Below are 55,897 nucleotides of genomic sequence, written 5' to 3'. Positions count from 1 at the left end.
GCTCGCGCGTTGTCGAGGGCTTCGAGACGTACCACGTGATGAACCCGTACGACGACGGCATCGGCATGGACGAATTCGTGGACTGGCTGGCCGAGGCCGGCTACCCGATCCGGCGCGTCGAGGGCTACGGCGACTGGTTGCAGCGCTTCGAGACGACGCTGCGGGCGCTCCCCGAGAAGCAACGCGCCGCGTAGCTGCTGCCGCTGCTGCACAACTACCAGTCACCGGAGCATCCGATCAACGGGTCGATCGCCCCGACGGACCGGTTCCGCGCGGCCGTGCAGGACGCAAAGATAGGGCCCGGCAGGGACATTCCGCACATCCCGGCGCCGGTGATCGTCAAGTACGTCACCGACCTGGAGCTGCTCGTCCTGCTCTAACCGCTCACCGAAACTGCATTCCCTGCGGCCAAGTCAACCGCTTGCCGACAGGGAATGCAGTTTCGGCGTGGGGGTGCGCTAGGCGTTGCCGAAGCCAATGAGGCTGCGCACCTGAGGAAGTGTCGCCGTCGTCGCGAAACCCGGTGCGGCCGAACACACCGCGGGCACTGCGTTCAGCACCTGCATGCCCGTCGCGACGTTCGCGGAGTTGACGTGCTCCAGCATCGACGCGTCCCGTTCGAAGCTCGCAAGCGACAGGAAGTGCGCTCGCATCGACGGATCGCCTTCGATGGTCAGCGTCCACCCGTGCTGAGGCTTGGGCCAGTGCGAGGGGTACTCGTTGCCGACCGTCCACAACGTCTCGATCTCGACGAGCGGCCGACCCTGCCGCCGCCCGACCCAGTTCCACCGCTGACCCGACGTGGTCCCGGCGCGCAGCACGTGATCGAAGATCTCGTGGTCGTGTTCGGCGGCCACGGCCTCGACGCTCGCCGTCACCTCGTCGATGCCCGCGTGCAGCGCATCGGCCAGCAGCCACACCTGCTCGGTGAAGATCGAGCTGTTGAAGGCCAGGAAGTCGTTTGCGGTGACGCTGATCTCGTCGACCGGCTGGCCGAAGCGCATGTTGTCGAACGTGATGGCGGTGCTGTCATAGACCGACCAGTCGGCACGCTCCTGGAGCTTGAGCGTGTCGATGGTGCGGCTCATTCCCGACAACGCCAGCGGCAGTGCGCCCGACAGGTTGCCGGGGTTGAGGCCACAGCCATGCACGCTGGTGCCACCCTTGAGGCAGGCGGCCAGTATCCGGTCGCGATCCCTGAGGCGAATACGGTTGGGGTGGAACAGAAAAGCGGTCGTGACGACGTTCTTGCCGCTGGCGAGAATGGCGCACACCTCGCTGATGGACGTGAGGCGCGGCGTGTACACCACGCAATCCGCGTCGAGGTCGAGCACACGCTCGACGTCGGTCGTGGCGAGCACGCCGACGGGCTCGCGGCCGATCAGCGCGCCCGCGTCGACGCCGTCCTTGTCGTCGGAGTACACCTTGACGCCCACCAGTTCGAGCCCCGATCGGGGATCAAGGATGGTCGCCAGCACTTCCTTGCCGACCGCGCCGGTGCCCCACTGGATGATGCGATGTGCCATGCCATCACCGTCGCACGTCGACCGTCGGCGCGTCCGCGGATCGGGACCCTTACGCGTGCCAGGACGACCAGCGGCTCACGGCCACGGTCACGACCGGCCCGTCGAGCGCGACCCGTTCGTACTGGGGATACACGTGCCGCAGCGCCGCATAGCCGATCGCCATCTGCTCGCCGCTCTCGTGGACGGTGGCGACCCCGTCCGCGCGGACCCACCACAACTGCGTCCAGTCGGCGTCGTAGTGGTCGGCCAACAGGCTCACCCTGGGATTGGCGGCGATGTTCGCCAACCGCCGCAGGCGATGGGTGGACTTCCGCTTCGCGTCGACCGCGGTGTACACGGTGGCCTCGTCGCCGACGGTATTGACCGCGAACACCACGGGTACCACGTGCGGTGCGCCGTCGGCACCAACCGTCGCGAGCGCCGCGACGGGTGACTTCGCGAACAGGTCGGCCGCGTCGAACGCGATCAACGCGACGGCTTCTGCGGGCTCACGCTCAGGGGCGAGCGGGTGACGTTGATCTCGGGCTTCTTGGTCGGCCTGGGCTGCTGGCGCACGATGACCGGCGCCCGCTCGATCTGCGAGGCCGAGGGCGGCGGTGGCGGTGGCGGTGGCGGTGGCGGCGGTGGTGGTGGTGGCGGTGGCAACGGCACGTCGCCCGTGGTCGAGGGGGCCGTCGAGAGGGTCGGTGCCGTCGAGGTCCCGCTGCTGGGCACGGTCTCGTCGCTCGGCGATCCGCGGAACGCGAGCAGGACCACCGAGACGACGAGCGCGATCGCGGCCACCGACACCGACACCAGTACCGCGAGGGACTTTCCCGTCCGGTACCACGGCGTGGGCATGGGCTTGAAGTTCCAGGTGCTCGCGTTGAACGCGTCGAACGCCCGCTCCTCCGACTCGGTGGGGGGCGCGGGCTCGATCCACTCGGGGTCGACGGGCGCGTCGGCGGACTCCACGTCGGCATCCTGATCGGCGTAATCGGGCTCGTCGAACAGGTACCCGAAGTCGCCGTCTGCGGCGCGTGCATCGACGTCGTCGGGTGGGTCAACGGCCAACTGATCCGTGTCGACGGTGTCGACAGGATCGTGCAACCTGGCATCCCCTGAGGCCTCGCTGTCAGCCACCCTCTGATGCTAGGTGTTCACCTGCGCAAATGCGCGACCGATGCCGAATTCGCCCTGCGCGTCGAAGAATCTGGGACGTCGCCCTCGAACACCTGCCGCGCTGCGGGCCCACCGGTAAGGTCCCAGGCGAGGTTGGTTAGTTCACCGTCGCGACCATGCGCCGTCACCTCAGCGCCACCGTCTCGCATCCCGCCCATAAGAAGGTTCGCCCATGAAGAAAACTCGGCTCGCCAGCGCTCTGGTCCTCCTGGTTGCGAGCGGCCTCGTCGCCTGCGCACCGCCCCAGTCGAAGGACCAGGGCGAGAAGACCTCCTCCGGCGTGAACGCGAGCGAGGCCACGTCGGCCGCCGACTTCGGCGGGGAGAACCTGTCGGGACTGATCGACGCCGCGAAGAAGGAAGGCGAACTCAACGTCATCGCGTTGCCGCCGGACTGGGCCAACTACGGCGCCATCATCAAGGCGTTCGGTGACAAGTACGGCATCAAGGTCAACTCGGCCCAGCCCGACGCCGCCAGCCAGGACGAGATCAATGCCGCCACCCAGCAGAAGGGCAAGTCCACGGCGCCCGACGTCTTCGATCTCGGACAGGCCGTCGCACTGGCCAATACGGCGATGTTCGCGCCCTACAAGGTCGAGAAGTTCGACGAGATCTCCGAGGCGATGAAGGCGCCCGACGGCGCCTGGGTCAACGACTACGGCGGCTACATGTCGATCGGCTACGACTCGGCCAAGGTGCCCGAGATAAAGGGTGTCGACGACCTCCTGGGGCCCGACTTCAAGGGCAAGGTCGCGCTCAACGGCGACCCGACCCAGGCCGGTGCGGCGTTCTCCGGCGTCATGATGGTGGCCCTGAGCCAAGGTGGCTCGCCCGACGACATCGCGCCCGGGGTGACGTTCTTCGGCAAGCTCAAGGAAGCCGGCAACTTCCTGCCCGTCGACCCGACGCCGGCCACCATCGAGTCGGGCCAGACGCCCGTCGTCGTCGACTGGGACTACCTCAACGTCGCGGAGACGAAGAAGCTGCCGTCCTGGAAAGTGGTGATCCCGCCGAATGCCGCGCTGGCGGGCTACTACTACCAGGCCATCAACAAGGACGCCCCGCATCCCGCGGCCGCCCGGCTTTGGCAGGAGTTCCTCTACAGCGACGAGGGCCAGAACCTGTTCCTGCAGGGCAGCGCGCGCCCGGTGCGGGCCGACAGCATGGTCACCGCAGGCACCATCGACATGACCGCCTACCGGCAGCTGCCACCCGTCGACGGCGCGGCGACCCACGTCTCGGAGCAGCAGAGCGACGCGGCGAAGAAGTACCTCGAAGCCAACTGGGCGAAGGCGATCGGCTGACCGTCCTGAAACGAATGCGGGGCCGACTTGCGGCCGCCCTACCGCTGCTGCCGTTCTTCGCGGTGGTCGGGATCTTCCTGATCGTGCCGACGGTCACCGTCGTCGCGAGCGCCGTGATCGAGGACGGCCGGTTCTCGCTCGACCGTCTCGCCGCGTTGTTCTCCGAAACGGCGCTCACCGCGCTCGGTAGGAGCGTGTTCCTCTCGGGGAGCACCGCGCTGCTCGGTGCCGTGTTCGGTGCACTGCTGGCCTGGTTGATCGTGACGCGGCCTGCGACGTCGATCATCCGACGCGGCGTCATCTCCCTATGCAGCGTGCTGGCCCAGTTCGGCGGCGTGGCACTGGCTTTCGCGTTCCTGGCTACGATCGGCCTGAACGGCGTGCTCACGCTGTGGGTGCAGGAGCACTTCGGCTGGAACCTTGCGGGTTCGGGTTGGCTGTACGGGTTGCCGGGGTTGGTGCTGGTGTACACCTACTTTCAGATCCCGTTGATGGTCATCGTCTTCCTGCCCGCGTTGGAGGGCTTGCGGGAGCAGTGGCGCGAAGCGGCCGTCAGCCTCGGCGCGTCGACGTGGCAGTACTGGCGGCAGGTCGCCGTCCCGCTGCTGACGCCGGCCTTCCTCGGCGCGGTACTCCTGTTGTTCGCCAACGCCTTTGCGGCCTATGCGACGGCCGCGGCACTGGTCAGCCAGGGCAGTCCGATCGTGCCACTGCTGATCCGCTCGGCACTCACCAGCGAGGTGGTCCTGGGCCAGTCCGGCTTCGCGTACGCCCTGGCACTCGAGATGATCGTCGTCGTCGCGCTGGTGATGGGCGCCTACAGCCTGCTGATCCGTCGCACGTCGCGGTGGCTGCGATGATCACGCGCTTGTTCCGGCGTGCGCTCTGGGTGGCGTTCGGGTTGTTCTTCCTCTTCCCGCTGTATGCGATGGCGGACTTCTCCACCCGCAACCTGCTCAAGGGCGGCCGCACGATGCAGGCCTGGGCGAACCTGGTGACCGACGAAGCGCTGTATCAGTCGATCATCACGTCACTTCTCCTTGCGGTGCTGACCGTGGTGGCGATGCTGGTCCTGTTGGTGCCGACGATGATCTGGGTGCGGCTGCGGACCCCGTGGGCCAAGGGCGCCGTCGAGTTCCTGTGCCTGCTGCCGCTGACGATTCCCGCGCTGGTGGTCGTCGTCGGACTCAAGAACGTCTACCTGTGGGTGACGTACTTCTTCGGTGAGTCCGCGCTGACGCTGACCTTCGTCTACGTGGTGGTGGTGTTGCCGTTCGCGTACCGGTCGATCGATGCGGCGTTGGCCGCAATCGATCTCGAGACGCTGTCGGAGGCGGCGCGTTCGCTCGGCGCCGGGTGGACGACGACCATCGCGCGCGTCGTCGTCCCCAACATCTGGTCGGGTGTCCTGTCGGCGGCGTTCATCTCGGTGGCGGTCGTCCTCGGCGAGTACACCATCGCCTCGCTGTCCGGCTATCAGACGTTGCCCATTCAGATCGTCGCGCTCGGCAAGACCGACGGGCCCACGTCGGTAGCCGCGTCCTTGGCGACGCTACTGTTCGGTTTCTTTCTGCTGCTTGCGCTTTCACTGGTTACCCGACGGAGGCATCAAGCATGAGTAAATCTGGCGTCACGTCGACGTCGGGGGTCAGCGTCGAGTTGACCGACCTCACCCGGACTTACGGCACGGTCAAGGCGCTCGACGGCCTGAACCTGCGGATCGAGCCCGGAGAGTTCGTGGCGCTGCTCGGCCCGTCGGGATGCGGGAAGACCACCGCGCTGCGCATCCTCGCCGGCCTCGACCAGGCGACCTCGGGCACGGTGACCGTCGACGGGCGCGACCTCACCAACGTGCCCGCCAACAAGCGCGACATGGGCATGGTGTTCCAGGCCTACAGCTTGTTTCCCCATTTGACCGCCTCGGAGAACGTCGAGTTCGGGTTGAAGATGCGCGGCAGCGCGAAGGGCGAACGAGGGACTCGGGCGGCCGAGATGCTCGACCTCGTCGGGCTGTCGGAGCACGCGCACAAGTACGCCTCGGAGATGTCGGGCGGTCAGCAGCAGCGGGTCGCGTTGGCGCGGGCGTTGGCCATTCGTCCGCGGGTCCTGCTGCTCGACGAACCGCTCTCCGCGCTCGACGCGAAGGTGCGCGCCCAACTCCGTGACGAGATCCGCCGGGTGCAACTCGAGGTCGGGACGACGACGCTGTTCGTCACCCACGACCAGGAGGAGGCCTTGGTGCTCGCCGACCGAGTCGGTGTGATGAGCAAGGGCCGCCTCGAGCAACTCGCCCCGCCCGCGGACGTGTACGCCAACCCGGCCACGCCCTTCGTCGCGGAGTTCGTCGGACTGAACAATCAAGTGCCAGCTCTGGTTTCATCCGGGCGAGCCGGCGTCTTCGGCGCGGAACTCCCGACGTTGGCGGGGTCGATCACCTCGGGTGCCGGGACGGCGATGGTGCGTCCGGAGTCCGTGACCGTGGCCGCCGACGCGGCAGGCGCCGCGACGGTCAGGTCGGTGGCCTTCCTCGGGTCGATCTCGCGGGTGTACGTCGAACTGCTGGACGGCGCCGTGGTCCACGCTCAGCTGAGCAGCTCGCAGGCCAGGGAGTTCACTCCCGGGCAACGGGTGACCGTGGGGGTCCTGCCCACCGACGTACTCGTGGTGCCCGCGACCTAGACGTCCTTGACCGGTTCGATGCCCAGATCCTCGTAGGTGACGAGCGCGGCGAACGGAACGTTGCGACGGGCGAACCGTCCGGCGGCCACGTTGCCGCGGTCGACCATCGGGATGACACCGCTCACGACGGCACCCGCCGCGACGGCGCGTTCGAAGGCGATCTCGGTGGAGCCACCGGTGCTGATGACGTCGTCGACCAGCAGGACGCGGGTGCCCTGCTTTAGGCGCGTGCCCTCGATCCACTGCTCGCGGCCGCGCTGCTTCTGCTCCTTGCGGACGGAGAACCAGGCCTTCCCGGTCACCATGGCGATGCCGTGGGCGAGCGGATCGGCGCCCATGGTCAGGCCGCCGACGGCGTCGAACTCGATGCCGGTCGACGCGGCGAGGTCGGCGACGGCCCTGCTGACGATGGTGAGTCGCTCACCGGTGTCGATCGCGTACTTGCCGTCGATGTAGTCGTGGCTCAGCTGGCCGCTGGCCAGCTTGAACGGCTCCTCGCGGCGTTCGTACCCGCGGGTGCGAATGAGGTCGAAGGCGGCTTGCCAGGTCTCGGGACGGTCGGGCACGCGTTGATAGTATGGCAGGTCAGCCCTGCCGTGCCCGCCTGGTCAGTTCGGCGGTGGCCGACCGCAATTGGTCGGGGGAGTCGATCCGCTCGGCGTACCCGACGCGGGTGTAGGCCACGCCGCGCCCCGTGGTCACCTTCAGATCGAGGCCGTTGCGGTCGGCACCCGTGCAGATGGCCGCCGTGGTGTCCGGGTAGCCGCCGAGCGTCTTGGCCATCGCGGTCAGCGCTTCGGCATGGTCGGCGTTGAGGTGCTCGATGGCGCCGGCGGCGACGGCCTGGACCGGATCCGCTTCGGCGGCGGCGTAGTCGGTGCCGCTGGCCGAGTCCATCCGTCCGTAGCCACCGACCCAGCGGACCCGGTCGACGCGCAGTACCCACAGGGTGAAGTCGCTGTAGTCGACGTAGTACTTCGCGGCGGGTACGGCGTCGAGGTGGGCCTGACGGGCGGCCGCGAGCTCGTCGCCGGTTGGCTTCTCGGCAACCCCGGCCAGGGTGATCCGCGAGTTGGCGAGCGGATCGCTGTCGGTCGCGGTGGCGACGATCGCGATACTGGCTCTCGGGTCGCCGGCCAGGTTGCGGCCGTGCTCGGCCAGATTGGACACGCAGAGCACGGGCGCGCCGCCGAGCAGACCGTAGGTGACGAACGATGCCCACGGGTCGCCGGACGTCGTCAACGTCGCGAGCGTGCCGGTGTTGGTGGACGCCGCGATCGTGCGCGCCTCCTCGGCGGCCGAGGGCCTGGTCGCATTCACGGGTGGCGTCAAGGGGGGAGGAATCGACGGGGCGTCGCCAGGATCGCCGTGGTCGCGCAACGAGTCACCGGATGCCACGTGCGAACCTTACCGCCGCAACCGCCACGACTTCACGGAGCCGCCGCACGGCCGGGTTCCGAGCCGACCGCTGGCAACCAAGATCCTGACGGTGCAGGAGTTTCGTGTGGGACAATCAGCTAAACGCATTTCCCCAGTTCACGCTTCAAATTTGTCTGAAACGAGAGGATTGTGCCAAACCCTGTGGTCCGCGTATTGCTCGCTCAGCGCGCTGATTGCAACGCTGCTCATGGCGGGCGCGGGAGCGGATGTCGCGGCCGCTGATCCAGACGATTCCGGCAACCCGGTGAGACGCCGCCCTACAGCGAACCCGAGCCGACGACGGGCATCCCCCCGATGACGGCGCCGAGCATCTTCGACATCTCGCAGACGATCGCCACCCAACTGCGCGACATGTTCGGCAGGCCCCGCAGTGTCTTCGGCAACGGCAGGGTTCCCGGTACGCTCACCGTCCCGAACGGAAGTCCTTCGGCCACGGGCAATCCCGCGCTGCGGGAGGGATGCCCGCGGTATCCGCGCTCGGCGCGCGTCAACCAGGTGGCGACGGTCGCGCTGCCGGGGGCTCGCGGGTCTGATCGCCATCACCGTCAGCGGCAGCGTGACCGGTTGCCGATAGGCCAACTCCGGCCGATGCCTTCGGTCCGAAGCCTCCCGATTCCTACATTGATCACCCACCGGCGAACGGCGAATTCATAATGGGCTCATCAACTGTCGACCCGACGGACTTCAGTGGACCGTCCGACGACGGTGGTACCCGTGGCGCCGGGCGTTGTCGCTGCGCGACCTGTGGTCCGCCACCCCGGGTGGAAAGAAGGCGGACACGTCCGGGTCCCCCGAAGCCGCCGAGCCCTCGGATGCCGAGGAGTCCTCGCTTCCGAAGAACTTCCTACTCAAGGCCTTCTTCATCGTCGCCGCCGCGATCGTGTGGGTCGTCTACAGCGTGGGCAAGTTGCTCTTCTACACCGTCGTGGTTCTGCTGTTCCTGGCCGGTTCCGTCATCGAACTGCTCCTCGCGCTCGCTGTCATGCCAATCACGTTGCTGCTCAGGCTGATTGGCCAAGGCCTCTGGCCCGTGGAGATCGGGCGTCAGGGCGAACACTTCGGGACGCGACACGCCGAGGACTTCGCCGCCGCGGGTGAACTGCGCGATGCCATGATCGCCGAGATCGAGCGCGGTGTGCTGCCCGTCGAACACAAGGTCTCGTCCGACTGATTCAAACTCGCGGACCGTGGGTAGCTTTTAAGACTGATGACACAGGCGATGGAACTTCCGTTCGACCAGTGGCTGCCAACGCAACGGTGGTACGCCGGGCGCGGCCGCATACTCACCGACGTGCGGATCGGTGAGGTGGTCACGCTGCGCGACGGCCTCGACCTGGTGCTGCTCGACGCCGACTACACCGACGGGACGTCCGCCCGGTATCAACTGCTGGTGCGCTGGGAAGACGACGATGGCGCCCCCGGCGGAGTCGCGAGGATCGGCTCTTCGGGCACCCGCACCGCCCACGACGCGCTGCACGACCCGTCGGCCGCCCACTACCTGCTGTCGCTCGTCGACGAGTCGGCGTCGGTGGGGCCGCTGCGCTTCAGCAGGGAACCGGCGGCCCAACTGCCCATGCAGGCCGCTGGGCGCGTGATCGGCGCCGAGCAGAGCAACACCAACGTGGTGTTCGGCGACGCCGCGATGCTCAAGGTCTTCCGCCGCGTCACCCCTGGGATCAACCCCGACATCGAACTCAACCGCGAGCTGGCCCGTGCAGGCAATCCGCACGTCGCACGGCTGCTCGGGTCGTACGAGATGATCCTCGACGGTCAGTCGTACTCGCTCGGCATGGTCACCGAGTTCGCCGCAGAATCTGCCGAGGGCTGGGACATGGCCACCGCCAGCACGCGCGATCTGACCGCCGCCGAGGCGGGGGTCGACTTCGCGGAGGAGTCCCGACTGCTGGGCGAGGCCGTCGCGTCGGTGCACCGGACGCTGGCCGACACGCTTGGCACCACGCGCGAGCCGTTTCCGGTGGACACCCTGATGCGGCGCCTGCACGACGTGGCCGCCATGGTGCCCGCCGTCGACCAGTACCGGGAGTCGATCGAGGAGCGCTATCGCACGCTGTCGGACGGCCGTGAGGGCGGCGAGGTCACCGTGCAACGCGTGCATGGCGACCTCCACCTCGGGCAGGTTCTCCGCACACCCGAACGGTGGCTGGTGATCGACTTCGAGGGCGAGCCGGGGCAACCGCTCGACGAGCGGCGTCGGCCGGACTCTGCGCTGCGGGACGTGGCGGGCGTGCTGCGGTCCTACGAGTACGCGGCCTACCAGCGTCTCGTCGGGGGTGGCACGCCCCAGGACGATCGGCTGGCCGCGCGCGCCCGCGAGTGGGTCGACCGCAACTGCGCGGCCTTCTGCGACGGCTACGCGACCGAGGCGGGCGCCGATCCGCGGGACTCGGCAGGGCTGCTCGCCGCGTATGAGCTGGACAAGGCGGTGTATGAGGCCGGTTACGAGGCCAGGTACCGCCCCGACTGGCTGCCGATCCCGATGGCGTCGATAGCCCGCCTCGTCGGTTAGCCTCCGAGCAAGACCCGCAGCAGTCCCACCGCCTGCTCACAGGTTGCCAGAACGTGGCAGTGCGTCACTGTTCGATGTGACGCAAACCCTGGGGACGTTGGCCCGGCCCGCCGACCTCCCCACCGAGGAGCCGGAGAGGCATCGAGCCCCCGCCGTCACCGGCGACCGGGTTCGCCTGGGCATTCTGCTCGGCGGCACCGCCGTCCTCTACCTCTGGAACCTCACGATCAACGGCATGGGCAACCAGTTCTACGCCGCCTCCGCCCAGGCGGGCTCGAGGAACTGGGAGGCATTGCTGTTCGGCTCGCTGGACGCCGGCAACTTCATCACCGTCGACAAGCCGCCGCTGTCGCAGTGGGTGATGGGTCTCTCAGGCCAGCTCTTCGGGTTCAGCAGCGCCAGCATGCTCATCCCCCAGGCGCTGATGGCCGTCGCCGCCGTCGCACTGCTGTACGGCGCGGTGCGCCGCATCAGCGGACCCGGTGCGGGCCTGCTCGCCGGCGCGACGCTGGCGCTGACCCCGGTGGCGGTGCTCATGTTCCGCTTCAACGACCCCGACGCGGCAATGGTGCTCCTGATGACGGCTGCGGCCTACGGCACCGTGCGAGCGCTCGAGTGGGGCTCGGCGAAGTGCCTGGCGGTGGCAGGGGTGGCGCTCGGGTTCGCGTTCCTGGCCAAGATGCTCGAGGGCGCAATGGTCATACCCGCTCTCGTGGCGGCCTACCTCCTCGCCGCGCCGGTTCGGCCGCGCGTTCGCGTCCTGCACCTGGCGGGGGCCGCGGCGGCGTTCACGCTCTCGGCCGGTTGGTTCGTGCTGCTCACCATGGTGTGGCCTGCGACGTCGCGGCCGTACATCGCGGGGTCGACGGACAACACCTTCATGAATCTGGTGCTCGGCTACAACGGTCTTGCGCGGGTGCTGGGCCGTCACTCCGCGATCAGCGTCAGCGTCCCGGCCGGCACGCCCGTCAGGATGGCCAACCTCGGCGGCTTCGGAGGCCGGTCGCAGGGTTGGGCCCGGTTGCTGTCGGGGGAGTTCGGCTTCGAGATCGGCTGGCTGGTGCCCGCGGCGCTGCTGGCGACGGTGCTCGCGGTCGTGGCACGCGGCAGGGCGCCGCGCACCGACCTGGTACGCGCCGGCGCCGTGCTGTTCGGCGGTTGGTTCCTGATCGACGGACTGGTCCTGAGCTACATGCACGGCACGATTCACCCGTACTACAGCCTGTCCATCGCACCGCCCGTCGCGGCGGTCTTCGCGATCGGCGTGCAACAGACGTGGTCCCGCCGCGCCACTCTCTGGTGGCGCCTCGCCCTCGCGGGCACTCTGCTGGCGGCGGGGGTGTGGGGGTGGTGGCTGCTCGGCGGCAGCGCGATGGCGGCACCCGCGCTGCGGTGGACCGTCCTGTTCGCGACGACCCTGGCGTCTGCGGCACTGCTCTGGTCGTGGGCGCCGCGGCGTCGTCATGTCGCTCCGGTCCTGCTGGCCGTGGCGTTGGTGGGGGCGCTGGGTGGACAGGCGGCGTACACCGTGGCGACCGTCGGTGCGCGGCATCAGGGCATCGGTCCATCCGTCGGGCATGCCGGAAGGGGACACGCGGGCGGCAGAACCTTGGGCAACCCACGACTCGATGCCCTACTCGAGGCGACGGACACCCCGTGGTCCGCGGCCATCGACCGGTCGACGTTGGCGGCTGGACTCGAATTATCCACGGGCACAGCGTTGATGGCGATAGGTGGCTTCTCCGGCACCGACCCGACGCCGACCCTGCAGCAGTTCCAGGACGACGTCGCCAGGCATCGGGTCTCCTACTACCTCGCCCCTCGGGGTTCGTCGCGCGGCGCCGTCGCGGAGGACGAGAACGGCGTGGACGTCAGTGCGCGTCCACACTCCGACATCCTGCGGTGGGTCCGCGGCCACTTCCACTCGACGACGGTCGGCGGCGTCACGGCGTACGAACTCTTCGAGCCCAGGTCCGCGGGAGCTACCTCACGAGACGTCGCAACAGCGTCGAGGCGGTGAAGACGCCGAGCGCCGCGGCGAGCAGCAGGACGGTGACGTCTAGCCAGGTGTTGCCGGGCGTTCCCAGCAGTAATGCCCGAAGCGCGTTGACCTCGTAGCTGAGCGGGTTGACCGCCGACAGCCAGCGCAGCCATTGCGGCATGACCTCGACGGGGTACAGGGCGTTGGACGCGAAGAACAGCGGCATGGTGATGGCCTGCCCGATGCCCATCAGCTGGTCGCGGTTGCGCACCAGACCCGCCAGCGTCATCGACGGGCACGCGAAGAACGCCGAGCCGAGCAGGACGACGACCATCGCCGCGAGGATCCTCAGCGGGTTGGCGGTGAGGTGGATGCCCATCAGGTAGGCGATCACCATGACGCCGACGACCTGTGCGACCGACCGCACGCCCGCCGCGAATGCCTTGCCGGTGATGAGAGCCGGCGCGGGCGCCGGGGTGACCATCAGCTTGGCGAGGATGCCGGCGTCGCGATCCCACACGATCTGGATGCCGTAGAAGATGGAGATGAACAGCGCGGATTGGGCGATGATGCCGGGGGCCAGGAACGCGAGGTAGGGCACGTCACCGGTGTCGATGACGTGCAACCGCGAAAACGTCTGCCCGAAGATCAGCAGCCACAGGGCGGGCTGCACCATGCGGGTCACCAGTTCACTGCGGTCGTGGGAGAGCTTCCGCAACTCGACGAGCGCGAATGCGTTCATTCGGCGCAGCAGTCCGCCGACGCGCCTGATGCCGCGTGGTGCGCGGATCAGTTCGACGGTCACGGCACCGGAGCGGGGGGCGGTTGGCCCACGATCAATTGACACGACGAGCCGCCATTCTGCTGGAACGGATCTCGTTGAGCCCGCGCCGGGCGGCGTCCTCCGTCAGGTCGGATCCGGCGTAGTGGCGGAAGACGTCCTCCAGCGTCGCCGTCGGGGTGGCGTCCGAGCTGAGGCCCGCCTTCAGGTCGCTCGGCGACCCGACGGCCTGCAGCACGCCGTGGTGCTTGAGGACGACGCGATCGCACAGCGCGTCGGCTCCTCCATGTAGTGGGTGGTCAGCAGGACCGTCATGCCGTACTCCTCCTGCATGTCGGCCACTTGCGACCAAACCCCATCGCGCGCAATGGGATCCAACTCGACCGTCGGCTCGTCGAGGATCAGCAGCGAGGGCCGGTTCACCAGTGCCCGTGCGAGTTCCAGTCGTCGCACCATGCCGCCGGAGTACGTGCCCGCGAGATTGTCGGCGACGTCGAGCAGCTGCATCGCGGACAGTGCCTCGTCGACGCGGTCGCGGCGTTGTCGGCGCGGGACGTCGTACAACCGGGCGAACAGGTCGACGTTCTGCCGCCCAGTCAGGGCCGACTCGATTGAAAGTTGTTGGGGCACATAGCCTAGGTTGTGGCGGATGTCCATGGTGTCGCGCCGGGCGTCGAGCCCGAAGACGCGCACGTCGCCGTGCTGGACGGGGGTGAGCGTGGTGAGCACTCGTACCACCGTGGTCTTGCCGGCGCCGTTGGGGCCGAGGAGGCCCACGGTCTCGCCGGCGGGGACTTCGAGGTTCAGGTCGTCGACGGCGGTGAAGTCGCCGTAGCGGTGGGTCAGGTTCCGGCAGTCGATCGCCGGCGCCGTCGCGGGAAGTGGCGTCACGCGTGCTCCTCGCGTAGTAGTCCCGTCACTTCGTCGAGCACGGCCAGGCCGTCACTGAGGCGATCGCGCTGATCTGGATCCAGCCGGGCGAGCACGGTGCCAAGGGTGGCCCGGCGGACGGCGCTGGATTGGTCGGTGATGCGTTGCGCCGTTTCGGTGAGCCGAAGTCTGCCGACACGCCTGTCGTCCGGATCGACCGTGCGTATTAGTAGGCCGTCGCCGGACAGTCGCGGCACCAGGGTGGATGCGGTGTTGGGCGCGAGTCCGAGTTCGGCAGCGGCGTGCCGCACGGAGATGCCGGGCTGACGGCCGACCAGTCGCAGCAACTCGGCCTGCGACTCGGGCAGTCCGGTGCCCGTCCTCGGCCCGCCACCCGACCGGCGCACTTGCGGCGGAAGCGGCCGGCGGTCGCCAGCAGTTCGGCGGCGAGATCGGTCTGGGTGTCCACCTGACCACAGTGCCTCTGTTGCAGAGGTAACTACCACCCGCGGCTCCCGACCCCACGCGATTTGGGCGCGCCAACGTTCGCTGAGCAACGTTCGCTGAGCGACTTGTTAGCGCGCCGAAATCGCGAGGGGAGAGGTGCGTCGGGCAACATGGGCGGCATGTCCACTTCTGATTTCGACGACTTCCCGCTGTCACAGTCCGAGGAGCTCGACTCCGACGAGATCCGCAACGACGACGGCGACGAGGTGACCGATCCGCCCGAACGATGGATCGAGGCGAAGGACGACGAGACCCTCGACGAGAGGCTGTCCGAAGAAGTCCCCGACGTCTCACCCGAGGACCGGGTCTCGAGCGAGGCCCATGACTCCGACGAGGGGGGTGGCCTCGAGGTGGTCGGCGACGACGAACTGGACCGGCTCGACACCCAGCGACACGGCACCGAGCACGTTCAGATCGACGGTGCCCCGGAAGACGGCGACTCGTTCTTCGACGTCGTGAAGTAGCTGGGCGTCACGCTCAGCTCTGAGCGTCGGCCGCCTGCAACACCATGACGGCTCGCGCCTCGACCGTGACTCCCGCACCTGCGGCCACGGGCCTGGAACCCTCCATCACCGCACCCTCGACGGTGTAGATCACCGGCTGCCACGCCGCGCCGAAGTCCTTTGGCGGAAGGGTGAAGTCGATCGGCTCGTGGTGGGCGTTGAAGCACAGCACGAACGAGTCATCGGTGATGCGCTGACCACGTGGATCGAGATGGGGGATGCCCTGTCCGTTGAGGTAGACGGTGATCGACTTGCCGAAGCCCGAGCCCCAGTCCTCGTCGCTCATCTCCGAGCCGTCGGGCGCGAACCACGAGATGTCCGGTAGCCGTTCGGAACCGCGGATGCGCACCGGAAGTCCGTCGAAGAACCGACGCCTGCGGAAGATCGGGTGCGCGGCACGTAGCGCGGCGACCGACTGGGTGAACTCGATCAACCCGGTGTCGGCGCTGGCCCAGTCGATCCAGGTGATCTCGTTGTCCTGGCAGTAGCCGTTGTTGTTGCCGCCCTGGGTCCGCCCGAGTTCGTCGCCGTGGCAGATCATCGGCACGCCCTGGGACAACAGGTTGGTGGTGAGGAAGTTGCGCACCTGCTGGGCGCGCAGCGCGAGGATCTCGGGGTCGTCCGTGGGGCCCTCGGCGCCGCAGTTCCAGGACTGGTTGTTGCTCTCGCCGTCGTTGTTGTCCTCGCCGTTGGCTTCGTTGTGCTTTTCGTTGTAGGACACCAGGTCTCGCAACGTGAAGCCGTCATGCGCGGTGACGAAGTTGATCGAGGCCACCGGCCTGCGCCCGGTGTGTTCGTAGAGATCGGCCGATCCGGTGAGCCGCGACGCGAACTCGCCCAGGCTGGCATCCTCGCCGCGCCAGAAGTCCCGGACGGTGTCGCGGTACTTGCCGTTCCACTCGGTCCACTGCGGCGGGAAGTTGCCGACCTGGTATCCGCCGGGACCGACGTCCCACGGCTCGGCGATCAGCTTGACCTGGCTGACGGTCGGGTCCTGCTGCACGAGTTCGAAGAAGGTCGACAGCCTGTCGACGTCGTAGAACTCGCGGGCCAGGGTGGAGGCCAGGTCGAAACGGAACCCGTCGACGTGCATCTCGGTCACCCAGTAGCGCAGCGAATCCATGATCAGCTGCAGGGCGTGTGGATGGCCGGCGTTCAGGCTGTTACCGGTGCCGGTGTAGTCCATGTAGTAGCGCTTGTCGTCGTCGACCAGTCGGTAGTACGCCGCGTTGTCGATCCCGCGCATCGACAGCGTGGGGCCCATGTGGTTGCCCTCGGCGGTGTGGTTGTAGACCACGTCGAGGATGACCTCGATGTCGGCGTCGTGTAGCGCCCGCACCATGGCCTTGAATTCCTGAACCTGACCGCCAGGGGTAGCGCTCGCGCCGTACTTCGAGTCCGGCGCGAAGAAGCCGATGGTGTTGTAGCCCCAATAGTTGGACAGTCCCTTGTCGATCAGGGTGGAGTCGTTGGCGAAGTGATGCACCGGCATCAGTTCGATCGCCGTGATTCCCAGATCCTTGAGGTGCTCGACGATCGCCGGATGGGCGATTGCGGCGTAGGTGCCGCGGCTGCGCTCCGGGATGTCGGGGTGCGTCTCGGTGAGACCCTTGACGTGCGCCTCGTAGATGACCGAGTCGGCGTACTCGTGCTGCGGCGGGTGGTCTGTGCCCCAGTCGAAGAACGGGTTGATGACCACTGACTTCGGCATGCTGGCGGCGGAGTCGTCGTCATTGCGGCTGTCGGGGTCGCCGAAGTCGTAGGCGAAGAGGGACTGGTCCCACTGGAACGAACCGTCGATGGCCTTGGCGTAGGGATCCAGCAGCAGCTTGTTCGGATTGCAGCGCTGTCCGGACGGCGGATCGTACGGGCCGTGTACCCGGTAGCCGTACCGCTGGCCCGGCTCGACGTCGGGCACGAACCCGTGCCAGACGAAGCCGTCGACCTCGGGGAGTTTGAGCTTGCTCTCGGTGCCGTCGGCGTTGAACAGACACAGTTCGACGTACTCCGCGGCCTCGCTGAAGACCGCGAAATTGCTGCCCGAGCCGTCGTAGGTCGCACCCAGCGGGTAGGCCTTACCCGGCCACATCTCCCATTGGATGGTGTCCTTGGCGGGGGTCTCCGGCTGGGAGGCCGGAATGACGGCTGGTGCTGCGGTGTCCTTGGAACTGGTGGCGGGGGTCAAGTCGCACCCTTCTGGTGGAGCCGGTGAATGGATCAAGACGACGATACGGCGCTGGCGGGTGCGGAAGCATGGCGGGCAAGACGCTCGGACTGGAGGTATGCCGTTTTGGCCACCGGCGCTGATCTGCCCGTTCACCGGACGCTGCAAACCGCCGTGCTCGGCGGTGTGGCAACCATCACCCTGAACAGGCCCGGTGTCCGCAACGCCATCGGCGACGGCATGCGCGATGAATTGGCCGACGCCTATCTGCGTTTCGCGACCTCCCTAGTGATTTCGGCGCGTTTCCGTTCGCTGAGCGACGGTTAGCGCGCCGAAATCGCCGGGATGGGGGGTAGCGGATCACGCGATGGCGACGCCTGCGGCGCGGAGCGACGCGACGGCCTCCGCGGTCGTCGTCGGTGACACCCCTGCGGTTAGATCGAGCAGGACCCGGGTGGTGAAGCCGGCGGCGACCGCATCGGCTGCCGTGGCCTTGACGCAGTAGTCGGTGGCGATGCCCACGACGTCCACCGTGTCGACGTCGCGTTGGCGCAGCCAGTCGGTGAGCGTCGCGCCCGAGTCGTCGGCCCCCTCGAACCCGCTGTAGGCCGCCGAGTACTCACCCTTCGTGAACACGGCCTCGACGGCGGCGGGGTCGAACGCGGGGTGGAAGTCGACACCTGGCGTGCCGACGACGCAGTGTCGCGGCCAGGAATCGCGGAAGTCGGGTTCGTCGGAGAAGTGAGATCCCGGATCGATGTGAAAGTCCATCGTCGCCACCACGTGGTCGTAGTCGTGATCCGCGAGCAGCTCGGTGAGCCCCCGAGCGACGGTGGCTCCGCCTTCGACGGCCAGCGATCCGCCCTCGCAGAAGTCCTTCTGTACGTCGACGACGATGAGCGCGCGCATGGGTCGATTATCGCCGATCAGCCGCCGAACAGCAGGTACAACCCGGTGAACGTGTAGCCGACCATCACCAGCATCATCGCGAGCTGTCCGGTCACCTGATGCCGCTTGGGCAGCAGGCGCAGCGCCCGGTCGTGCGCGGCGATCACGCCGGCGACGTGCCCACCCACTACGAAGCACACCTTCAGGGTCGCGAGCACCGACGGGTGGGTCGACAGCAGGTAGTACGGCCGGACGTCTCCGAGCCAGCCCGTCCCGAAGGGGTCGGCCAGCCGCAGCACGGCCAGTGCCGAACGCGTTGCGGGCGCATCCGTCGCCGTCGTCACCCACTGCGGCAGCGGTCGGCCGGGCTTGGCGGCGTCGAAGCGCGGCTTCTTCCAGGCGAGGACGACGACGGCGAAGGTCAACGTCAGCGCCCACGCCGCGCCGATCAGGGCGTAGATGTACGGGATCGGCAGATCGCTGGAGCCCCCCAGACCGTGCGCGAGGACCGTGGTCGACCGCTCGCTGATCACTGCACGGTGATGGAGGCGATCGTCCGATTCAGCTGGTGCAGTTCCACGTCGACCTTGCCGGGAATGGTGACGGTGAACTGAAACGACTGACCGGACTTCGGCGCGATGTTGAAGGTGTGCTCGGGGTTCGAGTGGACGTGCAGCTGGTCGGCCGCGTCACTGTTCACCCGCACCACGATGGGATCGCCCACCTTGGCCTGGAGCTGCTCGTTGGTCGGCGTCACCTCGCCACCCTTGATGGTGACGTCGACGACCAACCGATCCGGCGGAGCCTGCTGATCGGACATCTCCGGGACCCCGGTCGAGCTGGGGTTGGCGGGCGAACTGGGGTTGGCGGGCGAACTGGTCACTACGTCACCCGATCCGGTCGACCCACCACAACCCGCGATGAGAAGTGCGGTGGTGGCGGTCAGGGCAACGAGGGTCTTCGAGGTCGTCAGTTTCATCACGGTGAACCATCTTCGTCGGCGGATGCTGAATCCTCACTGTGATTCCGGTCATCGAGGTCGTCGTCGTCCTCGTCCGAGTTCCGGCGGTCCTTCATCGCGACGTAGATGACGAACCCGACGACCACGACCGCAGGCGCGAACGCGGGCAGCGCCAGCAGCAGCGTGTGATCGGCGACAACCTCGAGTGTCGGCATCAACTCTGAGGCGACGCATGCGGTGCAGGTAGCCGATCCACGGCAGGGCGACCGTCACCACCAGTGCGACGACGGACATGCCGATGACCTGGCCGAGCGCGGCCCCGCCGCCCTCATTCGCCGCTGCAACGATCCGCGAAGACTGCTCTGTCATGTGCGTACCACCCCCACCTGCCGATTCGAAGCAACGTTGCAACTCGCCGGTAATGTTGCCAGAAGATCCCCATTCGAAACCAGTGGTACCGGGTATTACCTGCGCTAACGTCCGTTTTCGTGCCCGACCAGCACGTCCTGCGGCTCACGGTGGTAGACCGCGTCAGGAAACTTCTGACCGACTCACCGCTTGGTAGCTCGCGGAATGACACGGGGGCCTCGTTCGATCGGGCGCGGATCGGCCTAGCCTCAGACGGGTGAAGCTCGCGGCCATGCGCCTCAAGCAGCGCGACGGCGTGTCCTGCGGACCTGCCGTCGCCGTCGTGGCCGGTGCGCTGCTCGACGCCGGCTATGGCGTCAACCTCGGGGACACCGCCTGGTTCGACGGTGAACAGGGCAGGGTGCACGCGGCGGCCAATCGGATCTGGCCGCGCGCACTGGGCACCACGCCGTGGGGCGTGGCGAAGACGGTCAGCAGACACAGTGCGCGGCACCACGTGAAATACGGCTGGCGGCTGCTACACCGCCGAGACGCACTCGCCGACCTGGAGCGGGCGGTACGTGCGCACTGGCCGGTCGCCATGCTCATCGGCAGCGACCTGCCGTGGGCCCTGCCCCGGCACTGGGTGCTGATCGTCGATGCCGACGGCGACACGCTGTGCTGCTACGAGCCGTCGTCGGGCGAGGTGCTGCCGGTGTCCAAGGCGGCGGTCCGGGGGGCTCGACTGACTGCGCTCGGCTTCCCCCGGGCGTTCGCGTTCGTGCTTCCGCGCTACCGAATCTGATTCCGAGCGATCTGTGTGAGCTGGCAATCCCGCGATCAATCGAACATATGATCGAACGGTGGGAGAGCTCCAGTCGATCGGCTATCACGGTCAGCCGGTGCAACAGGCCTTTCGCCGCGTCGATCCGCCGGTGCCCGTCCTGATCGACCTCGCGGCGGTCTTCCCGCGTGAGCCCCACCGAGCGGGCGGCTACAACCCCGCCGGCCTGCAGATGCACGCGATCGTCGAAGGGCTGCTCAGCTGCTGGGGACTGTGTGAGCAGGGCTTCTGGTGGGGGCTGGTGACCTACGACATCGCCTACGGCGCCAACCGCAAGGCCGTCACCCACTGGATTCCCTCCTGGACGCTCAAGCGCAAGGCAGGCTGAGGGGCGCCATCCCGCGCGACGTCTGCACGGGGGTCGTGATTCGGCGAGCGGGGCGACCGTCGTGCAGAACTCGCGGTCGCCACGCCGCCCGTAGGGTGCAGTGATGGCCCGCAAGCTCGCTACCGCCGACACCGTTGACCTGACGACGCTGCTCGACTTCGTCCGGCCTCGGCATCAGATGGTGCTGACGACCTTCCGGTCCGACGGATCGCTGCAGAGTTCGCCGGTGACCGGCGGGGTCGGCGAGGCGGGCCGGATCGTCATCGCGAGCTATCCGCAACGGGCCAAGTCGGCGAACGTCCGCCGCGATCCGCGCGCCAGCGTGACCGTCCTCTCCGACGACTTCAACGGCCCGTACGTGCAGGTTGACGGTGACGCAGAGGTCATCGATCTGCCCGATGCGGTCGAACCGCTGGTGGACTACTTCCGCGCCGTCGCGGGTGAACACTCCGACTGGGACGAGTACCGACGGGCGGCTTCCCGCCGACGTAGGCCGCGCACGTTCCGCACGTCCGTGGTAGTCACACACAGTGGCCGCGTTGCGGCGGCTAGCTAGTCAAACTATAGTCTGGACACATGTCCAGAGCGCAGATTCCGACTCTGGCCGCGGTGAAATAGCCATGCGAATTGCCCTGCTGTCATACCGAAGCAAGACGCATTGTGGTGGGCAGGGCGTCTACGTCCGCCATCTGAGTCGCGGCCTCGTAGAGCTTGGCCATGACGTCGAGGTCTTCTCCGGTCAGCCCTATCCCGAAGGTCTGGATCCGCGGGTGCGTCTGACCAAGGTGCCGAGCCTGGACCTCTACCGTGAGCCCGACCCGTTCCGCGTCCCGCGACCCAGCGAGATCCACGACCGCATCGATCTGCTCGAACTCGCGACGACGTGGACGGCCGGATTCCCCGAGCCCAAGACCTTCTGCCTACGTGTCGCCCGCATCCTGTCGGAACGTCGCGACGAGTTCGACGTCGTTCACGACAACCAGAGCCTGGGCGAGGGTCTACTGGCGATCGCCGACCTCGGCCTGCCCGTCGTGGCGACGGTGCACCACCCGATCACCCGCGACCGCGTGCTCGACGTTGCGGCCGCGAAGTGGTGGCGAAAGCCGTTGGTGCGCAGGTGGTATGGCTTCGCCGAGATGCAGAAGCAGGTCGCGCGCCAGATCCCGGAGCTGCTGACCGTGTCCTCCTCATCGGCGGCCGACATCGCCGAGGACTTCGCCGTCGAGCCCGAGCAACTGCACGTCGTGCCCCTCGGCGTGAACACGGAACTGTTCCGGCCGAGCGAGAACCGAGTGCGCAACAGGATCATCGCGATCGCCAGTGCGGACGTTCCGCTCAAGGGCGTCAGTCACCTGCTGCACGCGGTCGCCCGGTTGCGCGTCGAACGTGACCTCGACGTTCAGCTGGTCTCGAAGCTGGAACCCAACGGGCCGACCGAGAAGCTGATCGCCGAACTCGGCATCTCCGACATCGTGCACAGCTCGAGTGGACTGAGCGACAACGAACTGGCCGAGCTGCTGGCCTCGGCCGAGGTCGCCTGCATTCCGTCGCTCTACGAGGGCTTTTCGCTGCCCGCCGTCGAAGCGATGGCCAGTGGCACACCGATCGTGGCCAGTCGGGCCGGTGCGCTGCCCGAAGTGGTCGGCGAGGACGACGTGTGTGCGCGTCTGGTCCGTCCCGGAGACGTCGACGATCTGACCACGGTGCTGGGCGAACTGCTCGACTCTCCGCTGGAGCTGCGCAGGCTCGGCGCCAACGGGCGCAAGCGTGCCGTCGACGTTTTCAGTTGGGAATCCGTTGCCGCGCAGACGGTTTCGGTATACGAACGCGCGATGAATCGGGTGAGGGCATGCTGACCGTCGACTTCGACAAGCTTGGCGTCGCTGCGGGCAGCAGCCTCATCGACGTAGGTTGCGGAGCGGGAAGGCACTCATTCGAGGCGTTCCGGCGGGGTGCCGACGTCGTCGCCTTCGACCAGGACGTCGCCGAACTCAACAACGTCGACGCCATCCTGCAGGCGATGCAGGAGCAGGGCGAGGCGCCCGCTTCGGCGAAGGCCGAGGCCGTGAAGGGCGATGCGCTCGATCTGCCCTACGACGACGGCAGCTTCGACTTCGTCATCGCCTCGGAGATCCTGGAGCACGTCCCGCAGGACGATCGCGCGATCGGCGAGTTGATCCGCGTGCTCAAACCTGGTGGACGACTGGCCGTCACGGTGCCACGCTGGCTGCCCGAGAAGGTCTGCTGGATCCTGTCGGATGAGTACCACGCCAATGAGGGTGGCCACATCCGCATCTACCGCGCCGACGAGCTCCTAAACGCAATTGCCAGCAGGGGGCTGCGGTTCGACCACCGCCATCACGCGCACGCACTGCACTCGCCCTTCTGGTGGCTGAAATGCGCTGTGGGCGTTGATAAGCCGAACCATCCGGTCGTGACGGCCTATCACAAGATGCTGGTCTGGGACATGATGTCGCAGCCGTGGCTGACCCGCAACGCGGAGTCGCTGCTCAACCCGCTGATCGGCAAGAGTGTCGCCCTCTACTTCCAGAAGCCAGCGGCCTGATAGATGCGGCGTCACGAGATCCCTGGTGTGCTAGGAATTTTGACGCCGGGTCAGTGCCGTGATACGGCCATGTCCATCGCTGCCACGCAGGAGTCGTCGGGCGCTTTGCCGTGGTTCGCCGGCGGTCACACCGACCCGTGGGACCACGTCGAGAACGCCATGGCGTTGACCGTCGCCGGACTATGGGAACAGGCTCGGGCGGCCTTCGACTGGTGCCGCAACGTGCAACGCGCCGACGGTTCGATGCCGATCCAGATGCGCAACGGCGTGCTCGAGGACGGCAACAGCGACAGCAACTTCTGCGCCTACGTGGCCACCGGGGTGTGGCACCACGTGCGGATCACCGGCGACCGCGGCTTCGCCGAAACCATGTGGCCAGTCGTCAGCAGGGCCATCGACTTCGTCCTGACCCTGCAGTTGGATGGTGGCGAAATCGCCTGGGCCAGAAGCGAATTCGAAATACTGTCCGAATCGCTGCTGACCGGCTGCGCCAGCATCTATCACAGCATTCGGTGCGCATTGGCGTTGGCGAACTACATGGGCGAATCGCAGCCCGAGTGGGAGGTGGCCGTCGGCAGCCTCGGCCACGCGATCGCCGAGCATCCCGAGTCGTTCAACCTCAAGGACGACCACGCGATGGAGTGGTACTACCCGGTGCTCGGTGGAGCCCTTCGCGGAGGTGCGGCCAAGGCACGCATCGACGAGCGGTGGGAGCGCTTCGTCGTACCCGGTCTGGGCATCCGCTGCGTCGATCACCGGCCGTGGGTGACTGGTGCCGAGACGTGCGAACTGGTGATGGCACTGGACGCGATCGGTGAAACTGACAGGGCGCGCGAGCAATTCGCCGCCATGCATCATCTGCGCGAGCAGGACGGCTCCTACTGGACGGGCCTGGTCTTCTCCGATGGCAAGCGCTGGCCCGTGGAGCGCACCACGTGGACGGGCGCGGCGATGATCCTCGCCGCGGACGCTCTGTCCTCGACAACCGCGGCCAGCGGCATCTTCCGTGCCGACGACCTCCCGCGCGGCCTCGAGGGCGAGTTCGACTGCGCCTGCGCGGCCAGCGGCCGCTGACGAGGCGCCCAGCCGCTCAATAGGTGCGGTCGTGGTGATGAAATCTGTTCCCGCCACTACGTTTGGCGTGGTACATGGCCTTGTCGGCTGCGCCAACCAGGTAGTCGACCAGTGGCTTGTGGTGGCGCGCGGGGACACCGTCGAGCTGAGCGCAGGCCGTGCCGACGCTGGCGGTGATGGACATCGGAAGGTCGGCGACGGCTTCGCAGATTCGATGGGCGAGCGGGGCGGCGTCGCCGGCATGGGACGTGTCGGCGACGATGAACTCCTCCCCGCCGCTACGCGCGATGACCGCCGTGTCGCGCGTGCTCGCCCGCAGGGCGTTCGCCACCTCTACCAGCGCGCGATCGCCCGCTAGGTGGCCGTGGCGGTCGTTGATCGCTTTGAAGTCATCGAGGTCGATCACCGCCACCAGCAGGAACATGTCTGGTGCAGGTCGGGCCACCAGCAGGCCCAGTGTCTCGAGCTGGAATGCCCGTCTGTTGCAGAGATTCGTCAGCGGATCGAGGTCCGCACGCACGAGGTCGTTACCCAGGGCGCGCATCACGACCTGAATGGCGAGGGGCAACGCAATGTTGACCTGCAGCACGAGGAACAGATCGACCCCGGCCAGCGCGAGGTGTCCTTGCGACGCCATCCTGATCGCCGCGTAGAGGGCGACACCGGCCGCGATCGTGAAGTTGTAGACGACGAATTTGGAGGTGTGAAAGAACGCGATGTAGCCGCCACTGGTCGCGAAGGCGATGCAGCCGATGAGAGAGGCCATCGGATCCGGATAAGCCAGGCAGGCCAGGGCGATCGAGGTGTTGGTCACCACGGCGAACCCCACCGATTGAGCGGGGGTCGGCCACCGCACCGTCCACAGGATCGCGCCGGCCACCCCGCCGGCGAACGCCGTGCACATCATCGCCACGGGAAGCGTTCCGCGCGGACCGTCCGCGCTGAGCAGAAGTGCCACCAGGCACAGCGCGAGCGACCCCGCGATGGACGCCATCATGGCGCGGGTGGCACCGCTGATGCCGCGCGCGTGGAGGTAGCCGCTGAGCCAGTCGTAGTGACTGGGCTGCAGCCACCATCGCGTGAATGCTGCAGCCACGTTCGCTCCCGGTGTCGGTGACCGAATTATGCACGACCGTGACTTCGGACGTAGGGGCTTTGCTGGGCAACGAAATCGGGCAACCGTTGGTCGGGTTTCCGTCAACGCGTAATCAGCACCGAATCGGTAACGTCGTCGACGGGGCAACCTTCGACTCGCCCTCGCAGGCAGCAAGGAGCCCACGACCATTGACGGACCTCGGGACCGCAATCGGTGGGAGTTGCGCACCTGCGCGCGCCGTGGGCACACCACCTACGCGCCCGACGATGACGCCCTCGCCGAGAGGCTCAGCGGCACGACCGGGCTCGGCGAAGTGTGGCGCTGCCTACGCTGCGGCGACTTCATCCCGGGCCCACCCCACGGGCGGGGCGCGCGGAGGACGCACCGCTCGTCATGCGGGGCAAGGCTTTACGCCAGGCCATCATCGTGCGTGCGCTCGCCGTGGAGCGCTGGATCCATGCGATGCTCATCGCCCTCGCCGCCTGGGCGGTCTGGAAGTTCCACGGTGCGCAGGGGTCCGTCCAAGCCGCGTTCGATCGCGATCTGCCGTTGCTGCGCACCTCCGGCGTCAAGGTCGACGAGATGACGGCGATCCACGAACTGGAACGGGCCCTGGCGACCAAGCCGTCCACCCTCGTCCTGCTGACCATCGCGTTGGTCGCCTACGCGGTGCTGGAACTCGTCGAAGGTGTCGGACTGACTGTGGTTGCTGACCCGGTTGGGGCGAGTACTTCGCGGTGGTCGCGACCTCGGTCTTCCTTCCGTTGGAGGTGTACGACCTCACCAAGGGCATCACCACGACCCGCGCATTGACGTTCACGATCAACGTGGCCGCCGTGATCTACCTGCTCGTCTCGAAACGGCTGTTCGGACTTCGCGGTGGGCAAGAGGCGTACGACGACGAGCGTCGCGGTGAGCAGCTCCTCGACGTCGAACGGGCCGCCGCGAGAACCTGACGGACGCGTTAGTCCAGCGCTTCGCCGGGGGTTCCGGCCACCCGCTCCAGAATTCGCATCGACCCCATCGCGGACACCTCGCGGAATACTCCGGTGTCCAGCGCACGCCGGTACACCCGGTAGGGAGCCTGCCCGCCGTCGTCGGGGTCGGGGAACACGTCGTGGATCACCAATGCGCCGCCGACCGCCACCCACCGCGCCCAGCCGTCGAAGTCCTGCTGCGCCGCAGCATCGGTATGCCCCCCGTCAATGAACAAGAGCTGCAACGGAGTTCGCCACGACCGAGCCACCAGTGACGACTTGCCGACGACGGCGACGACGTTCTGGTCCAATCCGGCGGCATCGAGTGTATGGCGCAACGTCGGCAGGGTGTCGAAGAGTCCCGTCACCTCGTCGACCATCGAGGTGTCGTGGTATTCCCAACCCGGTTGGTGTTCCTCGGATCCGTGGTGATGGTCGATCGTGTAGAGCACCCCGCCGCTCTGTTGGGCTGCGGCGCCGAGCATCACCGTCGACTTGCCGCAGTATGTCCCGATTTCGACGCCCACGCCATCGCGCAGGTAGGTGACCGCCGCGTCGTACAGCGCGCGGCCTTCGTCGGCGGGCATGAACCCGATGACCTGCTCGGCGAGCGCGAAGAGTCGCGCGGCGGGCGGAGGCAGGCGCGCAGGAGTGACACTGTCGGTAGTGCTCATGCGGCCAACTTACCGTTGCTGGTGAATGGCAGTTGTAGTAGCGTCCGGACATGTGTCCGATCCGGCTCTGGAGTCGACTCGGCGCCGTCTGACCGCCAAGCAGGCTGACACCGTGGATCGCCTCGGCAGAGCGGCGGTGGACCTTCTCCACCGGGATGGATTCGCAGGCCTGACCGTGCGTCGCGTGGCCGCCGAGGCGGGCGTGGGAGCGGCCACCGCGTACACCTACTTCTCGTCGAAGGAACACCTCGTCGCCGAAGTCTTCTGGCGCAGGCTCGCGGGCGCACCACCGGCACCGCACGACTCCGACGATCGCGCCACCCGCGTCGTCGACGTACTGCAGCACATCTCGCTTCTGGTCGCCGACGAGCCGGAATTCGCGGGAGCGGTGACGAGCGCGCTACTCGGCAGGGATCCCGACGTCGAAGTGCTGCGCCAACGAATCGGCCTCGACATCAGGGGGCGGTTGGTGGCGGCGCTGGGTCCGGAGGTCGACGAGGACGTCATCGACTCACTGGAGATGTTGTACTCCGGCGCGCTGGTGCGCGCGGGCATGGGATACGCGTCCTACCAGGAGATCGCGCAACGCCTGGAGAGGTCGGCCCGCCTCATCCTGCATTAGACGGCAGGCCCAGGATGGCGCGCGCGGCGGTGACCGCGGGCTCGACGACGCCCCGCACGTCCAGGTCGTCCTCGACGAGCAGTGCGGTCAGCTCGCGCAACCCGCCCAGCAGAATGAGCGCGAGCTGCCGCGAGATCGGTTCCAACCCGGCCCGTTGGAACCCAGGGCTGACGCTGATGTCGACGAGCATGTCGGTGAGGTGCTGCATCGCAAGACGATTCAGCGGGCGGGCCAGGTCGCCGAGCGCGGGCGCCTCGCGAATCCAGCTCAACGTGATGGCAGGCCGGGATTCGATGTGTTCGACGTATGCCTCGACGGCGGCGCGGACCTGGTCGTCGGGCGTGGCCTCGGCGTCGACTGCCGCCGTGATGCGCGCGATCAGGTCGCCGTTGTTGGCGGCCAACAGCTCGACGAAGCACTCCTCCTTGCTGGCGAACTCGTCGTAGAAGGTGCGCTTGGAAGTCTTGGCGCTTCGGACGACGTCCGCCACGGTGGTCGCGCGGTAGCCGCGCTCGGCGATCGAATCGGCCAGGCCGTCGAGGAGCCGGCGGCGGAACGCGGTCGCACCCGCGGTCTCGGGCGTGTGGTCCACGGCAGTGGTCCCGGTGCTCAACTCGACGTCACCTCCGAACCTTGCACGTATGCGGTACTAGGCGGTACCGTACTACATCACGCACCGGTACGGCGTAGTACCACGACAGTCTGGAGTGCCCGGTGAGCGAAGCGACCATCGCAGGAACATGGGAAGCGTCAATGGTCGACGCCCCGCCGGACGTCAACCTGCCGCCAAGCTCGCGGCTGCCCAACTTCATTCAGGGGGCTGGCTTCGTCCTGTCGCGTCGCAGGATGGTCGAGCACATGACGCGCCGCCACGGCGGGGTCTTCAGGCTCAAGGTGCCGGTGTTCGGAAACATGGTGACCGTTGCCGATCCGCAGATCGCCAAGCAGCTGTTCACGGCCAACACCGACGACGTGGGCAACATCCAGCCCAACCTCAGTCGGATTCTCGGGTCGGGTTCAGTGTTCGCTCTCGACGGTGCAGAGCACAAGCGACGTCGCAAGCTGCTCACGCCGCCGTTCCACGGCAAGAGCATCAAGAACTACGAGGTGATCTTCGAAGAGGAGACGCTGCGGGAAGCGGCATCGTGGCCCGAGGGGCAGGAGTTCGAGTCGCTCGAGCCGATGATGCGGATCACGCTGAACGCCATTCTGCGTGCCGTATTCGGTGCCGACGGTGAGCAATTGGACGAGTTGCGCCGCATCATCCCGCCGTGGGTGACGCTGGGTTCCAAACTGGCCGTGCTGCCCGCCCCGTCGCGCACCTACGGGCGCTTCACCCCGTGGGGCAGGCTCGCCGCCTACCGGCGCCAATACGACGCGATCGTCGACCGGTTGATCGACACCGTCAGGGCCGACCCGAACTTCGACACCCGCGACGACGTCCTGACGCTGCTGTTGCACAGCACCTACGAGGACGGATCGGCGATGTCGCGTCGTGACATCGCCGACGAATTGCTGACCCTCCTGGCCGCCGGCCACGAAACGACGGCCGCGACCCTGGCCTGGGTTCTCGAGCGTGTGACCCGGCATCCGGACGTGCTTCGCCGGTTGGTCGACGAAGCCGCGACCGACGACAACGAGTACCGCCAGGCCACGATCCTCGAGGCGCAACGGGCGCGCACCGTCATCGATTTCGCGGGGCGTCACGTGTACGCGCCGACGTTCGAACTCGGCGAGTGGGTGATCCCTCGGGGGTACTCGATCTTCGTTGCGATCGACCACATCCACGGCCGCACCGAGGATTTCGAGGAACCCGAACGCTTCGACCCCCAACGCTTCATGGGCAAGCGGCCGTCGACCTTCGCGTTCATCCCGTTCGGCGGCGGCACCCGCCGCTGTGTGGGCGCGGCGTTCGCCAACGTGGAGATGGACGTCGTCCTGCGAACGGTGTTGCGCCATTTCACGATCGACGCCACGACCGCGCCCGGCGAGAAGATCCACTCGCGCGGGGTGGCCTACACGCCGAAGTCCGGCGGTCGGGTGGTCATGCGGCGGCGGAAGACCCCGCTCGCCTAGAAATTGGCGCGAGCAGTCCGCGAGCAGACGCAAAAGTGCCCTGACACGCCGACTCTAGGGGCACTTTGCGTCTGCTCGCGCAGGGGTTGCCTACTACTGCGAGGCCGTTTCGCGCCTCGGCAGCTTCCACCCCGCGCGCGGGAAGTGGCAGGTGTACCCGTTCGGAAACTTCTCCAGGTAGTCCTGGTGCTCGGGCTCGGCCTCCCAGAAGTCGACCGCCGGAGTGACCTCGGTGACGACCTTGCCGGGCCACAGGCCCGAGGCGTTCACGTCGGCGATCGTGTCCAGCGCGACGGCCTTCTGCTCGTCGTCGTTGTAGAAGATCGCCGAACGATAACTGCTGCCGACGTCGTTGCCCTGGCGGTCCTTCGTCGTCGGATCGTGGATCTGGAAGAAGAATTCGAGCAGCGCGCGGTAGTCGGTCTGCGCCGGGTCGTACTCGATCTCGATGGCCTCGGCGTGCCCGGGATGTTTGCGGTACGTGGCGTTGGCGTTCTTACCGCCCGTGTAGCCGACGCGCGTCGACACCACACCGGGCTGTTTGCGGATCAGATCCTCCATGCCCCAGAAACAGCCGCCTGCGAGGATCGCGGTCTTGGTCGTCATGACTGTGCCTCCTTGATGTCGAACAGCGTCTCGTACTCGCCGTAACCCTCGGCCTCGAGGTCGTCGAGATGGATGAATCTCAGCGAAGCTGAGTTGATGCAGTAGCGCAACCCTCCCGCTTCGCGCGGGCCGTCCTTGAACACGTGCCCGAGGTGGCTGTCGCCGTGCGTCGAGCGCACCTCGGTGCGCAGCATCAGATGGCTGAAGTCACGCTTCTCGAGGACGTGGGTGGATCCGTCGGGCCCCTGAATCGGCTTGGTGAAACTCGGCCAGCCCGATCCGCTCTCGAACTTGTCGGTGGAGGCGAACAACGGCTCACCGGACACCACGTCGACGTAGATGCCCGGTTCGTGGTTGTCCCAGAACTCGCCGGTGAACGGTCGCTCGGTGCCACTCTCTTGCGTCACCTGGTACTGCTCCGGAGAAAGGGCATTCACTGCCGCGGGGTTCTTGTTGTAGGTCTTCGCCACTGGTCCTCCTCGAAGTTGGCACTTGTATAACCTGACGTGCCCTTCAGATAGTTCCCCGCTACGGCTCGGCTCGAACCCGGTCGACGACGGCGATGATCTGGTCGGCGACGGCCCGTGGTTGGTACAGCATCTGGTTGTGCCCGGTCCCGGGGAGAACGACGTTCACGGTGCCGAGAGCGGCGGCCAGCATGTCGTTCGCCTGATGGATCTGGGCCTGTGTGTAATTGTCCGGCTTCAGCGCGGATGGCGCCGGGAACTTGTCCGCACTCAGCACGATCGCAGGCACTCGCGGCAACGGCGGGGCGGCGGCAATGGTCGCGAGGGCGTCCTCGGCCAGGATCGCCTCGTCGCCAGGAGTGACGGTCTGGCCGTCGGTGTTGAAGGCCGCGTTCTGATCGGGCCTGCCGAGACCCCAGAGGAATTCCGAGGTGGGTTCGGAGAACACCAGACCGCTGACCAGTTCCGGATGCTGGCGCGCGAGCAGGTCGAGGATCAGACCGCCGTACGAATGGGCGACGAAGACCATCGGCGTCGGAAGCTGCGCCGCGCTGATCAGGCTTACCACGTCGTCGACGTCGGACTGCACGGTGTGCGGTTGTGGGACGGGCGTCGACCGGTCGCTACCGTCCGGCCGGGTGTTGGGCCGGTCGTAGACGCAGATCCGCGTCGTCCTCGCCACCATGGGCTGCGCGGAGTCGGGACTCAGATCGACCTTCGCCTCCTCGATCAGGTCGTAGGGCGACGAACGAATCGGGTCGACGGGCGGGACGGCGGCATTCCACGCCTCGGCGTAGCTGCCGCCGCCCGGGATGACGAACACTGTCGGCGACCCCTCGCCCTGGCAGTTCAGGAAGAGACTGCGGCCGCCGCCGATGTCGACGAGGCCGGCGAGCTCGGCTGCGGAAGCGACGGGCGCGGTCAGTAGCGCGGCGGTCGCGCCGACCGCTACCGCGCGCAAGATGTTCACACCAGGGACCATACGGCTGCTCGACAAACGCAGGTAGAACGTGTTCTAGTTCTGGATGTGACGGGCAGCACGTTCAGCCGCGACGAACTGACCGCGGCATTCGCCGACTTCGAGGCCACGGTGGGCCGTGCCGCCCAGACCCGCGACTGGGATCCCTGGGTTGACCAGTACACCGACGACATCACCTACGTCGAGCACGCTGCGGGCACGATGCACGGGCGCGAGCAGGTGCGCGCCTGGATCTGGAAGACGATGGAGAACTTCCCCGGCAGCTACATGACGTCGTTCCCGTCGCTGTGGACGGTCTACGACGAAGCGACGAATCGCGTGCTCTGCGAGCTCGACAACCCCATGCGCGACCCCGGCGACGGCACGATCATCAGCGCCACCAACATCTCGATCGTCACCTACGCCGGCGACGGTAAGTGGTGCAGGCAGGAAGACGTCTACAACCCACTTCGCTTCGTGTCGGCGACCGTGAAGTGGTGCAGTAAGGCCAAGGAACTAGGCACGCTGCCCGACGAGGCGGCCGCGTGGATGCTCCGGTTCGGTGGCGCCAAGTGACTGCTCTCGTCATCGGCGCCAACGGCTACCTCGGCTCGCACGTGACCCGACAACTGGTGGCCGACGGACAGGACGTACGCGTGATGGTGCGAGCAGGCGCCAACACCGTGGGGATCGACGACCTCGACGTCACGCGATTCATCGGCGACATCTGGGACGACGCCGTTCTGCGCGACGCGATGACGGGCTGCCAGGTGGTCTACTACTGCGTCGTCGACACCCGCGGCTGGCTCAAGGACCCTGCCCCGCTCTTCCACACCAACGTGGAGGGCACCCGAAACGTGCTCGAGGTCGCCTGCCAGAAGGAGATCGCCGCCGACCTCGAGCGCTTCGTGTTCACCAGCAGTTACGTCACCGTCGGACGCAAACGCGGTCGCACGGCCACCGAGGACGATGCGATCGTCGATCGCGGGCTGACGCCGTACGTCCAGTCGCGAGTGCAAGCCGAGAACCTCGTCATGCAGTACGTCCGCGACCGCGGGTTGCCCGCCGTCGCGATGTGCGTGTCGACGACGTACGGCGCCGGTGACTGGGGACGCACGCCGCACGGCGCGATCATCGCTGGAGCCGCGTTCGGCAAGTTGCCGTTCGTGATGAGTGGCATCGAGCTGGAGGCCGTCGGGATCGACGACGCCGCAAGGGCTTTGGTCCTGGCGGCGCAGAAGGGAAGAGTCGGCGAGCGCTACCTGATCTCGGAGAAGATGATCAGCAATGCCGAGGTCGTCCGCATCGCCGCCGACGCCGCCGGGGTTCCGCCGCCGGCCAGGTCCCTGCCGCTGGCGATGTCGTGGCCGTTGGCAGTTCTCGGCAGCGCCAAGGCGCGACTAAAGGGCACCGATGAACAACTGTCGATCGGCTCTCTGCGACTGATGCGTGCCGAAGCGCCGGTCGATTGCGCCAAGGCGAAGCGCGAACTCGGTTGGCAGCCAAGGCCAGTCGAGGAGTCGATCCGCGAGGCCGCCACGTTCTGGGTCGGTCTGCGGGAAGCCAAGCGCAAGAGCAAGCAGACGGGCTGACGACGGTGACGCTGACCGCACGCCTGTCCGCGGGGTCGCAAAACGTGTTCAACAAGCGTGCACTCGGCGGTGAGATCGACCGCCCGCACGTCTCAACCCGCCGTGATCCATTGCTGCGCTGCCTCGGTCTGTCCGGCCGGAAAATGTCGGATCTCTGCCGAGACGAAGTGAATCGCTAGATATTCTGCGACATCGCCCAGGTGGGAGTCCGTCACCACCGCGACCTTCTTGATGTCCTTCTGATGATCTCGAACGAAGCGGAAGTGGGTGACCATCGCCCCGAAACTGTCCCAGCCCGGGAACTTCGGGGCATCGATGATGACACCCGCCAGGCCGCCGACCGTCTCGATGTGGGGATCGACAACCTGCGCGAGCTTCACGAAGTCGCCCTCCTCCAAGGAGGATTCCGGCCTTACGTGCAAGATGGAACGCTCGGTATCCAGGTTGACGTCAATCATGTTGGGCCCCCAAGTTATCGTGGTGTCCGCAGGACGTAATACCTGACGGTGTGCGATGCGCAGTCCCGCCCACTAGAGTTACTGGCAACGAATCTTCATGTCGCGCAGGGGCTGGCGGATCGCGGCGAGGTCCGCCTTCGCCTGCGGATTGTTGTCGAGGTAGGCCAGCGCCTGGTCACGGCTCTGCTCTCTGGGCTCACCCTTGAGGCTGGAGAAGAACGCGTTGACGTCGGGATGGGTGAACATGTAAACCGAGGTGGCTGCCGCGACCCCGGCGGTGATCTGCTCGAAGTCTCCCGCCGAGCAGCCTGGGACCGGCGGCGGCGGGTCGGCAAACGCGGGCGGGACGGTGACGAGGAGCGTCGCGCCCGCGATGACGCCAGCTCCGATCGCGGTGGCTAGCGTGCGGCGTACAGAACGCACAGATGACAACATGTCTCAATCTCCTAAACTCTTGAAACATCAACGGAAAGAAACAGATTCGGTGCCGGACCGATCCGAGTGCTAGCGGCGTCCGCCACCGCCGCCGCCGCCACCGCCGACCGACCCACCACCGGCGACCGACCCTCCGCCGGCGGGTTGGTCGGGTTGCAGCGCCGTGCTGCCGCCGGCGGGATTGAAGTACCACTCGTTGTCATAGGGGTACTGCTCGTCCGGCGCGGATACCGATGGCGAAAAATCCGATGAGCCACCATTGGTTTGAACGTCGCCACCCTGGCAGACGGTGACTGCGGGGTCGCACGAGTCTGCGACGGCGACGGGCGCGGCGACGATCGTGACTGCGGCACCCGCAGCCGTGCACAAGGCCGCCACCCCAAATCGTCCGAATCGCACGATGATTCCTTCCCCTCGTGAACTGCCATTTCTGGCACCCCGCCCTACATTGCCCAAGTCGCGATCGAGTGGACAGGGTATTTAGACCCCTACGAGCGCGCCGAATGCCCTGCAGTCGGGATCAGTCGCTGCGGCCGGCGTCGACGAGGCGGAGCACCGCCGCGCCCTCCTCGTCGGAGGCCTCCAGGTCAACCTCCACGTCGAAGCCCCAGTCGTGATCTCCCGCAGGGTCGTCCAGAATCTGGCGCACTCGCCACACGTCGGGCTCCCGGTCGATGATCAGCAGCGCCGGTCCACGGGCGTCGGCACCGGTGCCGACCTCGTCGTACTCGTCGAAGTACTCGGCCCCGATGTCCGCCCAGCGCTCCGAGGTCCAACCGGAGTCGCCGTCCAGCACGCCGAGGTCGTACCAGCGGCCCCGCGCGAACAGCTCCACCCGACGGAACAGCGCGTTGCGGACCATCGCGGTGAACGCCCGCTCGTTGCCGGTCAGTGGGCGCGGGCGAGCCGGCACCGCCACCGGTGCGTCCAACGGTTGGTCCGGGCTGGTGAGCTGCTCCCACTCGTCCAGCAGACTCGAATCCACCTGGCGCACCAGCTCTCCGAGCCATTCGACGACGTCGGTGACCTCTTCGGTCCGGGCCGCGGCGGGGACGCCGGACCGCAGGGCCTTGAAGGCGTCGGAGAGGTACCGCAGCACGGCGCCCTCGGAGCGGGTCAGCCCGTAGACGCTGACGAACTCTCGGAAGGTGAACGCGCGCTCCCACATCTCGCGCACGATGGACTTCGGCGACAGCTGACCGTCGGCCGCCCACGGATTGCTCTGCAGGTACAGCGCAAAGACGTGGTCGAGCACGTCCGCGAGCGGCTTCGCGTAGGTGACCTCGTCGAGCAGTGCGATCCGCTCGTCGTACTCGATGCCCTCGGCCTTCATCGCCGCCACGGCCTCGCCCCTGGCCTTCTTCAGCTGCGCGGACAAGATCTGGCGAGGATCCTCCAGCGTCGCCTCGATTACCGAAACCACATCCAGTGCATAGGTTTGCGATGCCGGATCGAGCACGTCGATCGCAGCGAGCGCGAACGTCGACAGCGGCTGGTTCAGGGCGAAGTCGGGTGGAAGGTCCACCGTCAGGCGGTAGCGCCGTCCGCCGGCCGCTGGCTCGTCGAGCCGTTCCAGCACGCCCGCCTGAAGCAGTGAGCGGGCGATGCCCACCGCCTCGCGGATGTGCCGGAGTTGCCGTTTGCGCGGTTCGTGGTTGTCGGTGAGCAGCCGCCGCATCGCGACGAAGGGGTCGCCGGGACGGTCGACGACGTCGAGGATCATCGCCGTCGACACCCGCATGTTGCTGGTCAGCGGATCGGGGGAGGCTTCGACGAGCCGGAGCTGAGTCTTCTCGCTCCACGGCACCATGCCCTCGGGAACTTTGCGGCGCACCAGCTTTCGACGCTTCTTCGGGTCGTCGGCGACCTTGGCGAACTGTTTGAGGTTCTCTACCTCGTGCTCGGGCGCTTGGACGACGACGGTGCCTGCGGTGTCGTAACCGGCCCGTCCGGCCCGGCCGGCGATCTGGTGGAATTCGCGGGCGTTGAGCAGTCGGGTGCGGGTGCCGTCGTACTTCGACAATGCTGAGAAGACGACCGTCCGAATGGGGACGTTGATGCCGACGCCGAGAGTGTCCGTGCCGCAGATGACCTTCAGGAGGCCAGCCTGCGCCAGCTGTTCCACCAGCCGTCGGTACTTCGGCAGCATCCCGGCGTGGTGCACGCCGATCCCGTGCCGGACGAGTCGCGACAGCGTTGAGCCGAAGGCCGTAGTAAAGCGGAACCCGCCGATCATGTCGGCGATCGCGGCCTTCTCCTCCTTGGTGCTGACGTTGACGCTCATCAGCGCTTGGGCCCGCTCCAGCGCGGAGGCCTGGGTGAAGTGCACGACGTAGATCGGCGCCTGCTTGGTGTCGAGCAGATCCTGGATCGTCTCGTGCATCGGCGTGGTCGCGTAGTAGTGGTGCAGAGGAACCGGGCGTTCGGCGTTGGCGACCAGGGCCGTCGGCCGGCCGGTGCGGCGGGCGAGATCCTCGCGCAGGAACGTGACGTCGCCGAGTGTGGCCGACATCAGCAGGAACTGCGCCTTCGCGAGTTCCAACAGCGGCACCTGCCAGGCCCAGCCGCGGTCGGGATCGCCGTAGAAGTGGAATTCGTCCATGACGACCAACCCGATGTCCGCGTCGGCGCCCTCGCGCAACGCGATGTTGGCCAGCACCTCCGCCGTGCACGCGATGATCGGCGCCCCCGCGTTGACCGACGCGTCACCGGTGAGCATGCCGACGTTGCCCGCCCCGAAGACGTCGCAGAGGGCGAAGAACTTCTCGCTGACCAGGGCCTTGATCGGCGCGGTGTAATAGCTGCGCAGCCCTTCGGCCAGCGCCGCGTACAGCGCTCCGGTGGCCACCAGCGACTTGCCCGAACCGGTGGGCGTGGCCAGGACGACGTTCGCGCCGCTGACCAGCTCGATCAGCGCCTCCTCCTGCGCCGGGTACAGCACGGTGCCACTGGCGTCGGCCCACGCGGCGAAGGAGGCGAACAGGGCGTCGGGGTCGGCGCCCTTCGCGCGCAGGGCGGAAAGGTCGGTTGGGTCGTCGAGCAGGGGAGGAGCAATCGTCATCGTGAGGACCAGCCTGCCCGATCACCCGCCGACTACGAGGCCTCGGCCTCTCTGCGTTCCTCTTGCAGGCGGTCCTTGCTGCGGAGCAGACGCAGCAGAGTCACCAGCCCGAGTCCGCCGATCACGTTCGCCAACAGCGTGTACCAGAACCAGCTCAGCCAATCCAGGTAACCGAACGGGGCTGCGCCAGTGGACAACGCGCCGAAGATCAGCAGCGAGTCCAGGATGGAATGGAACATCTGCAGGCCAGCTAGGAGGAATGCTCCGGCGACGGCGGCAGCGATCTTGCCGAACATCGAATCGGTGCCGTGCTACATCCGCATCATCAATGTGATGACCATGCCGCCCAGTAGCGCCAGCGCGATGGTTTGCGCCGAGATCGGCGCCGCGACGTAGTGCGTGGCCGCCTCGACGGCCTCGTAGTGCAACTTGGGGAAGGCCGTCATGATCAGCCACATGATCACCCAGCCGCCCACGAGGTTGGCGGTCAAGGTCCCCGTCCAGAGCTTGGCCAGTTGACCGACGCTCGCGCGCTTGGCGACGACGGTGGTGACGGGGATCAGGAAACCCTCGGTGAACAGCTCGCTACGCCCCAGCAGCAGTGCGAGGAAACCGATCGAGAACGCCAAGCCGGCAAGGAGCGGGTTGTGCGTGGCGTGCGATACGGAGAGGTAGGCGAGCACGCCCATCGCCACCTCGGTCCCCCGAAGAACCCCGTCACCAGCACTTCCCGCCAGGTCCGGTGCAATCGCTGGGTGCCCTCTCCGACCATGCGGACGAAGGCGTCCTCGAGTTCGTCCTCCAGCGGACTGTCGGTCGACCCGAGGTCGCGTTTGCTCGTCTCGCTCACGGTGGGCTCTCTGATCGTCGGATGGGTGAACCTGCCAAGTACCCAGGATGGGCGATTCGAAGCTCGGGTGGGCGGACGGTCGCGCGGCCCTGCCACACTCTTGAGGTGCCTCCCGTCAACGGTCACGTCTCGCACTGGTTCGACAAGATGCCCTCGCCCCGCTCGTGGCTGCCCGGGGACCGCGACGCCGACGTGTGCATCGTCGGCGCCGGCTACACCGGTCTGTGGACCGCGTACTACCTCAAGCGGGCAGATCCCTCGCTGCGGATCACGGTTCTGGAAGCGCGGTTCGCGGGGTTCGGCGCCTCGGGCCGCAACGGTGGCTGGCTGTCGGGCCTGGCGCCCGGCGACCGCCACGCCATGGCTCGCGAGCATGGTCGCGACAGCGTGCTGGCCTGGCAGCGGGCGCTCAACGAGGCGGTCGACGAGGTCACGGACGTCGCTGCCCGCGAGGGAATCGACGCGGGCATCGTCAAGGGCGGCACCATGCAGATCGCCCGCAACCCCGCCCAGGCGAAGCGGCTGGCAGCCGAGCTTGCCGAGGAACGTGAATGGGGTGTCGACGGCCTGACCGAGCTGACGACGGCCGAAGCGGCGCAACGGATTCGGTTCGACGGTGTCGTCGCCGCCTATCACACGCCACACTGCGCCCGCATCCAGCCGGCTTCGCTGGCGCGGGGGCTCGCCGACGTCGTCGAAGGACTCGGCGTACAGATCTACGAGCAGTCACCCGTCACCGAGATCGCGCCGGGCCGGGCCACGACGCGAAGGGGCACCGTCAAGGCGCAGATCGTCTTGCGCGCCACCGAGGGCTTCACCGCTGCGCTGCCCGGCCTGAAACGGCGCTGGCTTCCGATGAACAGCTCGATGATCGCCACCGAGCCCATCAGCCCCGACGTGTGGGAGTCGATCGGCTGGGACGGCCGCGAAACGGTCGGCGACATGGCGCACGGGTTCTTCTACGCCCAACGCACGGTCGACGACCGCATCGCGATCGGTGGTCGCAGCGTGCCCTACCGCTACGCGTCGCGGACCGACGTCGACGGCAAGGTGCCGGAGCGAACGATTCGGCACCTCAGCGCGGTGTTGCACGACGTCCTGCCGCAGGTGCGCGACGTACCGATCGCCCACGGCTGGTGCGGCGTGCTCGCCGTTCCCCGGGACTGGTCGGCGGGCATCGACCTGGACCGGGCCACTGGCCTCGGCTGGGCCGGTGGCTATGTCGGCCACGGCGTCACGGCGACCAGTCTGGCCGGGCGGACGCTCGCGGACCTGGTGCAGAACGAGAAGACGCCCCGGACCGAGATGCCGTGGGTTGGCCATCGGTCGAAGACCTGGGAGCCCGAACCGTTGCGATGGCTCGGCGTCCGCAGTCTTTACGTGGCGTACAAGCTGGCCGACCGGCACGAGTCTGGCGGCCGCGCCACGACGTCCCCAATTGCCGGCGTCGCCGACCTGATCACCGGGCGGCCGTAACCCGTCAGGTGGGTGACTCGGCCTTCGCCTTGAGTCGCTGGAGCGTGAGATCGATGTGCTTGGCGTTGGCTCCGGTGCGGTCGCTCACCCCGGTGGCCATGCCCGCTGGCTTGCGGAACCAGCCCGGCCGTCGGTCCCAGGTCTGCTCGGTGACCCGGCAGCCGCCGTCGACGGGTTCGATGTCGTATCGCCAGTGGGCCACCGGGACGATGGCGCTCTTGACGTCGAAGGCGAACACCCGGCCGGGCTCGGCGTGGGTGACCGTGCACTTGGTGGTCCACGACTTGTCGCCGTTGGTGTTGTGACCCTTGAACACCGCGCCGGGCTGGGCGGCGTCGCCCTTGTGCCACTCCATCGCGTTGACCTCCTCGGCCAGGGCCGCCATCGTGGGGAGATCGGTGATGAGGGCGTAGACGTCGGCACAGCTGGCGGAGATCGTGACCGATGCTTGGGCTGAGGGTTCGCTCATGGCGTGATGGTAGCGAGCGCCGTCGTTTTCCCGTGTCGCTTCGCTCTCCCAAGCAAGCGGGGGTACCCCCAGCACCGAAACCAGGAATCATGGCCCGCTCCGCGTACGTTGGAATGACCATGACCGAACGCACCGCTCTCCAGCCCACCGCCGAGCACCCCATCACCGTCACGCCGACCGGTCGACACGTCGTCGTCCGCGTGAACGGGGAAGTGATCGCCGAGACCGACGCCGCGTTGACCCTGCAGGAGTCGACGTACCCCGCAGTCCTGTACATACCGCTCACCGACGTGTCGCCGTCGGTGCTTGCGCGCAGCGACACCACCACCTACTGCCCATACAAGGGTGAGGCGAACTACTACGACGTGAGCGTCGGGGGAGGCACCGTCGACGACGCGATCTGGACCTACGAGCAGCCGTACCCGGCGGTCGCGCAGATCGCGGGCCACGTTGCGTTCTACGCGAACAAGGCCGACGTCACCGTCGCCTGAGCCGTTTTCGGCTTAATCTTTGACGGTGCCCAGTTCCGCCGGCGTGACGCGCAGCGTGGACTTCGGTGCCCTCTCGGGCCACCCCGCCAGCCCCTCGATGACGCTGTCGCCGCAGCGCCGCGGCCCCGGCGACCCGTGCTACCAGCTGGTCGAGGGCGCCGTCTGGAAGACCAGCCTGTTGCCGAGTGGACCGGTGACCGCGCGGATCGTGAAGTCGGGGCGGGCCACCGTCGACTGTGAGGCGTGGGGCGACGGCGCCACCGAGTTCGTCGAACGACTGCCGGCGCTGTTGGGCCTGCACGACGACGCGACCGGATTCGCACCCGAGGAGCCGACGATCGCGGCGGCACACCGCCGCGTGCCCCAGCTACGCCTCGGCCGCACGGACCGCGTCATGGAAGCCCTGGTGCCCGCCGTGCTCGAGCAGCGGGTGGCAGGCAAGGACGCGTTCCGGGCCTGGCGGCTGCTGGTGACCAAGTTCGGTGCGCCTGCCCCGGGGCCAGCTCCGGTGCGCATGCGCGTCCCACCTCCCGCCGACGTGTGGCGGCGCGTCCCGTCATGGGAGTTCCACCTCGCGAACGTCGATCCCGGCAGAGCGCAGACCGTCGTCAGATGTGCGCAACGGGCAGACGCGCTGGAGCGGCTGTCGACGCGCGCCCCCGAAGATGCCCGGGCGGCGTTGACGACGCTGCCGGGTGTCGGGGTGTGGACCGCCGCCGAGGTCGCCCAGCGCGCCTGGGGTGACGCCGACGCGTTGTCCGTCGGCGACTACCACCTCTCCAACGTGGTCGGGTCGACGCTTCTCGGGCATCGCATCGACGACGACGAGATGGTCGAACTCCTGGAACCGCTGCGGCCACATCGGTACCGCGCGACGCGGCTGCTGGAGGTCAGCGGCCTGGCACGCAACCCGCGCTTCGGGGCGCGCCAGGCCATTCCGGACCTACGTGCCCTCTAACAGAGGATTAGCCCCACTCGCTGGTGGGTAGCACTTCGGAAGACAAATTGAAGGAGCTAAGCAATGACTCAATTCACCGTGCCCGGAATGTCGGCGAAAGAGGGCCAGAAAGTGGCCGGCTTGCTGCAGAAGCAGTTGAGCGCCTACAACGACCTGCACCTCACGCTGAAGCACGTCCACTGGAACGTGGTCGGCCCCAACTTCATCGGCGTCCACGAGATGATCGACCCGCAGGTGGAACTCGTCCGCGGTTACGCCGACGAGGTTGCCGAGCGGATCGCGACGCTCGGCGCGTCACCGAAGGGCACACCCGGCGCCATCCTCAACGACCGCACCTGGGACGACTATTCGATCGGCCGCGACACCGTGCAGGCGCACCTAGCGGCCCTCGACGTGGTCTACAACGGCGTGGTCTCCAGCACACGTGAGGCGATCAAGGCCACCGAGGAGCCCGATCCCATCACCAACGACATGCTCATCGGACACGCCGCCGAGCTGGAGAAGTTCCAGTGGTTCGTCCGGGCCCACCTGGAGGACGCCGGCGGACAGCTGGTCACCGAAGGCAAGACCACGGAGAAGGGCGCCGCGAAGTCGGCCAAGAACGGCAAGTCGAAGTAACTCGAATACCTGGATCAGGTCCGCACCGCGAGGTGCGGGCCCGAGTCGTTCTCAGGGGGCTTCGTCCAGGGCGTCGTCCAGGGCTTCGTCGCGGACCGGGCGGTCGGCCAGTTCCTCGTTGCGGCCGAACAGGAACGGATACGCGACGCCTGCGATTGCCGCGCCGATCAGCGGCGCGAGCCAGAACAGCCACAACTGTACCGGCGCCCCGTCGCCGTTGAAGAACGCGACACCGGTCGAGCGCGCCGGGTTCACCGACGTGTTGGAGATCGGGATCGAGATGAGGTGGATCAGGGTCAGCGTCAACCCGATCGCCAAGCCCGCGAAGCCCTTTGGCGCACGGTCATCGGTGGCGCCGAGGATGACGAGAAGGAAGATGAACGTCAGTAGCACCTCGGTGATCAGTACCGCGACCATCGAGTAGCCGAACGGTGAGTGCTCGCCGAAACCGTTGGCTGCCATGCCGCCGGTGGGATCGAAATCCGCCTTGCCCTTGGCGATCACGTAGATCACCAGTCCGGCCAGCAGCCCGCCGATGACCTGGGTGATCCAGTACGCGGGCAGGGCCTTCCACTCCACCCGCTTGGCCAGCGCGGCCCCCAGCGTGACGGCCGGGTTGAAGTGTCCACCGGAGATGGTGCCGAACGCGTACACCCCGGTGAGCACCGTCAAGCCGAAGGCGAGCGAGACACCGAGGAACCCGATGCCCACCGACTTGTCCCCGGCCGGGTCGGCCGCGAAGACCGCAGCACCGCAGCCGCCGAGAACCAGCCAGAACGTACCGATGAGTTCCGCCGCCAGCCGATGGAACATCGTTGGGGTTGTCACGACCACGAGCCTCCCTTGGCGCCTCTCCACCGAAGCGTCTGAGCAGAGGGTCGCACGGGCATGCCACTGGGGCAATGGGTTGTATCCGAATCTTGATCTTGTCGAGACGGTCACCAACTTCCATCGCGTCGTCATTCGAGGCGTGCGCTGATCCAGTCGACCAGTGGCCGGGTGGCCTTCCAGTCGGATCGGACCGCGTCCAAGAGGTCGGCACTGTGGATGATCGGCTCGAAGCCGTAGTCCTTGCCGACCGTCAGGGAACGGTGCCGCAACAACTCGATGCGCGGGTGGTCGGCGTCGTAGCCCCGCGGCGCGGTCTTGAGCCGGTCACCGCCGACCGTGAACCCGGCCTTCGTCAACCTGGCGAGAATCCGCTGCAGTTGCTTGCCGCTCGCCTCGTCCGCGATCGACGCCCGGATCCGTGCGAGGTCGGTGGTGCCTGCGTGGTAGAAACCGGCGCCGGTGCGGACGCCGCGGGCCGCGATCTCGACGTACCAGCCGCAGGCGGGACCGGCTCCGACGAAGGCGCCCTGGTGCGTCTTGTACGGCGTCTTGTCCTTCGCGAACCGGACGTCGCGGAACGGGCGAAAGACCTTGGCCTGTCCGAACTCTGGCTCCAAGGCGGTCGTCAGCGCAGTCATCGGCGCCTTCACGCACTCCAGGTAGACGTCCTGGTGTGCCGCCCAGAACGACTTGGTGTTGTCCACATCCAGGTCGTCGTAGAAGTCGAGTGCAGTCTCGGGGAAGCCGTTGAACACCGGCGCCGGCTCAGTCATCCGCCTACTCGCCCATCGCCTTCGCGTCCACCGGGTTGTTGCGCGAGACGATCAGCGGATCGGTCTTGGTGAAGGGGAAGGTCGGCAGGTCGTCGATGTGGACGTTGAACGTCGCCGCGAGCACTTCGCGGGAGTAGGCGGAAGCCGAAGCGCGGTAGCCGATGTCGCCGGGGGTCGGCTGGTCGAAGAAGATCGCGAAGTGGATCTCCGGGGCGTCGATGACTTCGATGTGGTGTGGGTAGGCGCGCGGGATGAAGTACACGTCACCCTCGTTCAGGTACCAGGTGTCGAGGGTGCCGTCGGGATCCATCACCGTCATCCGTGCATTGCCTTGGTGCACGTAACCCATCTCGGCCGTGACCGGATGCCAGTGCGGCTCGCGCATGCCGTCCTCTCGGATGCGCAACGAGTACATCGACAGATCCTTCAATGCCGGCCAGTACTGAACGCGCGCAAGGCGGGCCGAACCGACGGCGATGCCGACCGGTGGGCTCTGGGCCTCGACGTTGAACTTGTGCGGATCGTCGAAGTGGGCACTCGGGGGCGCGTCCGGATCGCCGGCGCGGGCCGCCAGCGCTGGGGCGGTGGTGGCGCGGCGAATCTTGGCGAAGTCGGACGCCGGGAGGTCGTACGTGTTGCCCAGGACGGCATCGGTCATGGCGCCGAACGCGGCGGCCAACCCGAAGTCCTCCGGCCGTTCGCTGCGGAACGCGAGAATGAACTCGGCGGGCTCCTCACCGATGTTCTCGATGTGGTGCAGTGAGCCCGAGTCGATGTGGAACATCTCGCCGGCGGTGATGGTGAAGCTCGCGAACCTGTTGTAGCTGTCGAGCACCGAGACCAGCGACGTGCCGGAGACGCAGTAGGTGAGCTCGTTGGCGTTGGCGTGCCAGTGAGGGGTACGCATCGCCCCGGGATTGAGGACGATCCGCTTGATCGACATGCCCGACAGGATGGGGAGGGTGTCCGCCGTGACCCGTCGGATGGAGCCGAGGTCCGACTCCTCGAGAATCTCTCCCTCGGTCAGCGACGTGGCGTGCCTGCCGTGAGTGCTCTTCATCCTGATGCCTCTCCTTTACCCCGGCTACCCGGAAAAGAAGGTAGTCCACTACTCACGCCGTGTCGGTCGAGATTGCTTACGTTCGATGAAATGGCGGTGCGGTGGGTGCCCCCACCCCTGGGCGGTGCCGTCAGGGGACAACGAGGAGCAAGCTATGACGACCCCGAACTCGGACTCACTTCCCACGGCGAAGGTGGCGGCAGGTGGCATCGCAGGCGCGATCACCGTAGTCCTCGTGTACGTCCTCGGCCTAGCACACATCGTCCTGCCCGCCGAAGTGGGATCCGCCATCACGGTGATCTTCTCGATGGCGGCCAGCTACCTGATCAGGGACAGGAGCGCGGTAGCGCACACGTCTACTCGAACTCGTCCTTGACGATCCTGGGCTCACCGCGCCGCTCCGCTTCGGCGCTCTCCCGATTGATCCGCTGTGACTTGTAGATCGACACGCTGCTGCGTGTGATCAGCAGGTAGGCGATGCCGACGGTGATCATCGCTCCGGGTAGCACGGAGAAGGACCCAGTCATCTCGGCCACCATGATCATCACGGCGAGAGGCGCATGCGCGACGCTGCCGAAGCAGGCCATCATTGCCACCACCACGAAAACGCCGGGGCCGTCCGGGATTCCGGGCAACCCCGCGAGGTCGGCCAGCCGCCAGATCGCGGCGCCGACGAATCCGCCGATCACCATGCCAGGACCGAAGATTCCGCCCGAACCGCCGGTGCCGATCGACAGGGACGTGGCGACGATCTTGGCGAGCGGCAGGATCAGCACGATCCACAGCGGGATCGTCATCAGGGTGTCCCTGGCCGACGCCAGCTGCACCCAGCCGTAGCCGCTGGACAGAATCTGCGGAATCAGCAGAGCCAACAGGCCGACCAGCAAGCCGCCGATGGCCGGCTTGATCACCTTGCCCCCGGGTAGGCGGCGCGTCAGCGCCACGGTGCCGTAGAACACCCTGGCATAGAGGTAGCCAACGGCGGCGGAGACGATTCCGATCAACAGGAACCACCCCAGCTGGGTGGGCACGAATTCGTAGTCGGGTGCGACGAAGCCGAACAACGGGTCGTATCCGAGGAAGGCACCGTAGATGACGTAGGCGGTGCCCGAGGTGATGAAGCCGGGAACCAACGAGCGGTAGTCGAAGTCTTCGCGGTAGACGATCGACGCGGCCAGCACCGCGCCTCCGAGCGGCGCGCCGAAGATCGCGCCGATGCCCGACCCGATGCCCAACGACACCGCGACGCGTCCGTCGACGTCCGAGAGGTCCAGACGCCGGGCGAGAAGCGAACCGAAGCCCGCGGAGATCTGCGCGGTGGGTCCCTCGCGGCCCGCCGACCCGCCGGAGCCGATGGTCAGCGCACTGGACACCATCTTGACGAGTACCGCGCGCGCTCGGATGGACCGCGGGTCGGTGTGCACCGCCTCGATCGCGCTGTCCGTGCCGTGCCCCTCGGCCTCCGGCGCGAACTTGGCGACGATGAACGCCGACACCAACGCGCCGCCGAGGGTGACCAGGGGGATCGCCCACGCCCGGTCGAAACCCGTCGACCCTCGATCGCCGCCCTCCGCGGCAGCGGTGGGCGGTCGATAGCCGCCGAGATCGCCGAGCAGATACCGGCCGGCGTACTCCAGCCCAAGATAGAACACCACCGCACCCAGCCCGGCGATGACGCCGATGGAGATGCCGAGGATCAACCACTTGCGCAGGTAACCCGAGTTGCGGACGAAGGCGCCCACCCAGCCGCCGGTGCTGCGAGCCTGGGCCATGCGCGGATGCTAGCAGCGGTGGGCGGTCAACCAGGCGATGATGGCGACCTTGCCGTCGCTGCCGATGGCCTGTTAGTCGGCCACTCCCCTGCGCCGACCGATTCGCAATGCGGTTCCGACGTAACGGGATTGGTCACCTGCGAAGAACTGGCGCAGGAAGTTCACGCGAAGCGACGCGGTGGTCAACGGGTCGTCTGCGCGATCGGCGTTGACCGCCGCCGAGGCGACCACTTCGAGCCCGGCCGAGGCGATACCGCCGTGGACGACGTGGATGCTGTTGTTCAGCGCGGGGTCCACTCCCTGCGGCAGTACGTGTGCGTCGCCGTCCCGGAGGGGATCGCCTATCGCCATCTTCGCCGCCAGCCCGATCTTCGCCGCCACGGCTCCATCCTCGCTCGGCCATGCGGCGATTTGAGCCGGTGCCTGGATGTAGTAGGACCGCACGGTTCCGGTGCCGATGAGCTCCCCGTCGATGGCCAGATCACATTCTCCGAGGGCGGTCGTGGACTTGGATCCGACGAGCCTGGCGGTGCCGACCACGGGGGCGTCCGGGTGATCGGCGATGACGGCAGCGCACGTGGGAGCCAGCTCCAGCGACAGCTCACTGGTCACCGTCGACTCGTCGTCGTCGCGGCGGTAGTGGTTGACCAGCCCGGATACGTGGTCGACCAGCACGGCCAGAGGGCCTAGGGCCGGCGCACCCGTGATGGGGTTTGCGAGCCCGTGCACGGGCATGGTGGCCACGCAGAGGCCGGGAGCCTCCTCGTCGGTCTCGATGCCGAACCTGCCTATGGGGGTATTCAGTGGGTGGCGCATCGCGCACCAGCTTCCGTCGTGCGCCACGGGCTGCGCAGGGTGTGTTCCCCGGTTCGAACCCGCCTCCGGTGTCGTCGGTGATCCAGTCGTCCCCCGCGTCGCACCGCGCGACTTGGCAAAACCCCTGTTGGCCAGCGGGATACAACCTGGTCGCCGTTTCGCCGTCGACCGTCGCGGTGCCGCCGAACGCTCGGTTGCGCCGCCGATGGGACCCGAGTTCCGCCGCCGGCGTCGCGACGCCGACCGTTTGTGGTGCCTAAGAATCCGGCCAGGCTTTCGAGCAAATTCACCGCTGGGATATAACCGCAGCAAATCGGCAAAAAATGGTCACTATGGCAAACGAACAGTAATGATAATTGCGGTAGTGTGAATTTTGCCCGAGAGGACCCCTCGAGGACGCCTCGTGTCGCGAAGCGTCCACTGATGAACCGCAGCAACGGATTTCGTCGTCGTCATGGACGTCTCAATCCTGCATTCGGCGTCGCTCCGACCAGCCTGGTTAGGCTTGACTAAGTTGGCATGTCAGGCGGGGTTTGTCATATCGTTTCACCACTCGTGGCGAGTGGAGCCAGTCCCGTCGTTCAGTGCTGCACGCAGACAGACCCATCGCCCGCCGGCAGCAGCCGTCGATGACGGCTGCCAGCATCAGGCTCCCGTGAAGGTGTGTCAGAAGAGGGATAGGTGGGAATGGCGCCCAGCGACCAAGGACTTGGGCAGGGTCTTTACAACCCTGCCTACGAGCACGACTCCTGTGGTGTTGCGATGGTCGCCGACATGCACGGCCGTCGCAGCCGCGGCATCGTCGACAAGGCCATCACCGCGCTGCTGAACATGGAGCACCGTGGTGCCCAGGGCGCGGAACCGAACACCGGTGACGGCGCCGGGATCCTGCTGCAGGTTCCCGACGAGTTCCTCCGTGCCGTCGTCGACTTCGACCTGCCCGAGCCCGGCAGCTACGCCACGGGCATCGCGTTCCTCCCGCAGTCGTCCAGGGATGCCGCAGCGGCCTGCGAGTCGGTGCAGAAGATCATCGAGGCCGAGGGTCTGACCTTCCTCGGTTGGCGCGACGTGCCGACCGACGACTCATCCCTCGGCGCGCTCGCCCGCGACGCGATGCCAACCTTCCGCCAGGTGTTCATCGGTGGCGCCTCCGGCATGAATCTGGAGCGTCGCGCCTACGTGGTGCGCAAGCGCGCCGAGCACGAGCTGGGCACCAAGGGCCCGGGTCAGGACGGCCCGGGCCGCGAAACCGTCTACTTCCCAAGCCTTTCTGGTCAAACGCTCGTCTACAAGGGCATGCTCACCACTCCGCAGCTCAAGGCCTTCTATCTCGACCTGCAGGAGGAGCGGCTCACCAGCGCGCTGGGCATCGTGCATTCGCGCTTCTCGACCAATACGTTCCCCTCCTGGCCGCTGGCGCACCCGTTCCGGCGCGTCGCCCACAACGGCGAGATCAACACCGTCACCGGCAACGAGAACTGGATGCGGGCGCGCGAGGCGCTCATCCGCACGGACGTCTTCGGGTCGTACGGCGACGTCGACAAGATCTTCCCGGTCTGCACCCCCGGCGCATCCGACACGGCGCGCTTCGACGAGGTTCTCGAGCTGCTGCACCTCGGTGGCCGCAGCCTGCCCCACGCCGTGCTGATGATGATCCCCGAGGCGTGGGAGCGGCACGAGTCCATGGACCCCGCCCGTCGGGCGTTCTACGAGTACCACTCCTCGCTGATGGAGCCGTGGGATGGCCCGGCGTCGGTGTGCTTCACCGACGGCACCGTCATCGGAGCGGTGCTCGACCGCAACGGTCTTCGCCCATCGCGGATCTGGGTCACCGAGGACGGCCTCGTCGTCATGGCGTCGGAAGCGGGCGTCCTGAACCTGGACCCGTCGACGGTGGTGCGCAAGATGCGCCTGCAACCCGGCCGCATGTTCCTGGTGGACACCGCGCAGGGTCGCATCGTCTCGGACGAGGAAGTCAAGGCCGAGCTGGCTGCCGAGAAGCCGTATCAGGAGTGGCTGGACGCGGGCCTGTTCCATCTTGGCGACCTGCCGCCCGGTGACTACCTGCGCATGCCGCACCACCGCGTCGTGCTGAGGCAGCAGGCCTTCGGCTACACCTACGAGGAGCTCAACCTGTTGGTCGCGCCCATGGCGCGCACCGGCGCCGAGGCGCTCGGGTCGATGGGCACCGACACCCCGGTCGCCGTGCTCTCGGCACGGCCGCGGATGCTCTACGACTACTTCCAGCAGCTGTTCGCCCAGGTGACCAACCCGCCGCTCGACGCCATCCGTGAAGAGGTGGTGACCAGCCTGCAGGGCACCGTCGGCCCGGAGGGCGACCTGCTCAACCCGAACGCGGACTCCTGCCGCCAGATCGTGTTGTCGAACCCGATCCTGCGCAACGCCGAACTGTCGAAGCTGATCTTCGTCGACCCCGACCACGAGATCCGCGGCCACAAGCATGGCCTGCGCGCCGCAGTCATCCGCTGCCTGTATCCGGTCGCACGAGGCGGTCAGGGGCTGCGGGAGGCGCTCGACGACGTCCGTGCGAAGGTCTCGGCGGCCATCCGCGAGGGCGCACGCATCATCGTGCTGTCCGACCGCGAGTCGAACGAATCGCTCGCACCGATCCCGTCGCTGCTGACCGTGTCGGCCGTGCATCACCACCTGGTGCGCGACCGCACCCGCACCCAGGTCGGGCTGGTCGTCGAAGCCGGCGACGCCCGCGAGGTGCACCACATGGCCGCGCTCGTCGGTTTCGGAGCCGCTGCCATCAACCCCTACATGGCCTTCGAGTCCATCGAGGACATGGTGGACCGCGGCGTCATCGCCGACATCAGCAGTGACCAGGCCAAGGCCAACTACGTCAAGGCGGCAGGCAAGGGCGTGCTGAAGGTGATGTCCAAGATGGGCATCTCGACGCTTGCGTCCTACACCGGTGCCCAGCTGTTCCAGGCCATCGGCATCAGCCAGCAGGTGCTCGACGAGTACTTCACCGGGCTGAGCTGCCCGGTCGGCGGCATCGATCTCGACGACATCGCCGCCGACGTCGCGTCCCGCCACGCGCTGGCGTATCTGGACCGCCCCGACGAGCGCGCTCACCGCGAGCTCGAGGTCGGCGGCGAGTACCAGTGGCGTCGCGAGGGCGAGTACCACCTGTTCAATCCCGACACCGTCTTCAAGCTGCAGCACGCGACGCGCACCGGCCAATACTCGATCTTCAAGGAGTACACCAAGCTGGTCGACGATCAGAGCGAGCGGTTCGCCTCGCTGCGCGGACTGTTCAAGTTCCGCGACGACTTCCGGCCCTCGGTGCCGTTGGACGAGGTCGAGCCCGCCTCCGAGATCGTGAAGCGGTTCTCCACCGGCGCAATGAGTTACGGCTCGATCTCTGCCGAGGCGCACGAGACGCTGGCCATCGCGATGAATCGCCTTGGTGGGCGGTCGAACTCGGGCGAGGGCGGTGAGTCCGCCAGTCGCTTCGACCGTGACCCCAACGGCGACTGGCGCCGCAGTGCCATCAAACAGGTGGCGTCGGGACGGTTCGGCGTGACCAGCCACTACCTGACCAACTGCACCGACATCCAGATCAAGATGGCCCAGGGAGCGAAGCCCGGTGAGGGCGGCCAGCTTCCGGGGCACAAGGTGTATCCGTGGGTGGCCGAGGTTCGCCACTCGACGCCGGGCGTCGGGCTGATCTCACCGCCTCCGCACCACGACATCTACTCGATCGAGGATCTCGCTCAGCTGATCCACGACCTGAAGAACGCCAATCCCAGTGCGCGCGTGCACGTGAAGCTCGTCTCCGAGAACGGCGTGGGCACGGTCGCGGCCGGGGTGTCCAAGGCGCATGCCGACGTGGTGCTGATCTCCGGCCACGACGGCGGCACCGGAGCCACCCCGCTCACCTCGCAGAAGCACGCGGGCGCCCCGTGGGAACTGGGTCTGGCCGAGACGCAGCAGACGCTGCTGCTCAACGGACTTCGCGACCGGATCGTCGTCCAGGTTGACGGCCAGCTCAAGACGGGCCGCGACGTCGTCGTCGCCGCACTGCTCGGTGGCGAGGAGTTCGGCTTCGCCACCGCTCCACTGGTGGTCGCGGGGTGCATCATGATGCGGGTGTGTCACCTCGACACCTGCCCGGTCGGTGTGGCCACCCAGAACCCCCTGCTGCGCGAGCGGTTCAACGGCAAACCCGAGTTCGTCGAGAACTTCTTCCTGTTCATCGCCGAAGAGGTGCGGGAGCTCATGGCGCAGTTGGGATTCCGCACGGTCAACGAGATGGTCGGACAGGTCGGGGCGTTGGACACTCAACGGGCGGCCGAGCACTGGAAGGCCCACAAGCTAGACCTGTCTCCGGTGCTGCACGAGCCCGAGTCGGCGTTCATGAATCAGGACCTGTACTGCAGTTCGCGCCAGGACCATGGGCTGGACAAGGCACTCGATCAGCAACTGATCGCGCAGTGCCGCGAGGCCCTGGACTCGGGGACGGCGGTTCGGTTCAACACCAAGATCGCGAACGTCAACCGGACGGTCGGCACCATGCTCGGCCACGAGTTGACCAAGATCCATGGTGGACAAGGACTTCCCGACGGAACCATCGACATCACGTTCGACGGATCGGCGGGGAACAGTTTTGGCGCTTTCCTACCCAAGGGCATCACGCTGCGGGTGTACGGGGACGCCAACGACTACGTCGGCAAGGGCCTTTCCGGCGGACGGATCGCGGTGCGTCCATCCGAAGATGCACCGGCTGACTTCGTGGCGGAGGACAACATCATCGCGGGCAACGTGATCCTGTTCGGCGCCACCAGCGGGCAGGCGTTTCTGCGCGGCCAGGTCGGCGAGCGGTTCGCGGTGCGCAACTCGGGCGCCCATGCGGTCGTCGAGGGCGTGGGTGACCACGGCTGCGAGTACATGACCGGCGGCAAGGTCGCGATCCTCGGACCCACCGGCCGCAACTTCGCCGCGGGCATGTCCGGCGGTATCGCCTACGTGTACGACCTGCACGGCACGTTGTCCGACAACCTCAACGCCGAGATGGTGGAGCTCGAAAGGCTCGACGACGATGACGTCGAGTGGTTGCACGGGATGCTCGTCGCGCACGCCGACGCCACCGATTCGGCTGTTGGCCAACGTATTCTGTCCGAGTGGGAGTCTCAACTGAAGCACTTCGTGAAGGTGATGCCGCGCGACTACCGGTCGGTCTTGACGGCGATCGCCGAAGCCGAACGCAACGGCGAAGACGTCAACACCGCGATCATGGCGGCGGCCCGTGGCTGATCCACGCGGCTTCCTCAAGCACACCCACCGCGAGACCCCGCAGCGCAGGCCGGTCTCGTTGCGTCTACGCGACTGGAAGGAGGTCTACGAAGACTTCTCCCACGACGTCCTGCGGGACCAGGCCACGCGTTGCATGGATTGCGGTATCCCGTTCTGCCACAACGGCTGCCCGTTGGGCAACTTGATCCCCGAGTGGAACGACCTCGTCTACCAGGATCGGTGGCGCGACTCGATCGAGCGGCTGCACGCCACCAACAACTTTCCCGAGTTCACCGGCCGGCTGTGCCCCGCCCCGTGCGAGGCGTCGTGCGTGCTCGGCATCAACCAGGATCCGGTGACCATCAAGCAGGTCGAGGTCGAGATCATCGACAACGCCTTCGAAGAAGGCTGGGTCGTCCCGCTTCCGCCGGACCGTGTCACTGGCAAGAGCGTCGCCGTCGTCGGGTCCGGTCCGGCCGGTCTGGCTGCCGCACAGCAGCTGACCAGGGCCGGCCACCAGGTCACGGTGTTCGAGCGCGCCGACCGCATCGGTGGACTGCTCCGGTACGGCATTCCCGAGTTCAAGATGGAGAAGCGCCACATCGACCGTCGCCTCGAACAGATGGAGGCAGAGGGTACGCAGTTCCGGACCGGTGTGAACGTCGGCGTCGACATCACCGCGGAGCAGTTGCGGGCCGACTTCGACGCCGTGGTGCTGACCGGCGGCGCGACGGACTGGCGCGACCTGCCGATCCCGGGTCGTGAGCTCGATGGCGTCTACCAGGCGATGGAGTACCTGCCCTGGGCGAACCGGGTGCAGAACGGCGATCCCGTGCTCGGCGACGACGGCGAGCCGCCGATCACCGCCAAGGGCAAGAAGGTCATCATCATCGGCGGCGGTGACACCGGCGCCGACTGCCTGGGCACTGCGCACCGTCAGGGCGCGGCCAGTGTGCATCAGTTCGAGATCATGCCGCGGCCGCCCGAGGAGCGGGCCGAGTCGACGCCGTGGCCGACCTACCCGCTGATGTACCGCGTGGCCTCGGCACACGAGGAAGGCGGCGAACGGGTCTTCTCGGTCAACACCGAGCAGTTCATCGGCACCGATGGCCGCGTCACCGCACTGAAGGTGCACGAGGTGTGGATGCAGGACGGCAAGTTCGCCAAGCTCGAGGACAGCGACTTCGAGTTGGAGGCCGACCTGGTGCTGCTGGCGATGGGCTTCGTCGGTCCCGAGAGGCCGGGTCTGCTGGCTGACTTGCACGTCGAGCTCACCGACCGGGGAAACGTATCCCGCCATGACGACTTCCAGACGTCGGTTCCCGGCGTCTTCGTCGCCGGCGACATGGGTCGGGGGCAGTCGCTCATCGTCTGGGCCATCGCCGAGGGGCGGGCCGCGGCCGCAGGAGTCGACCGTTATCTCATGGGCCAGACCGCGCTCCCGGCGCCGATCAGGCCGACGGCCGCGCCTCAGCGATAACCGCTTTCAGCGCCTCAATAACCACATCAGTCACACCAGAAACATCCGATCTTTGATCGGCGCGCCGCATTGTGTTAGCCAGATCACAGGTGTCTAATGGTAGTCGGGGTTAATGCGCTAGTGTTTCCCCACGGTGAAGCCATACGCCAACCGCAGGAGTGAACACCGTGTACATCAACCCGATTGCCCGATCCCGAATGGGCCGAATTGCCTGGTCACTGTTTCGGCACCCCGTCCGGAGCCGCGAGTTCCCGGCCAAGCACGAGCGTCTGGTGACTGCTGCCGAACTCGTTCGATACGGCGTCTAGCTCACTTATCCTCGATCGGAATCATCCGAGACGTAAGTTTGCTTAGCTAACGTATCTACCTGAGCGTCAGTAAGCATCCGATCAAGGCGTGCCGAGCAGGCCCGAATCTCTGATCGCCTCCGCCAAGGGTTCCAGCACCGCTGGGTCATAGTGTGGGGGCAGGTAGATGATCGCGAGATCCAATCCCTCTGCGCCGAGCGCGACGCAATCTTCGATCACCTTCCGGTAATTGCGGTCCTCGCCGAGCCGGACGTGAGCCGACAGCGTGATCTCCTTGGGGTCGCGGCCGATGTCCTTGCAACGGGCCGCGAGCACGTTGCGTTTGTGGGCGAATTCCTCCGGGGTGCCGCCGACGAAGTTCCAGTGGTCGGCGTACTTTGCGGTCAGCGGCAGCGTGCGCTTCTCACCGCTGCCACCGATGCAGATCGGCGGATGCGGCAGTTGCGGACCCTTCGGCTCGTTGCGGGCGTCCTTGAGTTGGTAGTACTTGCCGTCGAAGGTCGTGGACTCCTTGGTCAGCAGGCTGGTCAGCACCTCGCAGGCCTCCTCGAAGCGGTCGAACCGCTCCTTGATGGTGCCGAGCTCGATGCCGTAGGCGCCGGACTCCTCCTCATTCCAGCCGGCGCCGATGCCCAGTTCGAGCCTGCCATTGGAGATGACGTCCAACGCCGCGGCCATGTTGGCCAGCACGGCGGGGTGCCGGTAGTGGATGCCGGTGACCAGCACGCCGACCCGCAGCCGCTGGGTGGCCTGCGCCAGTGCGGTAAGGGTGATCCACCCCTCCAGGCACGGGCCGGAGGAGTCGGAGAAGATCGGATAGAAGTGGTCGAACGTCCAGCCGGACTCGAACACGTCGATGTCGTCGGCGGTCTGCCAGATCGGCAGCATCTCGGTCCAGGTGGTGTTCTGCGGGGATGTCTTGAAGGCGAATCGCACTCATCCAAGCCTAGACCCGCTCGCTGGCTGTCGTCGATGAGTTTTCGCGTCGGTGCCGGTCGGTACGGACATGATCGACATGGCATCGGCGTGCGCCCGGACGGCTGACGTGCTTGCTGCCGTCACCGAGGACCAACTCAACGGCTCCACCCCATGCGAGAAGCTGATGCTTCGCGAACTCGTCGCCCACGTCGGTGGCCTCGGCGTCGCCTTCGCCGCGGCCGCACGCAAGGACCTCGGCGAACTGACCGACGGCCCGCCCGGTGACGGGGGCTACCAACTGGACGACGACTGGCGGGCGGCTTACCCGGTCAATCTGGCCGG

At 67.1% G+C, this 55,897-nt stretch carries 58 protein-coding genes and 4 pseudogenes (1 of these 62 cut by a window edge); 30 read left to right on the top strand and 32 right to left on the bottom strand.

Annotated features, from left to right (window positions below):
• A pseudogene (locus VET27_RS27305) lies at window positions 1–380 on the top strand (thioester reductase domain-containing protein); its annotated part reaches 1,669 nt to the left of the window's first position; the annotation flags it as partial.
• A 78-nt stretch (window positions 381–458) separates the two neighbouring features.
• Here VET27_RS27305 and VET27_RS27300 read toward each other — a convergent pair.
• The 3 genes from VET27_RS27300 to VET27_RS27290 are packed head-to-tail and all read right to left on the bottom strand — an operon-like array spanning window position 459 to window position 2,648.
• Window positions 459–1,526, bottom strand: coding sequence for an NAD(P)H-dependent amine dehydrogenase family protein (locus VET27_RS27300; protein ID WP_526523255.1), 1,068 nt, complete (start codon window positions 1,524–1,526; stop codon window positions 459–461).
• Between the two features lie 49 nt (window positions 1,527–1,575).
• Window positions 1,576–1,995 carry a TIGR03668 family PPOX class F420-dependent oxidoreductase gene (locus tag VET27_RS27295; RefSeq protein WP_526523254.1) on the bottom strand — a complete coding sequence of 140 codons (420 nt, stop codon included), beginning with the start codon at window positions 1,993–1,995 and terminating at the stop codon, window positions 1,576–1,578.
• Complete coding sequence (locus VET27_RS27290) at window positions 1,992–2,648, bottom strand: hypothetical protein (protein ID WP_526523253.1); 657 nt, start codon at window positions 2,646–2,648, stop codon at window positions 1,992–1,994. The genes VET27_RS27295 and VET27_RS27290 overlap by 4 nt, the downstream gene beginning before the upstream one ends.
• A 211-nt stretch (window positions 2,649–2,859) precedes the next feature.
• On the opposite strand from VET27_RS27290, the gene VET27_RS27285 reads away from it, so the two are divergent.
• Genes VET27_RS27285 through VET27_RS27270 form a run of 4 tightly spaced genes read left to right on the top strand, consistent with a single transcriptional unit; the run spans window position 2,860 to window position 6,669 of the window.
• A complete protein-coding gene (locus VET27_RS27285; RefSeq protein ID WP_526523252.1) occupies window positions 2,860–3,990 on the top strand; it encodes an extracellular solute-binding protein in 1,131 nt (376 codons plus the stop codon).
• Between the two features lie 14 nt (window positions 3,991–4,004).
• Window positions 4,005–4,850 (top strand): ABC transporter permease, encoded by an 846-nt coding sequence (locus tag VET27_RS27280; RefSeq protein WP_526523251.1) that lies wholly within the window; start codon window positions 4,005–4,007, stop codon window positions 4,848–4,850.
• Complete coding sequence (locus VET27_RS27275) at window positions 4,847–5,608, top strand: ABC transporter permease (protein WP_526523250.1); 762 nt, start codon at window positions 4,847–4,849, stop codon at window positions 5,606–5,608. The genes VET27_RS27280 and VET27_RS27275 overlap by 4 nt, the downstream gene beginning before the upstream one ends.
• A complete protein-coding gene (locus tag VET27_RS27270) occupies window positions 5,605–6,669 on the top strand; it encodes an ABC transporter ATP-binding protein (RefSeq protein WP_526523249.1) in 1,065 nt (354 codons plus the stop codon). Before VET27_RS27275 ends, VET27_RS27270 begins: the two co-directional genes overlap by 4 nt.
• On the opposite strand, the gene pyrE is transcribed toward VET27_RS27270, so the two are convergent.
• From pyrE to VET27_RS27255, 3 genes are all read right to left on the bottom strand, one after another.
• Complete coding sequence (gene pyrE, locus VET27_RS27265) at window positions 6,666–7,235, bottom strand: orotate phosphoribosyltransferase (RefSeq protein ID WP_526523248.1); 570 nt, start codon at window positions 7,233–7,235, stop codon at window positions 6,666–6,668. The genes VET27_RS27270 and pyrE overlap by 4 nt on opposite strands.
• 19 nt (window positions 7,236–7,254) lie before the next feature.
• A complete protein-coding gene (locus tag VET27_RS27260) occupies window positions 7,255–8,067 on the bottom strand; it encodes a HugZ family pyridoxamine 5'-phosphate oxidase (protein WP_526523247.1) in 813 nt (270 codons plus the stop codon).
• A gap of 299 nt (window positions 8,068–8,366) precedes the next feature.
• Window positions 8,367–8,516: a hypothetical protein gene (locus VET27_RS27255; protein WP_526523246.1), complete on the bottom strand. Its 150-nt coding sequence runs from the start codon at window positions 8,514–8,516 to the stop codon at window positions 8,367–8,369.
• Window positions 8,517–8,836: 320 nt separating this feature from the next.
• Between VET27_RS27255 and VET27_RS27250 the strand changes: the two genes are divergently transcribed.
• The 3 genes from VET27_RS27250 (at window position 8,837) to VET27_RS27240 (ending at window position 12,656) form a co-directional block, all read left to right on the top strand.
• Window positions 8,837–9,280, top strand: a complete 444-nt coding sequence (locus VET27_RS27250; RefSeq protein ID WP_526523245.1) for a hypothetical protein — start codon at window positions 8,837–8,839, stop codon at window positions 9,278–9,280.
• Between the two features lie 48 nt (window positions 9,281–9,328).
• Complete coding sequence (locus VET27_RS27245) at window positions 9,329–10,636, top strand: maltokinase N-terminal cap-like domain-containing protein (protein ID WP_526523285.1); 1,308 nt, start codon at window positions 9,329–9,331, stop codon at window positions 10,634–10,636.
• Window positions 10,637–10,712: 76 nt separating this feature from the next.
• Window positions 10,713–12,656 carry an ArnT family glycosyltransferase gene (locus VET27_RS27240; protein WP_526523244.1) on the top strand — a complete coding sequence of 648 codons (1,944 nt, stop codon included), beginning with the start codon at window positions 10,713–10,715 and terminating at the stop codon, window positions 12,654–12,656.
• On the opposite strand, the gene VET27_RS27235 is transcribed toward VET27_RS27240, so the two are convergent.
• From VET27_RS27235 to VET27_RS27225, 3 genes and pseudogenes are all read right to left on the bottom strand, one after another.
• The gene (locus tag VET27_RS27235; protein WP_526523284.1) at window positions 12,619–13,359 is read right to left on the bottom strand and encodes an ABC transporter permease; all 741 of its coding nucleotides are present in this window, start codon (window positions 13,357–13,359) and stop codon (window positions 12,619–12,621) included. The two genes, VET27_RS27240 and VET27_RS27235, sit on opposite strands and share 38 nt — an antisense overlap.
• 94 nt (window positions 13,360–13,453) lie before the next feature.
• Window positions 13,454–14,289 (bottom strand): annotated as a pseudogene (locus VET27_RS27230) (ATP-binding cassette domain-containing protein).
• Window positions 14,286–14,675 (bottom strand): MarR family winged helix-turn-helix transcriptional regulator, encoded by a 390-nt coding sequence (locus VET27_RS27225; RefSeq protein ID WP_526523243.1) that lies wholly within the window; start codon window positions 14,673–14,675, stop codon window positions 14,286–14,288. Before VET27_RS27225 ends, VET27_RS27230 begins: the two are co-directional and overlap by 4 nt.
• A 210-nt stretch (window positions 14,676–14,885) precedes the next feature.
• Here VET27_RS27225 and VET27_RS27220 point away from each other — a divergent pair, with 210 nt between their 5' ends.
• Window positions 14,886–15,239 (top strand): hypothetical protein, encoded by a 354-nt coding sequence (locus tag VET27_RS27220; protein ID WP_526523242.1) that lies wholly within the window; start codon window positions 14,886–14,888, stop codon window positions 15,237–15,239.
• Between the two features lie 13 nt (window positions 15,240–15,252).
• Here VET27_RS27220 and glgX read toward each other — a convergent pair whose 3' ends face one another.
• Window positions 15,253–17,367: a glycogen debranching protein GlgX gene (gene glgX, locus VET27_RS27215; RefSeq protein WP_526523283.1), complete on the bottom strand. Its 2,115-nt coding sequence runs from the start codon at window positions 17,365–17,367 to the stop codon at window positions 15,253–15,255.
• A gap of 123 nt (window positions 17,368–17,490) precedes the next feature.
• On the opposite strand from glgX, the gene VET27_RS27210 reads away from it, so the two are divergent.
• Window positions 17,491–17,769 (top strand): hypothetical protein, encoded by a 279-nt coding sequence (locus tag VET27_RS27210; RefSeq protein ID WP_526523241.1) that lies wholly within the window; start codon window positions 17,491–17,493, stop codon window positions 17,767–17,769.
• A 33-nt stretch (window positions 17,770–17,802) separates the two neighbouring features.
• Here VET27_RS27210 and VET27_RS27205 read toward each other — a convergent pair whose 3' ends face one another.
• From VET27_RS27205 to VET27_RS27190, 4 genes are read right to left on the bottom strand one after another with little or no spacing between them, the layout of a single operon-like run.
• On the bottom strand, window positions 17,803–18,351 hold the full coding sequence (locus VET27_RS27205) for an isochorismatase family protein (RefSeq protein ID WP_526523240.1): 549 nt from the start codon (window positions 18,349–18,351) through the stop codon (window positions 17,803–17,805).
• Between the two features lie 17 nt (window positions 18,352–18,368).
• The gene (locus VET27_RS27200; protein WP_526523239.1) at window positions 18,369–18,863 is read right to left on the bottom strand and encodes a hypothetical protein; all 495 of its coding nucleotides are present in this window, start codon (window positions 18,861–18,863) and stop codon (window positions 18,369–18,371) included.
• Window positions 18,860–19,309: a hypothetical protein gene (locus tag VET27_RS27195; protein WP_526523238.1), complete on the bottom strand. Its 450-nt coding sequence runs from the start codon at window positions 19,307–19,309 to the stop codon at window positions 18,860–18,862. Before VET27_RS27195 ends, VET27_RS27200 begins: the two co-directional genes overlap by 4 nt.
• Window positions 19,309–19,506 carry a hypothetical protein gene (locus tag VET27_RS27190; RefSeq protein WP_526523237.1) on the bottom strand — a complete coding sequence of 66 codons (198 nt, stop codon included), beginning with the start codon at window positions 19,504–19,506 and terminating at the stop codon, window positions 19,309–19,311. The genes VET27_RS27195 and VET27_RS27190 overlap by 1 nt, the downstream gene beginning before the upstream one ends.
• Before the next feature lie 410 nt (window positions 19,507–19,916).
• Between VET27_RS27190 and VET27_RS27185 the strand changes: the two genes are divergently transcribed.
• The 6 genes from VET27_RS27185 (at window position 19,917) to mmpH (ending at window position 24,451) form a co-directional block, all read left to right on the top strand.
• Window positions 19,917–20,444, top strand: coding sequence for a hypothetical protein (locus VET27_RS27185; protein ID WP_526523236.1), 528 nt, complete (start codon window positions 19,917–19,919; stop codon window positions 20,442–20,444).
• 58 nt (window positions 20,445–20,502) lie between these two features.
• Window positions 20,503–20,811 (top strand): hypothetical protein, encoded by a 309-nt coding sequence (locus tag VET27_RS27180; protein WP_526523235.1) that lies wholly within the window; start codon window positions 20,503–20,505, stop codon window positions 20,809–20,811.
• A 103-nt stretch (window positions 20,812–20,914) separates the two neighbouring features.
• Window positions 20,915–21,367, top strand: coding sequence for a PPOX class F420-dependent oxidoreductase (locus tag VET27_RS27175; protein WP_526523234.1), 453 nt, complete (start codon window positions 20,915–20,917; stop codon window positions 21,365–21,367).
• Between the two features lie 64 nt (window positions 21,368–21,431).
• Window positions 21,432–22,667, top strand: coding sequence for an MMP alpha-(1->4)-mannosyltransferase (manT, locus tag VET27_RS27170; RefSeq protein ID WP_526523233.1), 1,236 nt, complete (start codon window positions 21,432–21,434; stop codon window positions 22,665–22,667).
• Entirely contained in the window at window positions 22,661–23,377 is a 717-nt protein-coding gene (locus VET27_RS27165; protein WP_526523232.1) for a class I SAM-dependent methyltransferase, read from the top strand. Before manT ends, VET27_RS27165 begins: the two co-directional genes overlap by 7 nt.
• 3 nt (window positions 23,378–23,380) lie before the next feature.
• On the top strand, window positions 23,381–24,451 hold the full coding sequence (mmpH, locus tag VET27_RS27160; RefSeq protein WP_526523231.1) for an MMP endo-(1,4)-3-O-methyl-alpha-D-mannosidase: 1,071 nt from the start codon (window positions 23,381–23,383) through the stop codon (window positions 24,449–24,451).
• Window positions 24,452–24,467: 16 nt separating this feature from the next.
• Here mmpH and VET27_RS27155 read toward each other — a convergent pair whose 3' ends face one another.
• Window positions 24,468–25,547 (bottom strand): GGDEF domain-containing protein, encoded by a 1,080-nt coding sequence (locus VET27_RS27155; protein ID WP_526523230.1) that lies wholly within the window; start codon window positions 25,545–25,547, stop codon window positions 24,468–24,470.
• A 393-nt stretch (window positions 25,548–25,940) separates the two neighbouring features.
• Between VET27_RS27155 and VET27_RS27150 the strand changes: the two genes are divergently transcribed.
• Both VET27_RS27150 and VET27_RS27145 read left to right on the top strand, forming a co-directional pair.
• Complete coding sequence (locus VET27_RS27150) at window positions 25,941–26,360, top strand: DUF2127 domain-containing protein (RefSeq protein ID WP_526523282.1); 420 nt, start codon at window positions 25,941–25,943, stop codon at window positions 26,358–26,360.
• Window positions 26,285–26,503, top strand: coding sequence for a DUF2127 domain-containing protein (locus VET27_RS27145; RefSeq protein WP_526523229.1), 219 nt, complete (start codon window positions 26,285–26,287; stop codon window positions 26,501–26,503). The genes VET27_RS27150 and VET27_RS27145 overlap by 76 nt, the downstream gene beginning before the upstream one ends.
• Before the next feature lie 8 nt (window positions 26,504–26,511).
• Here the strand turns inward: VET27_RS27145 and VET27_RS27140 are convergent, their stop codons facing one another.
• On the bottom strand, window positions 26,512–27,198 hold the full coding sequence (locus tag VET27_RS27140; protein WP_526523228.1) for a class I SAM-dependent methyltransferase: 687 nt from the start codon (window positions 27,196–27,198) through the stop codon (window positions 26,512–26,514).
• 52 nt (window positions 27,199–27,250) lie between these two features.
• Here VET27_RS27140 and VET27_RS27135 point away from each other — a divergent pair, with 52 nt between their 5' ends.
• A complete protein-coding gene (locus tag VET27_RS27135) occupies window positions 27,251–27,820 on the top strand; it encodes a TetR/AcrR family transcriptional regulator (protein WP_526523227.1) in 570 nt (189 codons plus the stop codon).
• Here VET27_RS27135 and VET27_RS27130 read toward each other — a convergent pair.
• Window positions 27,807–28,433: a TetR/AcrR family transcriptional regulator gene (locus VET27_RS27130; protein ID WP_526523226.1), complete on the bottom strand. Its 627-nt coding sequence runs from the start codon at window positions 28,431–28,433 to the stop codon at window positions 27,807–27,809. The genes VET27_RS27135 and VET27_RS27130 overlap by 14 nt on opposite strands.
• 101 nt (window positions 28,434–28,534) lie before the next feature.
• On the opposite strand from VET27_RS27130, the gene VET27_RS27125 reads away from it, so the two are divergent.
• Window positions 28,535–29,896 carry a cytochrome P450 gene (locus tag VET27_RS27125; protein WP_526523225.1) on the top strand — a complete coding sequence of 454 codons (1,362 nt, stop codon included), beginning with the start codon at window positions 28,535–28,537 and terminating at the stop codon, window positions 29,894–29,896.
• A 93-nt stretch (window positions 29,897–29,989) separates the two neighbouring features.
• Here the strand turns inward: VET27_RS27125 and msrA are convergent, their stop codons facing one another.
• From msrA to VET27_RS27110, 3 genes are read right to left on the bottom strand one after another with little or no spacing between them, the layout of a single operon-like run.
• On the bottom strand, window positions 29,990–30,502 hold the full coding sequence (gene msrA / locus VET27_RS27120) for a peptide-methionine (S)-S-oxide reductase MsrA (RefSeq protein WP_526523224.1): 513 nt from the start codon (window positions 30,500–30,502) through the stop codon (window positions 29,990–29,992).
• Window positions 30,499–30,972 carry a peptide-methionine (R)-S-oxide reductase MsrB gene (gene msrB, locus VET27_RS27115; RefSeq protein WP_526523223.1) on the bottom strand — a complete coding sequence of 158 codons (474 nt, stop codon included), beginning with the start codon at window positions 30,970–30,972 and terminating at the stop codon, window positions 30,499–30,501. The genes msrA and msrB overlap by 4 nt, the downstream gene beginning before the upstream one ends.
• 58 nt (window positions 30,973–31,030) lie before the next feature.
• Entirely contained in the window at window positions 31,031–31,939 is a 909-nt protein-coding gene (locus tag VET27_RS27110) for an alpha/beta fold hydrolase (RefSeq protein WP_526523222.1), read from the bottom strand.
• A gap of 57 nt (window positions 31,940–31,996) precedes the next feature.
• Here VET27_RS27110 and VET27_RS27105 point away from each other — a divergent pair, with 57 nt between their 5' ends.
• Complete coding sequence (locus VET27_RS27105) at window positions 31,997–32,503, top strand: nuclear transport factor 2 family protein (RefSeq protein WP_526523221.1); 507 nt, start codon at window positions 31,997–31,999, stop codon at window positions 32,501–32,503.
• Window positions 32,500–33,519 carry an NAD-dependent epimerase/dehydratase family protein gene (locus VET27_RS27100; protein ID WP_526523220.1) on the top strand — a complete coding sequence of 340 codons (1,020 nt, stop codon included), beginning with the start codon at window positions 32,500–32,502 and terminating at the stop codon, window positions 33,517–33,519. Before VET27_RS27105 ends, VET27_RS27100 begins: the two co-directional genes overlap by 4 nt.
• 92 nt (window positions 33,520–33,611) lie before the next feature.
• Here VET27_RS27100 and VET27_RS27095 read toward each other — a convergent pair whose 3' ends face one another.
• The 5 genes and pseudogenes from VET27_RS27095 to VET27_RS27075 form a co-directional block, all read right to left on the bottom strand.
• Entirely contained in the window at window positions 33,612–33,977 is a 366-nt protein-coding gene (locus tag VET27_RS27095; RefSeq protein ID WP_526523219.1) for an STAS/SEC14 domain-containing protein, read from the bottom strand.
• A gap of 78 nt (window positions 33,978–34,055) precedes the next feature.
• Complete coding sequence (locus VET27_RS27090; RefSeq protein ID WP_526523218.1) at window positions 34,056–34,412, bottom strand: hemophore-related protein; 357 nt, start codon at window positions 34,410–34,412, stop codon at window positions 34,056–34,058.
• Between the two features lie 69 nt (window positions 34,413–34,481).
• Window positions 34,482–34,811 (bottom strand): hypothetical protein, encoded by a 330-nt coding sequence (locus VET27_RS27085; protein WP_526523217.1) that lies wholly within the window; start codon window positions 34,809–34,811, stop codon window positions 34,482–34,484.
• A gap of 121 nt (window positions 34,812–34,932) precedes the next feature.
• The gene (locus VET27_RS27080; RefSeq protein WP_526523216.1) at window positions 34,933–37,473 is read right to left on the bottom strand and encodes a DEAD/DEAH box helicase; all 2,541 of its coding nucleotides are present in this window, start codon (window positions 37,471–37,473) and stop codon (window positions 34,933–34,935) included.
• A 32-nt stretch (window positions 37,474–37,505) separates the two neighbouring features.
• Window positions 37,506–38,323: pseudogene (locus tag VET27_RS27075) on the bottom strand (formate/nitrite transporter family protein).
• 105 nt (window positions 38,324–38,428) lie between these two features.
• Here VET27_RS27075 and VET27_RS27070 point away from each other — a divergent pair.
• A complete protein-coding gene (locus tag VET27_RS27070) occupies window positions 38,429–39,799 on the top strand; it encodes an NAD(P)/FAD-dependent oxidoreductase (protein ID WP_526523215.1) in 1,371 nt (456 codons plus the stop codon).
• A gap of 4 nt (window positions 39,800–39,803) precedes the next feature.
• On the opposite strand, the gene VET27_RS27065 is transcribed toward VET27_RS27070, so the two are convergent.
• Window positions 39,804–40,268 carry an SRPBCC family protein gene (locus tag VET27_RS27065; protein ID WP_526523214.1) on the bottom strand — a complete coding sequence of 155 codons (465 nt, stop codon included), beginning with the start codon at window positions 40,266–40,268 and terminating at the stop codon, window positions 39,804–39,806.
• A gap of 119 nt (window positions 40,269–40,387) precedes the next feature.
• On the opposite strand from VET27_RS27065, the gene VET27_RS27060 reads away from it, so the two are divergent.
• The 3 genes from VET27_RS27060 to VET27_RS27050 all read left to right on the top strand — a co-directional run bounded on the left by VET27_RS27060 (window position 40,388) and on the right by VET27_RS27050 (window position 42,335).
• On the top strand, window positions 40,388–40,759 hold the full coding sequence (locus VET27_RS27060; protein ID WP_526523213.1) for a DUF427 domain-containing protein: 372 nt from the start codon (window positions 40,388–40,390) through the stop codon (window positions 40,757–40,759).
• A gap of 97 nt (window positions 40,760–40,856) precedes the next feature.
• The gene (locus VET27_RS27055) at window positions 40,857–41,717 is read left to right on the top strand and encodes a DNA-3-methyladenine glycosylase family protein (protein ID WP_526523281.1); all 861 of its coding nucleotides are present in this window, start codon (window positions 40,857–40,859) and stop codon (window positions 41,715–41,717) included.
• A 63-nt stretch (window positions 41,718–41,780) separates the two neighbouring features.
• On the top strand, window positions 41,781–42,335 hold the full coding sequence (locus VET27_RS27050; RefSeq protein ID WP_526523212.1) for a Dps family protein: 555 nt from the start codon (window positions 41,781–41,783) through the stop codon (window positions 42,333–42,335).
• 51 nt (window positions 42,336–42,386) lie between these two features.
• On the opposite strand, the gene aqpZ is transcribed toward VET27_RS27050, so the two are convergent.
• The 3 genes from aqpZ to VET27_RS27035 all read right to left on the bottom strand — a co-directional run bounded on the left by aqpZ (window position 42,387) and on the right by VET27_RS27035 (window position 44,999).
• The gene (gene aqpZ / locus VET27_RS27045; protein ID WP_526523280.1) at window positions 42,387–43,148 is read right to left on the bottom strand and encodes an aquaporin Z; all 762 of its coding nucleotides are present in this window, start codon (window positions 43,146–43,148) and stop codon (window positions 42,387–42,389) included.
• Between the two features lie 146 nt (window positions 43,149–43,294).
• On the bottom strand, window positions 43,295–43,939 hold the full coding sequence (locus VET27_RS27040; protein WP_526523211.1) for a DUF2461 domain-containing protein: 645 nt from the start codon (window positions 43,937–43,939) through the stop codon (window positions 43,295–43,297).
• A gap of 4 nt (window positions 43,940–43,943) precedes the next feature.
• Entirely contained in the window at window positions 43,944–44,999 is a 1,056-nt protein-coding gene (locus VET27_RS27035) for a cupin domain-containing protein (RefSeq protein WP_526523210.1), read from the bottom strand.
• Between the two features lie 154 nt (window positions 45,000–45,153).
• Between VET27_RS27035 and VET27_RS27030 the strand changes: the two are divergent.
• Window positions 45,154–45,333, top strand: a pseudogene (locus VET27_RS27030) (hypothetical protein); the annotation flags it as partial.
• Between the two features lie 22 nt (window positions 45,334–45,355).
• On the opposite strand, the gene VET27_RS27025 reads toward VET27_RS27030, so the two are convergent.
• Entirely contained in the window at window positions 45,356–46,771 is a 1,416-nt protein-coding gene (locus tag VET27_RS27025; protein WP_526523209.1) for a chloride channel protein, read from the bottom strand.
• 72 nt (window positions 46,772–46,843) lie between these two features.
• The gene (locus VET27_RS27020; RefSeq protein WP_526523208.1) at window positions 46,844–47,587 is read right to left on the bottom strand and encodes a PaaI family thioesterase; all 744 of its coding nucleotides are present in this window, start codon (window positions 47,585–47,587) and stop codon (window positions 46,844–46,846) included.
• Between the two features lie 687 nt (window positions 47,588–48,274).
• Between VET27_RS27020 and gltB the strand changes: the two genes are divergently transcribed.
• Window positions 48,275–52,870: a glutamate synthase large subunit gene (gene gltB / locus VET27_RS27015; RefSeq protein WP_526523207.1), complete on the top strand. Its 4,596-nt coding sequence runs from the start codon at window positions 48,275–48,277 to the stop codon at window positions 52,868–52,870.
• Window positions 52,863–54,329, top strand: a complete 1,467-nt coding sequence (gltD, locus tag VET27_RS27010) for a glutamate synthase small subunit (RefSeq protein ID WP_526523205.1) — start codon at window positions 52,863–52,865, stop codon at window positions 54,327–54,329. The genes gltB and gltD overlap by 8 nt, the downstream gene beginning before the upstream one ends.
• A 389-nt stretch (window positions 54,330–54,718) precedes the next feature.
• On the opposite strand, the gene VET27_RS27005 is transcribed toward gltD, so the two are convergent.
• Window positions 54,719–55,573 carry an LLM class F420-dependent oxidoreductase gene (locus tag VET27_RS27005; RefSeq protein ID WP_526523203.1) on the bottom strand — a complete coding sequence of 285 codons (855 nt, stop codon included), beginning with the start codon at window positions 55,571–55,573 and terminating at the stop codon, window positions 54,719–54,721.
• Between the two features lie 52 nt (window positions 55,574–55,625).
• Between VET27_RS27005 and VET27_RS27000 the strand changes: the two genes are divergently transcribed.
• On the top strand, window positions 55,626–55,897 hold a 272-nt coding region (locus VET27_RS27000; protein WP_526523201.1), incomplete at its 3' end, for a maleylpyruvate isomerase N-terminal domain-containing protein.

The organism is Mycobacterium sp. (assembly GCF_035633495.1).
Lineage (GTDB): Bacteria > Actinomycetota > Actinomycetes > Mycobacteriales > Mycobacteriaceae > Mycobacterium.
Note: the sequence above shows the minus strand (reverse complement) of the source record. Positions and strands in the feature narration are given on the sequence as shown.

Coding starts and splice junctions, on each gene's coding strand:
- VET27_RS27300 (WP_526523255.1), bottom strand. CDS start 1,526: ATGGCACATCGCATCATCCAGTGGGGCACCGGCGCGGTCGGCAAGGAA.
- VET27_RS27285 (WP_526523252.1), top strand. CDS start 2,860: ATGAAGAAAACTCGGCTCGCCAGCGCTCTGGTCCTCCTGGTTGCGAGC.
- VET27_RS27280 (WP_526523251.1), top strand. CDS start 4,005: ATGCGGGGCCGACTTGCGGCCGCCCTACCGCTGCTGCCGTTCTTCGCG.
- VET27_RS27275 (WP_526523250.1), top strand. CDS start 4,847: ATGATCACGCGCTTGTTCCGGCGTGCGCTCTGGGTGGCGTTCGGGTTG.
- VET27_RS27270 (WP_526523249.1), top strand. CDS start 5,605: ATGAGTAAATCTGGCGTCACGTCGACGTCGGGGGTCAGCGTCGAGTTG.
- VET27_RS27245 (WP_526523285.1), top strand. CDS start 9,329: ATGGAACTTCCGTTCGACCAGTGGCTGCCAACGCAACGGTGGTACGCC.
- VET27_RS27235 (WP_526523284.1), bottom strand. CDS start 13,359: ATGAACGCATTCGCGCTCGTCGAGTTGCGGAAGCTCTCCCACGACCGC.
- VET27_RS27220 (WP_526523242.1), top strand. CDS start 14,886: ATGGGCGGCATGTCCACTTCTGATTTCGACGACTTCCCGCTGTCACAG.
- glgX (WP_526523283.1), bottom strand. CDS start 17,367: ATGTGGCCGGGTAAGGCCTACCCGCTGGGTGCGACCTACGACGGCTCG.
- VET27_RS27210 (WP_526523241.1), top strand. CDS start 17,491: ATGGATCAAGACGACGATACGGCGCTGGCGGGTGCGGAAGCATGGCGG.
- VET27_RS27205 (WP_526523240.1), bottom strand. CDS start 18,351: ATGCGCGCGCTCATCGTCGTCGACGTACAGAAGGACTTCTGCGAGGGC.
- VET27_RS27195 (WP_526523238.1), bottom strand. CDS start 19,309: ATGAAACTGACGACCTCGAAGACCCTCGTTGCCCTGACCGCCACCACC.
- VET27_RS27190 (WP_526523237.1), bottom strand. CDS start 19,506: ATGCCGACACTCGAGGTTGTCGCCGATCACACGCTGCTGCTGGCGCTG.
- VET27_RS27175 (WP_526523234.1), top strand. CDS start 20,915: ATGGCCCGCAAGCTCGCTACCGCCGACACCGTTGACCTGACGACGCTG.
- manT (WP_526523233.1), top strand. CDS start 21,432: ATGCGAATTGCCCTGCTGTCATACCGAAGCAAGACGCATTGTGGTGGG.
- VET27_RS27165 (WP_526523232.1), top strand. CDS start 22,661: ATGCTGACCGTCGACTTCGACAAGCTTGGCGTCGCTGCGGGCAGCAGC.
- mmpH (WP_526523231.1), top strand. CDS start 23,381: ATGCGGCGTCACGAGATCCCTGGTGTGCTAGGAATTTTGACGCCGGGT.
- VET27_RS27150 (WP_526523282.1), top strand. CDS start 25,941: ATGCGGGGCAAGGCTTTACGCCAGGCCATCATCGTGCGTGCGCTCGCC.
- VET27_RS27140 (WP_526523228.1), bottom strand. CDS start 27,198: ATGAGCACTACCGACAGTGTCACTCCTGCGCGCCTGCCTCCGCCCGCC.
- msrA (WP_526523224.1), bottom strand. CDS start 30,502: ATGACGACCAAGACCGCGATCCTCGCAGGCGGCTGTTTCTGGGGCATG.
- VET27_RS27095 (WP_526523219.1), bottom strand. CDS start 33,977: ATGATTGACGTCAACCTGGATACCGAGCGTTCCATCTTGCACGTAAGG.
- VET27_RS27090 (WP_526523218.1), bottom strand. CDS start 34,412: ATGTTGTCATCTGTGCGTTCTGTACGCCGCACGCTAGCCACCGCGATC.
- VET27_RS27080 (WP_526523216.1), bottom strand. CDS start 37,473: ATGACGATTGCTCCTCCCCTGCTCGACGACCCAACCGACCTTTCCGCC.
- VET27_RS27065 (WP_526523214.1), bottom strand. CDS start 40,268: ATGAGCGAACCCTCAGCCCAAGCATCGGTCACGATCTCCGCCAGCTGT.
- VET27_RS27060 (WP_526523213.1), top strand. CDS start 40,388: ATGACCGAACGCACCGCTCTCCAGCCCACCGCCGAGCACCCCATCACC.
- VET27_RS27055 (WP_526523281.1), top strand. CDS start 40,857: ATGACGCTGTCGCCGCAGCGCCGCGGCCCCGGCGACCCGTGCTACCAG.
- VET27_RS27050 (WP_526523212.1), top strand. CDS start 41,781: ATGACTCAATTCACCGTGCCCGGAATGTCGGCGAAAGAGGGCCAGAAA.
- aqpZ (WP_526523280.1), bottom strand. CDS start 43,148: ATGTTCCATCGGCTGGCGGCGGAACTCATCGGTACGTTCTGGCTGGTT.
- VET27_RS27040 (WP_526523211.1), bottom strand. CDS start 43,939: ATGACTGAGCCGGCGCCGGTGTTCAACGGCTTCCCCGAGACTGCACTC.
- VET27_RS27035 (WP_526523210.1), bottom strand. CDS start 44,999: ATGAAGAGCACTCACGGCAGGCACGCCACGTCGCTGACCGAGGGAGAG.
- VET27_RS27025 (WP_526523209.1), bottom strand. CDS start 46,771: ATGGCCCAGGCTCGCAGCACCGGCGGCTGGGTGGGCGCCTTCGTCCGC.
- VET27_RS27020 (WP_526523208.1), bottom strand. CDS start 47,587: ATGCGCCACCCACTGAATACCCCCATAGGCAGGTTCGGCATCGAGACC.
- gltB (WP_526523207.1), top strand. CDS start 48,275: ATGGCGCCCAGCGACCAAGGACTTGGGCAGGGTCTTTACAACCCTGCC.